Genomic DNA, 56,638 nt, shown 5'->3' with positions numbered 1-56,638 from the left:
TGGCCGAGAACACCCTGCTGCCGCAGGCCACCGACCATGCGCGGCTGCTCGTATTCATCCTGGGCGACGCCGCCATGCGCGCCGCCGTCGCGCCGCTCTGCGATCAAGCCTGGGGCAGTGAAGCCCTGGCTGTGGGCCAGCGCGCGGCCTACGTCTGGTGCCCGGAGGGAGTACTCGCCAGTGCGGCAGCGGGTGCGCTTGGCAAGCAGTTGGGCGACAACACGACCTCGCGCAACTGGAACACCCTGTGCAAGCTTTACGCGTTGTGCAATGAGCCCGCATTGGTACCGCCGGGCGCCTGACACGGCCCGGCGCGATCGAATGAGGCGGCTACTTAACTCTTCGCTGCTGTCCCGTCCGGCAATTCGGACATGCCTGACGGGAGCGTGAGCGCTTCCCGGGAAAGCGAATCTGCGCCGGTTCCGGACTGCACCTGCGCCGCGCGCCGCAGCCGGCTGCGCCATGTGAAAGAAATGCAACAGCGAGTACATCCCGCCATGTCAAGACACCAAGCATTTCGGCGTTAACTATTGGAACAGTATTAACTGTTTTTCATGTTCGCCAAGCTTGCACCTGCGTTTTTTGCCAAGTCTGCAACGAATTGCGTTGTCAGGTTTTCTACCTATGAGCTCGATCAAGAAATTTTAAGCGTGGCGTATACATCTGCGTTTTCTTTACGGGTATAGTCTCCCTACCCCTATTGCCTCAGAGCATCAAAATGATGTCGAACTCATATGTTTGGCATTGCCACGGCCTCCAAGGGCCGCAGCCCTTGCCATAGCACTATCCGGAACGGCACCCGCTGTTTGCACTGTCGCACACGCGCCATCCATTTGTAGAGTCCCGATCATGCCCAATTTTGCCCGACTTCAGATTGCTTTCAAGAACGTTTATGTGCGCATTGCCGCCGCCGTCTTGCTGGGCGCCGTCACCGGCATCGCCATCTATTCGGCCGATGCGCCACAAGACCCGAGCCCGGTCGTTCATTCGCAAGACATTTCCGAGATCACGCGCCTGGCGGGCCAGAAGGACAAGCTCGACTACCTGATGGTGGCCAAGCCGCTGTCGGAATCGCCGCGCTACGTCTTCAAATTCAAGAACGCGCCCGAACTGCACGTGGTCAAGGTGCCGAGCACTTCGCACCTCTCCCTGGAGCGTGAAGTGCTGCTCAAGAATGCGATTCCGTATTCGATCGCCAAGGACGAGTTCCTCGCGTCGCACAAGGCCGTGCTCGACGAGGGCGGTTCGGTTGGTGCCGATGCAGCCGACTTCCTCCAGCGCCACGCGTTCGAGATCGTCTTGCTGCTGTTGATCATCTACTGCCTGAAGTTCGGTATCCCGGGCACCGGTTCAAGCGCGAACATGATCATGCCGGACAAGCTCAAGGGCAGCATGGATGACCTGATCGGCATGGAAGACATCAAGCAGGAAGTGCTGCACCTGGAAGACATGATCCGCAATCGCGAGGAATACCAGTCGCACAACATCGACAAGCCGTTCAATGTGATGCTGACCGGGCCTGCCGGCACCGGCAAGACCAAGCTGGTCGGTTACCTGGCCAAGCGGCTTGACATGCCGCTCATCCAGGCCTCCGGTTCGGCGCTGGAGTCGGGTTACGTCGGCGGCGGCTCGAAGGCCCTGAACGCCCTGTACCGCAAGGCCTGCACCAAAGGTAAATGCATCATCTTCCTGGATGAAGCGCAAAGCCTGTTCATGCCGCGCGGCCGCAGCGAGAAGAAGTGGGAAGACGACACCGCCAACACCCTGCTGGGCCTGCTGGATGGCGTGAAGAGCGACAAGGGCCAAGGCGTGATCTGGGTCGTCGCCTCGAACTTCGACGATGCCTCGACCGACATGGACGAAGCGATGCTGCGCCGCTTCTCGGTGAAGATCAACTTCCGCCTGCCGAACAAGGGCGAGCGGCGCGAACTGCTGCGCAGCTTCCTGTCGCGTAAAAAAGAAGGCCTGGTCGACTACGAGGACCTTGACCTGGACCAGGTCGCCGACATCACCCAGAACCTGAGCCCGGCACTGCTGGAAACCGTGGTCGAACGCGCGTCGATGCTCTCGATCCAGGAAAAGACGATCATCAACACCGACCTGCTGTTCCGTGCCTACGAGCGCGCCACGATCGGCTTGACCGACCGCGCCACGACGCTTGAGAAGCACAAGCAGCGCGAGCGCATCGCCCTGCATGAACTGGGCCACTTCTTCATGCAGATCGACCCGCACCTGCGCGCCGGTTTGTCCCTGGCCGAAGTCAAGGAAAAGTCGCACCTGCTGAAAATCAGCACCGAAGCGGTCTCCAAGATCGGCGCGCTCGGCTATGTGCTGCAATCGGGTGACGACATGTCGCTGCGCACGCTGGAAGAACTCGAGCGCGACGTGGTCGGCCTGTATGGCGGCATGGCGGCCGAAGAACTGTTCTACGGCGCCCGCGGCATCTCGGTCGGTGCCCAAAACGACATCGAAAAAGTCACCAAGATGCTCAACCTGATGGTCAACCGCCTGTCGATGTATTCGCGTTCGAAGATCGACTACAGCCAGCTGAAGAACGACGCCAGCGGCGAGCACACGCTGCGCCAGATGGAACAGAAGGCGGATGAACTCTACAGCTACACCTTGGGCGCGATGCGCGACTACCGCGCGCTGATCGAATCGCTGAAGGACACGCTGCTCGAGCAGTACGTGCTGTCGAAAGACGCCGTCTTCGCGCTGCTGGAAGAACGCAAGGAACTGCTGCACTTCGCGCCGCGCCATGCGAGCCTGAAGCTGTGCTCCGAAACCGGAGAGATGGTCGCCGCCTGAGTGTGCACCTGGAATAAAAATGCCCGTCCCGGAGTCATCCGCGACGGGCATTTTTTTGCAAGGACCCCTCAGTGCGCGTGTTCCTTCTTTTCTAGCGTCTCCATCACATAGCGCATCATGCTCCCGGCCAGCTCCTGCTCGCCGAGGAAGACCTTGCCGCCCGTCTCCTTGCGCAACAGCTCCGCTTCCTCCTCGTTATGCGTACGCACCACGCAGCGAATGGCCGGATTGAGCATTTTCGCCGTTTCGACCATCGTGCGTACATGGAAGGTGTCGGGTGTGGCGATCACCAGCACCGCCGCGCGCGCAATGTGGGCCTGGATCAGCACCGCAGGTTCCGCGGCATTGCCCACCACCGCCGGCTGGTCCTGGCGGCGCAGCATCTCGACCAGCTCGCGGTTCTGTTCGGCGACGACGAAGTGCACGCCTTGCGCCGTCAGTTCGTCGGCGATGCGGCGTCCGACGCGGCCGTAACCGACCAGCACGACCTGGCCGGTGAGGCGCTCGTGCGGCACCGTCATCGGCAGTTCGGCCAGCGGATCGGGCGAGGATTCGAGCTTGCGCACGGCATCCGAATTCGCCCGCAGCCAGCGCTGCAGCGGCTCGATCGCCTTGAACAGCAGTGGGTTCACCGCGATCGAGATGATGGCGCCGGCCAGGATCAGGCTTTGCCCTTCCTTCGGCATCAGCTCCAGCGAAATGCCGAGTGCGGCCAGGATGAACGAGAACTCGCCGATCTGCGCCAGGCTGGCCGAGACCGTAATGGCCGTGTTCAGCGGATAGCGCAAGGCGAGCACCAGCGCCATGGCCGCGATCGACTTGCCGAAGATGATGACGGCCACCACCGCCAGCACCTTCAAGGGGCTCTCGACCAGCACCATCGGATCGAACAGCATGCCGACCGAGACGAAGAACAGCACCGAGAACGCGTCGCGCAGCGGCAGCGACTCTTCGGCGGCGCGGTGGGAGAGGTCCGACTCGCGCAGCACCATGCCGGCGAAGAAGGCGCCCAGCGCGAACGACACGCCGAACAGCTCGGACGAACCATAGGCGATGCCGACCGCGGCAGCGATGACGGCCAGCGTAAACAGTTCGCGCGAGGCCGTTTTCGCGACCTTCCACAAGAACCAGGGAAAGAGCTTGCGCCCGACAATGAGCATGAAGGCGATGAAGGCGCCGACCTGCAGCAGTGTCTTGCCAATCGCCAGCCACAGCGAGGTGTCGCCGCCGGCCCCTTTACCGCCGAGGGGGCCGGCGAGTGCCGGCAGCAGCACCAGCACCAGCACCGTCACCAGGTCTTCCACCACCAGCCAGCCGACCGCGATGCGGCCGTTCATCGAGTCGAGGATCCCGAGGCTTTCGAGGGCGCGCAGCAGCACCACCGTGCTGGCCACCGACAGCGCCAGCCCGAACACCAGGCCCGCACCCAGGCTCCATCCCCACAAGTGCGCCATGCCGATACCCATCGCGGTGGCGACCGCGATCTGCAGGATGGCGCCGGGCAGGGCGATTCTCCGCACATCGAGCAAGTCACGCAGCGAGAAGTGCAGTCCCACCCCGAACATCAGCAGCATTACCCCGATCTCGGCCAGTTGCGAAGCCAGCCCGACGTCGGCCACGAACCCCGGTGTGGCAGGGCCGATGACGATGCCGGCAGCCAGGTAGCCGACCAGCGCCGGCAGTTTCAGGCGCACGGCAAGCATGCCGAAGATCAGGCCGAACCCGAGGGCGGCGGCGATGGTGGTGATCAGGGTAAATTCGTGATGCATGCAGGACCGTTCCTTATCAAGGTGGAATCACACCAGTATAAGTGACGTAGACGACACCCCCGGAAAATAGAGGACTACCTCGGCTCTCTGCCTGGCTCGCACCGCCATTGGCTGGCTATAATCGATTCGATAAAGGCCGCCAGCAGATACTGAGGGCCACAAACGCACAAACAGGAGACAGCATGAACAAGGTATTCGTCACGGGCGTCGGCATGATCCCGTTCGCCAAGCCGGGCGCCAGCGCGCCCTACCACCTGATGGCCGGCGAGGCCACCCGCGCCGCGCTGCAGGACGCCGGTGTCGACTACGGCGACATCGAACAGGCCTATGTCGGCTACGTGTACGGCGACTCGACCTGCGGCCAGAAGGCGCTGTATGGCGTCGGCATGACCGGCATCCCGATCGTCAACGTCAACAACAACTGCTCGACCGGCTCGACGGCCCTGTTCCTGGCGCGCCAGGCGATCGCCAGCGGCGCGGCCGAGTGCGTGCTGGTGCTCGGCTTCGAGCAGATGAGCCCAGGCGCGCTCGGTTCCGTCTTTACCGACCGCCCGGCACCGTTCGACGACTTCGATGCCGTCACCGACCGCCTGGTCGGCAAACCCGAGATCCCGCTGGCGCTGCGCTATTTCGGCGGCGCGGGTCTGGCGCACATGGAAAAGCACGGCACGCCCCTGGAAGCATTTGCGCAAATCCGCGCCAAGGCCAGCCGCCACGCGGTGAACAATCCGCTGGCGCTGTTCAGGAAGGAAGTCACGGCCCAGGACGTGCTCGACGCACCGATGATCTGGCCCGGCGTGATGACGCGCCTGATGGCTTGCCCGCCGACCTGCGGCGCCGCTGCCGCGGTGCTGGTCTCGGAAGCATTCGCCAAAAAGCACGGCCTGCGCGCCGACGTGTTCATCGCCGCGCAAGCGATGACGACCGACCGCGCCAGCACGTTCGAGGCGAACGACATGATGCGCCTGGTCGGCTACGAGATGAGTCGCGAGGCCGCGGACAAGGTGTATCAGCAATCCGGCATTGGCCCGGACGAGCTGGACGTGATCGAGCTGCACGACTGCTTCGCGCACAACGAGCTGATTACTTACGAGGCGCTCGGCCTGTGCCCGGAAGGCGGCGCGGACAAATTCATCCGCGATGGCGACAATACCTACGGCGGCAAGGTCGTCACGAATCCGTCGGGCGGCTTGCTCTCCAAAGGCCACCCGCTGGGTGCCACGGGCCTGGCACAATGTTTTGAACTGACCCACCAGCTGCGCGGCAGCGCCGGCGCGCGCCAGGTCGAGGGTGCGCGGACGGCCCTGCAGCACAACCTGGGCCTGGGCGGCGCCTGCGTGGTCACCATGTATCGTGCGGCGTAAGGAGACAGGATGGACATGACACCCTCCTGGATGAATCCGGAACTGGAAAGCTTCCGTGACGCCGTGCGCCGTTTCGTCGCCAGCGAAGTCGCCCTGCACGGCGAACGCTGGCGTCACCAGCAGCACGTCGACCGCGAACTGTGGACCAAAGCCGGCGAGATGGGCCTGCTGGCGGCCGACATCCCCGAAGAATACGGCGGTTCGGGCGGCGATTTCGCCCACATGGCCATCGTCTTCGAGGAACTCGGCTACGCCGGCGACATGGCCTTCGGTTTGCACGTGCATGCGATCGTCGCCCACTACCTGCTCAACCAAGGCAGCGAAGAACAGAAACAGCGCTACCTGCCCAAACTGGCCAGCGGCGAGATGATCGCGGCGATTGCGATGTCGGAACCGGGTGCCGGCTCCGACCTGAAAGGTATCCGCACCACCGCCGTGAAGGGCGATGACGGCTACCGCGTCAACGGCTCGAAAACCTTTATTTCGAACGGCTACCTGGCCGACCTGGTGCTGGTGGTGGCGAAAACCGACCCGGCGGGCGGCGCGAAAGGCATCTCGCTGATGTTGGTCGAAACCCGCGACAACCCGGGCTATCGGGTCGGGCGCATCCTCGAGAAAGTCGGTCAGAAGGGGCAAGACACCTGCGAGCTGTTTTTCGACGACGCCCACGTGGCCTTCGACGGTATTCTCGGCGGCGGCGAGGGCAGGGGCTTCATGCAGCTGATGACCGAGCTGCCCTATGAACGCACCATCATCGGCGTGGCCGGCGTGGCGGCGATCGAGCGCGCCTTAAGGCTCACCGTCGAACACACGAAGGAGCGCCGCGCCTTCGGCCAGGCCCTGATCGAGATGCAGAACACGCGCTTCGTGCTGGCTGAAATCAAGACCGAAGCGACGGTCGCGCGCATCTTCATCGACCGCTGCATCGAAGACATGCTGGCGGGGCGCATGGACACGGTGCGCGCCTCGATGGCGAAGTACTGGATCTCGGATTTGCAGTGCAAGGTCGTCGACCAGTGCGTGCAGCTTTTTGGGGGCTACGGCTACATGCTCGAATACCCGATCGCCCAGATGTACGTCGACGCCAGGGTCCAGCGCATCTACGGCGGCGCCAACGAGATCATGAAAGAAATCATCGCCAGATCGTTGTAAAGGATAGCTTCATGCCCGGACCCCTCACCGGAATCAAAATCATCGAAATGGTCGGCCTCGGTCCTTGCCCCTTTGCCGCCATGATGCTGGCCGACATGGGCGCCGAGGTCATCCGCATCGACCGCAAGACCAAGCCCGGCGCCGACAACCCGTTCCCGATGCTGGGCACGAAATTCGACGTCATGGCGCGCGGCCGCCGCTCGCTCGCGCTCGACCTGAAACATCCCGACGCACGCGAGGTCGTGCTGGCCTTGGTGGCGCAAGCCGACATCATCATCGAGGGCTTTCGCCCCGGCGTGATGGAGCGCCTCGGCCTCGGCCCCGACGCCTGCCACGCACGCAATCCCAGGCTGGTCTTCGGGCGCATCACCGGCTGGGGCCAGCACGGCCCGCTGGCCCAGAGCGCCGGCCACGACCTGAACTACATTGCCCTGTCCGGCATGCTGCATGCGATGGGCCGCGACGATTCGCCCCCAAGCCCGCCCCTGAACCTGGTCGGCGACTTCGGCGGCGGCGCCATGATGCTGGCCTTCGGCGTCGTCTGCGCCGCGCTGGAAGCGCGCACATCGGGCAAAGGCCAGGTGGTCGACGCCGCCATGACCGACGGTTCGGCACTGCTGGGCGCGATGATGTACGGCCTGCGCGCCTTCGGTTCGTGGAACGACAAACGCGAAGCGAACATGCTCGATGGCGGCGCGCCGTTCTACGACACCTATGCCTGCCTTGATGGCAAATTCCTGTCGGTGGGTGCGATCGAGCCGCAGTTCTACGCCCAGTTGCTGGCGCTTTCCGGCGCCGTCGACCCCGCGTTCCAGAAACAGTGGAGCCAGAAGCGCTGGCCCGAGCTGAAAGCGAAATTCGCGGCGCTGTTCGCCACCAAAACCCGTGACGAATGGTGCGCGCTGTTGGAGGGAACCGACGCCTGCGTCGCACCCGTGCTCGACATGGCGGAAGCGCCGCTGCACCCGCACAACCAGGCACGCGGCGCGTTTATCGAGATCGACGGCGTGACCCAGCCGGCGCCGGCGCCGCGTTTCAGCCGCACCGAATCGGAAGCAGGGCAGGCCGCAGCCACGCCGGGGCAGCACAGCGCCGACATCCTCGCGGACTGGGGTTGGTCGATCGAGGCAATCGAATCGCTGAAATCTACCGGGGTCATATAGGATGCTCACGGTAACGATGAGCTACCGTGAGCGCCATGACCAAGCAACTTGAACTCGACAACTCGAAACGGCTCGCGCTGGGGTTTTTCATCGGCGCGGCGCTGCTGTTCGTCCTGAGTTTCTTCCTGCCTCCGTCCTGGTGGACGGGCCTGTTAAAAGCCTTTGCCGAAGCGGCGATGGTCGGCGCCCTGGCCGACTGGTTCGCCGTGGTCGCGCTGTTCAAGCGGGTGCCGATTCCAATCGTCTCGCGCCACACGAATATCATCCCGAACAACAAGGCCAAGATTGCGGACAACCTGGCGCTGTTCGTGCGCGAGAAATTCCTCGATACCGAATCGATTCTCAAGCTGATCCAGAAACACGACCCGGCGCAGAAAGTCGCCGACTGGCTGGTGAAACCCGCGAATACCGATCAGATGGGCGGCTACCTGGTGAAGGTAGCGAGCTGGATACTCGACTTCACCGACGAATCGGCGATCCAGAATTTTCTGCGAAAAGCCGTGCACACGATGGTCGGCAGCGTCGACCTGTCGAAATCGGCCGGCACCATCCTGGAAAGTCTGACCAAGGGTGGGCGGCACCAGGAACTGCTCAATGAAGGCATTCACCAGTTGGCGCAATTGCTGGATAACGGCGACACGCAATCCTATATCTCGCAAGGCATCGTCGACTGGCTGAGGGAAGAATATGCCTTCATCGAAAAGATGCTGCCTTCGGAACTCATCGGCCGCAAGGGCGCCGATATCGCGGTGCGTCTCGCGTCCGGCATCCTGAACAAGGTCGCGGCCGACCCCGCGCATCCGCTGCGCGCGCGCTTCGACGTGTTTACCGCCGAATTCATCGAGCGGCTGAAAAACGATCCGCAGTTTTCGCAAAAAAGCGAAGAAATCAAAACTTATCTGCTGCACGACGACACGCTCAACAATTACCTGAAATCGCTGTGGGGCGATTTGAAGGCCTGGCTCAAAAAGGACCTGGACAGCGAAGACTCGACCCTGCGCCGGCGTCTGGCGGCAACCGGCGCCTGGCTCGGCAAAACCCTGGCCGAGGACCCGCAACTGCGTCAGTCGCTGAACGACAACCTGGAACTGGCTGCGCGCGCCGCGGCGCCCGAGTTCGCCGTCTACCTGACCCGGCATATCGCCGACACGGTGAAACACTGGGACAGCGCCGAAATGTCAGAACAAATCGAACTGAATATCGGCAAGGATTTACAATTTATTCGCATAAATGGAACGATTGTTGGCGGGCTGATCGGCGTGATCCTGTACCTGCTGTCGTCCCTGCCGGGCATATTGCGTTGACGCGTTCAGGCGGGCGTCGAATTCGAAGGGCAAAGCGTACTATCGGCTCATCCGTCCAAGAGGAAGCATCATGGAACAGGCACTGAACGCATGGCTTGCAGCCCATCCCGATATCGAAGCGATTCCGGGGCGCGATCTGTTCATCGTGGCGCGCTACCTGATTCCCATGGAAGCGACGCTGATGCAGGGCTGCCTGGAAGCGTCCGGCATACCGGCGGTACTGGCCGACGCCCATTTGATGCAGGCCGATTTGCTGTTGGCGCCGGCATTGGGCGGGGTGCGCATCCTGGTGCCGGCCTCGTTCGTGCAGCAGGCGCAGTCGGTGATGGAGGCATTCAAGCGCGGCGAATTCGCGCTCGATGAAGATAGCGACGTCGGATAGAAAAAAAGCCACCGGTTCTCGCGAAGCGGTGGCTTTTTTGATCGTTGAACCATCCTGGTGGTGATAGGTGGACTTGAACCACCGACCCCAGCATTATGAGTGCTGTGCTCTAACCAACTGAGCTATATCACCGAAACCCTATACAGCAAAATGGCCCGACTCGCATGAGCCAGGCCATTTGCCTGAAATTCTGTGGTGGTGATAGGTGGACTTGAACCACCGACCCCAGCATTATGAGTGCTGTGCTCTAACCAACTGAGCTATATCACCAAAAGAGAACGCTATTATCCAAGGCGCAGCGCGTTGTGTCAAGGCTGTGTACGTCGAGCAACCGCGGTTTGTCGCGGCGCTGCTAACTTGGCAAGCCGTTCAAGTGCGCCAGCATCTGGCCCGCCGGATCACGCCCGAGGCAGTCGATGACGATCCGGTCCGGCATCGCGCGCAGCCAGGTGATCTGGCGTTTGGCGAGCTGGCGCGTGGCGATGATGCCCGTTTCGCGCAGCGCCGCGCGGTCGATTTTGCCATCCAAATACTCCCAGCTCTGGCGGTAGCCGACGCAGCGCATCGACGGCAAATTTGGCGATAAGTCGCCCCGTGCGCGCAGGCGCGCCACTTCGGCGACGATCCCTTCGTCGTCGGAGTCGCCCAGCATCGCATCGAAACGCAGCGCGATCCGTTTGTGCAGCACACTCCGGTCGCCAGGTTCGAGGGCGAACGAGACGAGCTCGAAGGGCAGCTCGGGCTTGGCGCGCAGCGCCAGCAGTGCCGACATCGGTTTGCCGGTCAATTCGATGATCTCGAGAGCGCGGTTGATGCGCTGGGCGTCGGCAGGCGCCAGGCGCGCGGCGGTGACGGGATCGAGCGCCTGGAGTTTCGCATGCATGCCGGGCCAGCCGATGCGCGCGGCTTGTGCGTCGAGCGCGGCGCGCACGCCTGCGTCGGCAGTGGGCAGGTCATCCAGGCCGTCGGTCAGCCCCTTGAAGTACATCATCGTGCCGCCGACCAGCAGCGGCAGCTTGCCGCGTGCGCTGATCTCGGCCACCAGGCGCAGGGTGTCATTGCGGAACTGCATGACCGAATAGGCGTCCAGCGGATCGATGATGTCGATCAGGTGGTGCGGCGCGCTCGCCAGTTCATCAAGCGTCGGCTTCGCGGTGCCGATGTCCATTTCGCGATACACAAGCGCGGAGTCGACCGAGATGATCTCGCTTGGGATCGCGCGTGCAATCGCCAGGGCGGCGGCCGTCTTGCCCGACGCGGTCGGGCCCATGATCGCCACCGCCCTAGGCTTGGCGTTGTTTGCTTCGTTTGTCATTTACTGGCCGCGCAGGAAGAGTTTGTCGAGCGCCGAGATGTCGAGCTGGACCCAGGTCGGGCGCCCGTGGTTGCACTGGTCGGCGCGCTCGGTGCTCTCCATCTGGCGCAGCAGCGCGTTCATTTCGGGATTGCTCAGGATGCGGTTCGCGCGCACGGCCGTGTGGCAGGCGAGGGTGCCGAGCAATTCGTTGCGCCGTTCGATCAGCACGCGCGAGCCGCCGAACTCGCGCACGTCGCGCAGCACGTCGCGCGCCAGGGTCTGGGCGTCGGCGTTTTTCAGCAGCGTCGGCACCGCGCGCACGGCGAGCGTCGTCGGCGACAGGGCCGCGATGTCGAAGCCGAGCGCTGTCAACGTGTCCTGGTGGTCGTTCGCGGTGGCCACTTCGATCGCGTCCGCAAAGAAGGTCACCGGGATCAGCAGCGACTGCACCTGCATGTCCTGGCCATCGACCCGGGCGTCGAGCGCGTTTTTCAGCTGCTCGTACAGGATGCGCTCGTGCGCGGCGTGCATGTCGACCAGTACCAGGCCGCGGGTGTTCTGCGCCAGGATGTAGATGCCGTGCAGTTGGGCCAGCGCGAAGCCGAGCGGGAAGTCGTCGTTGCTGGGACCGCTCGAGGGCGCGGGCATGGGCATGACTGCGGTCGATGCCGCCGGCCGCGCCGCGCCATCGGCAAACAGCGCGCCGTAGTTCGCCGTGCTCTGCGCGACACCTGCCTGTTCAGGCGCGTCCCAGCGGCTCCCCGGCGCGAAGGGCGAGGGCGAGAAAGTCTGTGAGGGGGACTCATTGAGCTGCGTGCCGAATCCAGTCTGCTCGTGCGGCCGGCGCCAGTCGGAACCGCCCGATGTCGTGATTCCGGCGGCGGTAATCGGCGCCGGCACGCTGCCGTGCGCCGTGGCCGAAGTGGCGGCCAGTGCGCGCTGCACCGCGTGGAACACGAACTGGTGCACCGCGCGGCTGTCGCGGAAGCGCACTTCGATCTTCGAGGGGTGGACGTTGACGTCGACCAGCGCCGGATCGAGGTCGAGCGCCAGCACATAGGACGGGAAACGGTCGCCGTGCAGCACGTCCTGGTAAGCCGCGCGCACCGCGTGCACCAGCAGCTTGTCGCGCACATAACGCCCGTTCACATAGAAAAACTGGCCGTCGGCGCGCGCCTTCGACGCCGTCGGCAAGCCGGCATAGCCGTGCAGGCGCAAGGGGCCGGCGGCTTCGTCGATGGCCAGGCGCGCCTCGGCAAAGTCGCTGCCCAGGATCTGGCTGCTTCTCTTGGCCATCTCGCACACGTTCCAGTGGTCGATCGTGCGCCCGTTATGTGTCAGGCTGAACGAGACGTCCGGCCGCGACAGCGCGATGCGGCGCACGACCTCGGCGCAGTGGCCATACTCCGTCTGTTCGCTTTTCAGGAATTTGCGGCGCGCCGGCGTATTGAAGTACAGGTCTTGCACGTCGATCGTGGTGCCGCAAGGGCCGGACGAGGGCGCCACAGTCCCCAGATGCGAGCCGACGATTTCCCAGGCGTGTGGCGCATCAAGCGTGCGCGACGTGATCGACACCGCCGCCACCGACGCGATCGAGGCCAGCGCCTCGCCCCGGAAACCCAGGGTCGCGACATGTTCCAGTTCGGTCAGCGAGGCGATTTTCGAGGTCGCATGGCGCGCCAGCGCGAGCGGCAGCTGGTCGGGTGCAATGCCGCGGCCGTTGTCGGTAATGGCGATGCGCTTGACGCCGCCTTCCTCGAGCCGGATCGTGACCTGGGTCGCGCCCGCGTCGAGTGCGTTCTCGAGCAGCTCCTTGACGACCGCCGAGGGCCGTTCGACCACCTCGCCGGCGGCGATCTGCGAGATCAGCTGGTCGTTCAGCTGCAAAATGGGGCGGTGGGTGGGGACGGGCGCGTTCATGCCGCGATTATAACCCCGTGTCTTCACCCTTTCGCGGCACGCTTATTTCTGCTCGCGCACCGGAATCGGCGCCGCGCACAAGTCGATGTGGCCAAGCGCGACCTTGGTCCACGGGCCGCCGCGGTTGCGCTGGGCCTCGACCACTTTCTGGAAGGTGGCGCTCTCGGTACGCATCACCTCGAATTTGCTGCGTTCAAGCTCCGGCACGTCGGCCGCGACGCGCAAGGCCTTGATCGGCACCTGCATCTCCGGCTTGTCGAAAAAGCCCATCGGCGCCGGGCCGCGCGCCACGGTCGAGAGCAGCGGCATGCCGGACACGACGCGCCCGACCACGGTGATGTTGCGATCCAGCTGGCGAGGCGCCTGGCCGGTGACGACGTACAGGGCCGTGCCGCCGCCGCTGTCGGCGTCGGCGTCGCGCCCCACGCCGACCATCGCGTAGCAGTGGGCGAGCCAGGTTTCGCCCGCTTTGGGATCGCGTCCGACCGGGAAGCCGTTCGAGTGGCCCACCTGCGGCGCGTAGCCGTCCACATCCTTCAGGCGTGTGAAGCCGGTGTCGTTCTTCATCGGCACGGTGAATTCGCCTTTCAGCTTTTCCTTGGCCTTCTTGACGGGGCGTGGATTTTTTTCGTCCGGGTCGCCCCACTGGACGACGAAATTGTCTTGCGACCGCAGGATGACGAGGCCATCGAAATAGTTCTCGCGCGCCAGCGCCTTGATGTTGAGCGCGTGGTTCGGGGCGAAGGTGGGCGCCAGTTCGATCACAACGCGTCCGCTTGGCAAGTCCATGTAGAGCGTGTTCTCCGGATCGAGCGCGCGCCAGTCGGACGCTGTCGATTCCTTGACGACATCGGCCACGCTCGGTTTCGGCGCCAACTCCTTTTTGGGCGCGGCCGCCTGCACAGCGCTGCTCCCCAGCACGGCCAGTGCCACACTTGCCTGTACTGCGATCTGGACTAGCTTCATCTCCGGCTCCGCTTGTTATTAATGTTGAGTAATTGTAATCGCGATTTTCACCCTGCCTGTAAAACTTAACACTGCCTTAAAATCCGTTTCCGGCCTTGTCTTCCAAGCATGGGGGGCAAACTGACTGGTGGTATCATTCGCCGTTACCGTTTAGGAAAATTATGGATCTGATGCAATTTTTCGACATGATTCTTCATGTCGATAAGACGCTGGGCATGCTGCTGGCCGAGTACGGCACCTATGTCTACATCGTCCTGTTCGCGATAGTGTTTTTGGAAACGGGCCTGGTGGTTATGTTTTTCTTCCCGGGCGACACCTTGCTGTTCATCGCCGGTGCCTTTTGCGCGACCGGCCAGATGAGCTATCCACTATTGATGGCGCTGCTCATCATTGCTGCGGTGAGCGGCAACACCCTGAATTACTACATCGGCGAAGCCGTCGGCCAGCGCATGTTTACCCATAACTATCGCTGGCTCAACAAGGACGCGCTGCACCGCACCCACGATTTTTTCGAAAAGCATGGCGGCAAGACCATTATCCTGGCGCGTTTCGTGCCGGTGGTGCGCACCTTCGCCCCGTTCGTGGCCGGCGTGTCGGACATGACCCACTGGCGCTTCCAGCTCTTCAACGTCACCGGCGCCGTGCTGTGGGTAGCCAGCCTGGTAACTGCCGGCTACTTCTTCGGCAACATTCCCATCGTGCGCAACCACTTGACGGAAATCGTCATCGTTGGCGTAAGCCTGGCGCTGGTGCCGCTCGCGCTCGGCGGCTTGTACAAGTTCGGGCGCAAGATGCTCAGCCGATAACGCGAAGACAAGCTTCTTGTCCGATCGACCAGCGCGCCGCCATGTTGCGGCGCTTTTGCGTTGAGATTGCATCGAAGTGCTCAAGTTTCCGCAGGGAAGCGTCGTTAAGCAGGAGTGAGTTCACTTTCCCCCACCCCCATGCGTAACCTGATTGCCCTGTTTGCCTGCAGTATCGTCATGCTCGGCGCAAGCGCCGCCGACCCCATCCCCGCCGCCAAGCCGGCGCCGGAAGCCGCCAAGAAAACTGCCGATACCGCCAAGCTGGCGGCCGAGCTGGCCAAGCCGGCCAAGGTCGTCGACAAGCCGGTTGCCGCCAAGCCGGTTGCAGAGCAACCCGAGAAGCTTGAAAAGGCCGTCAAGTTGCCCGCGCCCCTGATCGAAAAGCCGTTGATCGACAAGTCGCTCGTCGAAAAGCCGGCCAAGGCCAGTGCCGCCACCGCCGACAAGGTCGCCGCAGCGGTCTCGGCACCCGATGACGACGCCCAGATCGACCTGTCGGTCAAGATCGCCGAGCGCCTGGCCGAGATGCGCGCCAAGCAGGCTGCGCGCGTGGCCGCCGCTGCGAAAGCGCGCAAGGCAGCGGCGGCGAAACGCAAGAAGGAAGTCGCCATCGCGGCGGCGCCGAAGATCAGCCACCAGTGGGATTACGATGGCGAATTCGGCCCGGAAAACTGGGGCAAGATCAACCCGGCCTGGGCCCAGTGCGGCAAGGGCAGCCGCCAGTCGCCGATCGATATCCGCGACGGCATGAAGGTCAATCTCGACGAGATCGACTTCGATTACCGTCCTTCGACGTTTACCGAGATCGACAACGGCCACACGGTGCAGGTGAATGTCGCCGGCGGCAATGTCATGCACCTGGGCGCCGAGCGCTACGAACTGGTCCAGTTCCACTTCCACCGTCCGTCCGAAGAGCGCATCAACGGCAAGGGCACCGAAATGGTGATCCACCTCGTGCACCGCGGCAGTGGCGGCAGGCTGGCGGTGGTAGCCGTGCTGCTCGAGCGCGGCAAGGGCAACGACGTGATCCAGATCGTGTGGAACAACATCCCGTTCGAGAAGGGGCAACTCGGTTCGCCGGGCCTGGAACTCGATCCGCTCGAGATGCTGCCGAACCGGCGCGAGTACTACACCTACATGGGTTCGCTGACCGAGCCGCCCTGCACCGAGAACGTCCTGTGGCTGGTGATGAAGCAGCCAATGACGGCATCCCCGGCGCAGATGGCCGTGTTCTCGCGCCTGTACCCGCTCAATGCGCGGCCGGTGCAGGCGAGCGAAGGGCGGATGATCAAGGAATCGCAATAAAGGAAAAGCCGGCATCGCCGGCTTTTTGATGTTACGTTGATATCGACGCGGGCTTCGCGCCACGCTAACGATCAACTGACGCGATATTCCCCGTGCCAACGCTCTCCCGGCTGCAGCGTCGGCCCATTCAACAAGGCCGGCTCGATACACACGAAGCGCCGATACTCCTCATCCCCCATGTCCGCCAGCGCCGCCGCATCCGCGGCGCCCGGGTTCCACACGACCGCATCCTTGAACCCTTGCTGGCGCAGCGTCAGCACGACACCCCCGTCGACCATGGCAAGGCACGGCTCGGCGTCCTCGTACACGCGGTCGAATTGATCGTCGATCGCCAGTTCCTCACGCTCGACACCCAGGATGCGGATGCCGGCGATGTCGTCGACCAGGAAATAGGTATGCAGCGCCGCCGCGAACGGGAAGGGCGCGTCGCCGGTATTGGTCACCTCGAAGCGCATCGTCAGTTCGTTGGCGCGGATCGCCACGCGCAGGGTCAGCTCGAAGCCGTGCGGCCAGGCCTGCGCGTGCTCCGATGCCACATCCGAAGGCGCCAGCGCCAGGACGGCAAAGGCCCAGCCGGCGTCAAGGCCGGTGCCCGTCACGCGCCAGTTGCTTACGCGCGCAAAACCATGGCGCATGCCGGCGCCGCGTTCGGCGAACTGCGGAAAAATGACCGGCACGCCGCCGCGGATCGCCCTGGTGCCGTCGAGCGCCGACTTCGCACTGCAGAACAGCCGCTCGCGCCCATCGGCGCCGCGCCAGGAGATCAGGTGCGCGCCATACAGCGTGATGCTGGCCTGCGCGCCATCGGGTGCGGTGAGCAGCAGCGATGGCAGCTGGCCGAAGGTGGTGGAGATGGCGGCGGCGGAATGGCGCATGTCGGAAAGGGTTTGAAGATGGGCCGGCTAGTATGCCATGCCCGCCGAGGCAGATTGCACGCCAGATCGACTGTCAGCTTATCCGGCTCTTCGCCATCGGCGGATTCGCCGCAAAGTAGCGCTTGATGCCCTTGGTGATGGCATTGGCCAGCTGGTCCTGGTAACCCTCGTCCTTCAGCTTGGCTTCCTCTTCCGGATTCGAAATGAACGCCGTCTCGACCAGGATCGACGGAATGTCCGGGGCTTTGAGCACGGCGAATCCGGCTTGCTCGACGGCCGCCTTGTGCAGCCGGTTGATGCCGCCGATCTCGCCCAGCACGGCCTTGCCGAGTTTCAGGCTGTCGTTGATCTGGGCCGTCGTCGACAGGTCGAACAGGACGCTGGCCAGCTGGCGGTCGTGGCGTGCGAGGTTTACGCCGCCGATCATGTCGGCCTTGTTCTGGTCGGTCGCCAGCCAGCGCGCCGCCGTCGAACTGGCGCCTTTTTCGCTCAATACGAAGACCGAGGAGCCGCGTGCGCGCGCCTCGATGAACGCGTCGGCGTGGATCGAGACGAACAGGTCGGCCTGTACTTTTCTCGCCTTTTCCACACGCGTGCCGAGCGGGACGAAATAGTCGCCGTCGCGCGTGAGCATGACGCGCGTGTTGGGTAAGGCTTCCAGGCGCGCTTTGAGTTTTTTCGCCACCGCCAGCACGATGTCCTTTTCGCGCGTGCCGCTCGGGCCGATCGCGCCCGGGTCTTCGCCGCCGTGGCCGGGATCGAGCGCGATCGTCACCATCCGTACCACGTTGTTGGCGGGGAGCGCGGGCTTGACTGCGGGCGGTAGCGGCACCGGCGCCGGCGCTGTCACGCGCGGCGCGGCATTGCCGCTCATGGCGGCGATTTCCGCTTCCATGCGCGCCACCGGTTCAGGCGCAACGGGCTGCGCCGACGGGCTCGGCACCGCCGGCACCGCGGTGGCCGTGCCGTCGCCGGGCGACCATTCGCCTTTTTCGATCAGGGCGGCGATCGGGTCGGCCTCACGGATCGGATACAGGTCGAAGATCAGCCGGTGTTTATACTCGGCCACGGGCGCCAAGGTGAACACCTGCGGCTTGATTTCTTCCTTCAGGTCGAACACCAGGCGCACCACGTTCGGGCGGTTCTGGCCGACGCGCACCTGCTTGATGTACGGGTCGTTCGACTCGATCTTGGCGACCAGGCCCTTCAGGGTGTCGTTCAGCACCAGGCCGTCGATGTCGACCACCAGGCGTGGCGGATCGGGCACCAGGAAGTGCTCGGCCTTCAGGTTGGTGTCGTTTTCCAGTGTGACGCGCGTGTAGTCGTCGGCCGGCCAGACGCGCACGGCCAGGATCTGGGCGGCGTGCGCGGGCAGCGGGGTGAACACCGACAGCAGCAGCGTACCGCCGGCTTTGAGCACGGTACGGCGGCGGGTGCGGGACATCAGCGGGGCGGGAAGGAAAGGCGGTCGAGACATAGCAAGCCCTGGTGGGACAACGCCTGCAATTCTACAGCACGGCCGAGACCGCTGACGCTCAGCGATACGCGGACGTCGGGTGGCGGCAACACTGGCTCGCCTTTTTCGGGCCACTCGACGATGCAGATGTTCTTGCCGTCGAAGTCTTCGCGAAACCCGGCGTCCAGGAATTCTTCCGGGCTCGACATGCGGTACAGGTCGTAGTGGATGACGTTCACAAACTCGCCATTGCGTGTTACCCGGTACGGTTCGGACAGGGTATAGGTCGGGCTTTTGACGGTGCCCTGGTAGCCGCAAGCGCGCAGCAGCGCGCGCGTGAGCGCGGTCTTGCCGGCGCCGAGGTCGCCGTGCAGGTAGATGACGAGGCCGGGCACGACGGCGCGCGCCAGCGCGGCGCCGAGTGCGAGGGTCGCCGATTCGTCCGGCAGGTAGGCTGTGAATTGCTGCATCAATTAAAATGTCTTGATTGGCGGCGCGCATGCACGCCGTAATTTCTTACTGCCCCATTGAATGTCCATCGACCTCCCCGACCTGCAGGAACTTACCCGCGCCATCAAGGCCTGGGGGCGCGAACTCGGCTTTGCCGACCTGCGCATTGCCGACGTCGACCTCGCGCACGCCGAGGAAGGCTTGCGCGCCTGGCTGGCGGCGGGCCACCACGGCGAGATGGATTATATGGCAAGCCACGGCATGAAGCGCGCCCGGCCGGCCGAACTGGTGCCCGGCACGGTGCGTGCGATCGTGGCGCGCATGGATTATTTGCCGGCCACTGGCGAGGACTGGCGCGCACGCGAAGCGGTACGCCAGCTCGATCCGGGCGCGGCAGTGGTCTCGCTGTATGCGCGCGGCCGCGATTATCACAAGGTGCTGCGCCACCGCCTGGCGCAACTGGCCGAGCGCGTAAAAGCCGAGATCGGCGAATACGGCTACCGGGTGTTCACCGATTCGGCGCCGGTGATGGAATTGCCGCTGGCGGAAAAAGCGGGCCTGGGCTGGCGCGGCAAGCACACGCTGCTGCTCTCGCGCGACGCCGGCTCGACCTTTTTTATTGGCGAAATCCTGGTCGATTTGCCGTTGCCGGTCGATGCGCCGACCTCGAATCACTGCGGCGCCTGCAGCAACTGCATCGACCTGTGCCCGACGCAAGCCATCCTCGCCCCGGGGCGGCTCGATGCGCGGCGCTGCATTTCCTACCTGACGATCGAATTGAAAGGCAGCATTCCGGTCGAGCTGCGTCCGCTCATTGGCAACCGCATCTATGGCTGTGACGATTGCCAGCTGGCCTGCCCCTGGAACAAATTCGCCCAGCGCGCGACGGTGCCGGACTTCGATGAACGTAATAGCCTGGGCGAATCGAACCTGGTGGACTTGTTTGCCTGGGAAGAGGAAGAATTCAACCGCCGCATGGAAGGCAGTCCGATCCGGCGCATTGGCCACGAACGCTGGCTGCGCAATCTGGCGGTGGGACTGGGCAATGCCGCAGACGGGCGCAGCGGCGACCCGCTCATCGTGGCGGCCTTACGGGCGCGCGCAGAACACCCGTCCGCGCTGGTGCGCGAACATGTCGAGTGGGCGTTGGCCCGCCACCAATCATAGCTCGATGCGTTTCGCGCGCATGGCCGACCAGTCGCCATCGATCGAGATCATCGCCACGGCTGTGATACCGTTTTCCTTCAGAAACTCGTCGATCGAGTCGCGATTGATATCAGTCGCTTTCGAGGCCGTCTGCTTCAGGTAAGCGATCCAGAGCGAGCCCTTGTCGCCAAGCCGTTCCTTGGCCTGCGGCAGGTATTGCTCGAGGTCCTTGCGGTTCATGCAAAACATCATGATCACGTCGAAGGGCCCATCGCCTTCCTGGATCAGCGCTTGCGGAAATTGCGATACGACCGTCGGGTGCACTCCGCCATTGATGATTTGCATCGCTTTCGCGTTGCGCAAAAACATCCTGTCTGCAACTGTCTTGTCGTTCATCTGCTTTCCCTTCAAGAAGTTGACGTCGCGGGGACGCAGGCGGCGACGCGTTCACATTGATTTTACAAGCGAACGGCGAAAAGGCGTGCTCCCGTTCGGGCGGGGTGGGGCTGTTGCCTGTGGGGCTTTACTTCAACAAGCCCGCCAACTCCACCGCCGTCTTGACCTGCATCTTGTCAAAAATATGCGCCCGATGGACCTCGACCGTGCGCATGCTGATTCCCAGCTCATCCGCCACGACCTTGTTCATCTTGCCGGCCAAAATCAAATCGAGCACTTCGCGTTCGCGCACCGACAGGGTAGCCAGCCGTGCCTGCACCTGCGCCGCGCTGGCCGCCGCGCGCGACGCCACCAGGGCCTGGTCGACGCGGTCCATCAGGTCGTTGTCGTTAAAAGGTTTTTCGAAGAAGTCAAACGCGCCGCGCTTGAGCGAATCAACCGCCATCGGCACGTCGCCGTGGCCGGTGAGGAAGATGACGGGCATGCGTGCCAGCCAGCCGCGTTGGATCAGCTGGTCGAACACGGCGATGCCGTTCATGTCGGGCATGCGCACATCTAACAGCACGCAGTCGCCGTCGTTGTCCGGCGCGCCTACGCTGTCGAGAAAGGCCTGGCCGCCCGCATGGCCGCGCACCGCGAGCCCGCGCGACTGTGCCAGCCACGCGAGGGCGTCGCGGATCACGTCTTCGTCGTCGACGATATGCAGCATGCGGGTCTCCTGTATAGGTCTTATTGTAGCTCGGCGGGGCCGCCCGTGGCGGGGCGCGGCAGGCTGAAGGTGAAGACGGTGCCGCCGCCCGGGTTCGGCGCATGGGTCAAGGTGCCGCCATGGAATTCGATCGCCGTGCGGCAGATCGACAGGCCCATGCCCATGCCTTCGGCCTTGGTCGAGAAGAAGGGAGAAAACAGGCGTTCGGCCACATCCGGCGCGATGCCGTGGCCGTGGTCGATCACCGAGACCGCTACCCGGGCCGCGTCGGCGCTGGCTGCAATCTCCAGGATGCGCCCCTCGGGCGGCACCCCGGCCATCGCTTCGATGCCGTTGCGCGTCAGGTTCAGCAGCACTTGTTCGAGCATGACGCGGTCGGCCAGCACCGGCGGCAATTGCGCCGGCAAATCCAGTTGCAGCACCACATACGATTGGCGCGCCTGCAGTTCGATCAGCGCGCGCACGCCTTCGATGACGTCGCGGATCGCCACCGGTTCGCGGTGCGGCTCGCTCTTCTTGACGAACTCGTGCACGCTCTTGATGATCTGGCCGGCGCGCTGGGCTTGCTGGCGGGCTTGCTCCAGCGCGCGCCGCAGCGAGGTTGGCTCGAACGGCACGGCCTTGTCCGCGCGCTCGAGCACGTTCAGGGCGCCGGCCGTGTAACTCGAAATCGCTGCCAGCGGCTGGTTCAGCTCGTGCGCCAGCATCGACGAAATTTCGCCCATCGTCGCCAGGCGCGCACTGGCTTCGAGTTTTTCCTGCTGCTGGCGATTGAGTTCCTCGGCCTTCTTGCGGTCGGTGATGTCGAGGATCGAACTCATCCAGCCGGTCTGGTCGCCGCGGCTGTCGACCAGCGGCGCCTCGAACACCAGCACCGGCACCCGCACGCCGTCCGAGCGCTGGAACACGGTTTCGAACTGGGGCGTAATGGTGCCGGCCAGCACGCCGGCGAAGCGCTCCTCGTAGTCGCCGCGCACTTCCGGCGCCCAGTAGGGCATGGGCGGCTTCTTGCCGACCAGCTCTTCCGGCGGCAAGCCCACCATCGTGCAGAAGGCCTTGTTGACATAGGTAACCCGGCCCTCGAGGTCGCGCGCACGCAAGCCCGTGATGAGGGAATTTTCCATCGCCGTGCGAAACGCCATTTGTTGGCGCAGTGCGCTTTCTGCGGCCAGCGTGCGCGAAATGTGGCGCCACAGCGTCACCAGGCTGAGCAGCAAACCCAGCGCCAGCACGATCACCGAGCCGACCAGCAAATTCGGCAGCAGGCGCGGCGCATTCTTGACGCTGTCGGTCGCCAGCACGATCGAAGCGCCCGGCAAGTCGAGCGGGCGGCGGTGCGTGTAGATGCCGCGTCCCGGACCGCCATCGGCGCGCGCCGCCACCGGCATGTCGTTGCGGTCGAGCAGGGCGAGGGCATTGTCCTGGGCGAACCACCAGGGGACGGTTTCGTCGAGCAGCACCTTCAGGCTGTAGGTGGCGAGCAGGCTGCCGGCATAGGTGCCGTCACGGTACAGCGGTAGATAGTAGTCGAGCATGCCCGGCAGGTGAGCGGTGGCGCCGTAGGGCTCGGTGTAACGGCCAACGCGGGTCAGGCGCGCCATCTCCCGGGTTTCGCCCTGGCTTGGTACGGACGTGCCGGCCGGCAGGTCGGTGCCATGGCGCGCCAGTACGTCACCGTCAGGGCCGAGCCACAGCACGCGGCGCAGCTCGGGGCCGTTCTTGAACAGTTGCGCCAGGCGCGCCTGCAAGACCGTTGGTGCCGGCGGCTTGCCGACCAGGTCGGTGCCGAGCGTGGCCAGCGCTTCCTCGCTGCGCGCCAGCTCGAAGCGCAGCGTCTGCTCGACCCACAGCGTGTCAGCAATCAATTGCTCCTGACGCTCATTGCTCTCCATCTGGCGCGCTTGCCAGGGCAGCCAGAACAGGACGGCGAGAAACAGCAGCACCAGCAAGACCGGCACCAGCCAGCGCCAGGGGCGGGCCAGGTTGGCGCGGCGGCGCAGCGAGAACGGGTTTTTCATGGGGAGGTGGAAGGTTTTCCTGTGCGATGCTATTGTGAACTTCTGTAGCGGCAATGCAACTGCGGTCTGCGGTTCCCTGCCCACTCATTTCATCATTATTCATTGACGCATGACCATCAAACTCCTGGCCGCCGCGCTAATCCTCATCGCCTCCTTGGGCAGCGCCTGGGCGCAAGCCCCGATCGTCATCAAGTTCAGCCACGTGGTCGCGCCCGACACCCCGAAGGGGCAAGCGGCCGAGCGCTTCAAGCTGCTCGCCGAACAATTCACGCGCGGGCGCGTCAAGGTGGAAGTGTATCCGAACAGCCAGCTCTACAAGGACAAGGAAGAGCTTGAAGCCCTGCAGCTGGGCGCGGTGCAAATGCTGGCGCCGTCGCTGGCCAAATTCGGCCCGCTCGGCGTGAAGGAATTCGAAGCTTTCGATTTGCCGTATATCTTCCCTTCGAAGGCGGCCTTGTATGCCGTCACCGAAGGCCCGATCGGACGCGACCTGCTGCGCAAGCTGCAATCGAAAGGCATCACGGGCCTTGCCTACTGGGACAATGGCTTCAAGCTGATGTCGGCGAATCGCCCGCTGCACGTGCCGGCGGACTTTCGCGGCCTGCGCATGCGCATCCAGTCCTCGACCGTGCTCGACGCCCAAATGCGCGCGCTCGGCGCCCGGCCCCAGGTGATGGCGTTTTCCGAGGCCTACCAGGCGCTGGAGACGGGCGTGGTCGACGGCACCGAAAATCCGCCCTCGAACATGTACACCCAGCGCATGCACGAGGTGCAGCGGCACGTCACGGTGTCGCACCACGGCTACCTGGGCTATGCGGTGATCGTCAACCGCAAGTTCTGGGACGGGCTGCCCGGCGACGTGCGCGCGGCGCTCGAGCGCGCGATGGTCGAGACCACGGCGTTCGAGAAGACGATCGCCCAGCGCGACAACGACCGCGCTCTGGCATCGATCCGCAAGGCGGGAAAAACCACGGTCTACTACCTGACGCCGCAGCAACATGCGCAGTGGCGCGCGGCCCTGCTGCCGGTGCACCGCCAGATGGAGCACCGCATCGGCAAGGAATTGATCGATGCGATTGCCCGCGAAACGGCAAAAAAATAATGACGCGCCGGTCAGTAGCGTTGGCAGTCAATACCCTGCCTGTGGCTGCCAAACCTCGTCCGTGTTCGGTTTTTGAAAACCGTATATAAAAAACTATTCTCTGTTGGACAGTTGCGTTATGATTGGGCGCTGCGGCACCAAAGCGGTGCAGGCAACCAGGACACAGTCTTGGGGAGGGCAGAAAAATACGGTAGTCCATACCGGAGATCATGAGAGGAGACACACGTTCGACAGAAGCCGTTGGTACAACCAAACGGCCGGGACGTGCCTGATGATTGAAGCGCACCTTTGGGTGCGCTTTTTTTTTTGCCTACGCGGCTAGCTCCTCGAGCGTCCTCGCATCCACCGGCCGGCTGAACAGATACCCCTGCCAGTGATCGCACCCGATCCCCGCCAGGAACCTGCGCTGGGCCTCGGTTTCGACCCCTTCGGCAATGATCTTCAATCCCAGCGATTTGCCGAGCGCCACGACGCTGCGCGCGATCGAGGCGTCGTTCGGGTCGATCAGCACATCGCGCACGAAACTCTGGTCGATTTTCAGCTGGTCGAGCGGCAGCCGCTTCAGGTAGCTCAGCGACGAATACCCGGTGCCGAAGTCGTCGAGCGAGAAGCAGATGCCGTGTTCGCGCAGGGCGCGCATCTTGCCGATCGTCTCTTCGACGCCTTCGATCATCACGGTCTCGGTCAGCTCCAGTTTCAGGCGCGCTGGATCGGCGCCGCTGGCCGCCACGATGGCGAGCGTCTCTTCGACAAAGTCGGGTTGCAGGAACTGGCGCACGCTGACGTTCACGGCCAGGCTGAAGTGGGCCGTGGCCGGCGACGCGGCCCACAGCGCCAGCTGGTCGCAGGCGGTGCGCAGCACCCAGCGTCCGAGCGGCAGGATCAGCCCGGAGGTTTCGGCAATGCCGATGAAGCCGCTCGGCGCGACCAGACCGCGCGTCGGATGCTGCCAGCGCACCAGCGCCTCGGCCCCGGTCATGATGCCGTCGCCGTCGACCTGCCCCTGGTAGTGCAGCACGAACTGCGAGTGCAAGAGCGCGGCGCGCAATTCGGTTTCGATCGCGGTGCGGTGCGTGACTTCGAGTTCCATCGTGGGGTGGAAGAAGCGCAGCGTGTTGCGGCCCTGGCGCTTGGCTTCGTACATCGCCAGGTCGCCGCGCCGCATCAGGTCATCGAGGCTGCCTTCCTCGCCGGTGCAGAGCGCGATGCCGAGGCTGCAGCTGGCGTGGTGCACGGCGCCGCCAACCTCGAACGGGTCGCGCAGGGCGGTGAGGATCTTCTCGCCCACGGTCTCGGCATGCTGCTGTGCCTCGGCCTCGTCGGCGCCGATCGATTCGAGCAGGATCACGAATTCGTCGCCGCCCAGGCGCGCCACGGTGTCGGTGTCGCGCGCGCAGGCCAGCAGGCGCGCCGCGACCTGTTGCAGCAGGTGGTCGCCGACCACGTGGCCGCGGCTGTCGTTGAGGTCTTTAAAATTGTCCATGTCGAGGAACAGCAGGGCGCCGACCCGGCGCTGACGGCCATGCTGGCCGAGGCAGTGGCCGATCCGGTCGTACAGCAGGCGCCGGTTCGGGAGCGCGGTCAGCGGGTCGTAATAGGCCAGCTGGATGATCTTCTCGTCGGCCTGCTTGCGCGCGCTGATATCGGACTGGGTGCAGACGAAGTTGGTCAGCACGCCGTCGGCGTCGCGTACTGCGCTGATGGTCAGCCAGGCCGGATAGCGTCCGCCGCCCTGGCCTTGCATCCAGACTTCGCCTTGCCAGGTGTGCTTGTGGCGCACGATGTTCCACATGCGGTTGCGATAGTCGTCGTCCTCGAGCTCCAGCGAGAAATGGGGGAAGGGCGTGCCGGGAAGTGCTTCGGCCTTGCGGCCATCGAGCACGCCCCAGGCCTGGTTCGCCTCGATGATCACGGCATCCGGACCGAGCACGCACATGCCTTCGCCCGACTGGAACACGATGGCGGCAATGCGCTGCGATTCCTCGGCCTGCTTGTGCGGCGTGATGTCGGTCGTGATGCCGCACAGCTGCGTCACTTCCTCGCCGCGCACGAGCGGGATCTTGGTGGTGAGATAGACCTTGTCGCCGATGCGTTCCTCGGACACGAAGCGCTGGTGCTCGTCGATGACGGCGAGGTCGCCGGCACGCGTCATCTTCGCCTGTTCAAGCCCGAACAGGACCTCGTCGGTCTGGCCGATGATGGCATTCGCCGGCCGGTTCAGGAGCCGGCACATGGCGCCGTTCACGTACTGGTAGCGCGACTGCGCATCCTTGATGTAGATGAGGCTATCGACGCTGTCGAGGATGGTCGCGAGTTTGCTTTCGTTGTCGCGCAGCTCGCGCGTGCGCAGCGCGACCTCGGTGCGCAGCCAGCTCGCCACGGCCAGCGCCGACAGCAGCAGGCCGACCGTGGCGGCCAATACCCACAGCAGCGACGATGGCACCGCCGCAGACGGATTTCCGCCCTGCCAGCGGCGCAGCGTACTGAAATACACCGAGTTCGGATCCGCGCGCCAGAGCGTCAGGCGGCGGTCGATGGCGTCGAGCGCCACCTGCTGGCGCCCGGGCATGGCGGCGTAGAACAGGCGCGCCGGGTTGAACACGATCGGCGTGGCCGCCAGATGGTGCTTGCCGGCTTCGGCTTCGCCGAAATAGTGGCTGGCGGTCACGGCATCGGCCTGGCCGTCGGCAACCAGGGCAAACGCGCGTTCGAGCGACACCACCGGCACCAGCACGGCGCCATAGCCGGCCAGTAGGTTCGGGAGCACGAGGGCCTGCACCGAGCCGCCCAGCACCGCGATACGGCGGCCTTTCAGGTCGAGCAGGGAACGGATCTTGTTGCCCGGCCGCGCATAGATCTGCGACCAGCTGTGCAGCGCCGGCACCCGGTGGAATGCGTAGGTGCGCGCGCGTTCTTCGGACCAGGCCATGTCGGGCAACAGGTCGATCCGGCCCGCCGCCAGCGCATCCATGCAAGCCTGCCATTCGCAGGCGACGAATTCGAGCTGCCAGTGTTCGGCGCTGGCCACTTCGCGCAGCAGGTCGACCAGGATGCCGGAGGCCTTGCCATCCCCGCTCATGAACACTTTCGGTGCATTCGAATAGACCCCGACCCGCAGCGGCGCTGGTGGCGCGGCGACCGCCTGGGCCAGGCAGCCAAGCAGGAACAGAAGCGCCAGAATGCGGTGTGCGCGCGGCATGGGATCCTCTTTCGGAATGTCACCCAGCATAATCTTTTTCTGAAGAGACAGCCGCTACGCACGAGCACGCTCGGTGTGGAAAAAAGGGGGTGGTGGCCGCGGCCCCCGAGGAGTAAACTGCGTGGATGACATCACAACAAGGCAGCGAGCTGTTTTCCGCCATCGTGGCGGCCCCGTTCGGCGCGATCGGCATCCGCACCGAGGACGCCCGGCTGCGCGAGCTGGTCTATCTCCAGCCGCGCTTCCACGAGAAGGACGCGCAGGATGCCGTCGCCGAACAGGCCGCGCGCCAGGTCGAACGCTACCTGGCGGATCCGGATTTCCTGTTTGACTTGCCGCTGGTCGAGGCCGGCAGCGCTTTCCAGAAACGCGTCTGGAGCGCGATCAGCGCCATTCCGCGCGGCACAGTGCGTACTTACGGCAAGATCGCCAGGGACATCGGCTCGGCCCCGCGCGCTGTCGGCCAGGCCTGCGGCGCAAACTGGTTTCCGCTCGTCATTCCCTGCCACCGCGTGACCGCTGCCGGCGGCCTCGGCGGCTTTGCCAGTCACGACGACGAGAACGGCTTTCACTTGTCGGTCAAGCGCTGGCTGCTGCGTCACGAAGGCGCCACCGCATCTCCATGGCAGCAGCAAGCGATCTGGGACTGATCGACGGGTTCTGCGACACGCTCTGGCTTGAACAGGGCCTGGCGAAGAACTCGCTCGACGCTTACCGGCGCGACCTGCGCCTGTTTTCAAGCTGGCTGGAGGGCAAGCGGCCCGGTTGCGGCCTGCTCGGCGTCGGCCCGGAAGACCTGGCGGGCTATTTCGCCGAGCGCCATCCCGACACCAAGCCCAGCACGGCGAACCGGCGGCTGTCGGTGCTCAAGCGCTTTTATGCGCTGGCGCTGCGCCAGAACCAGATCGGGCAGGATCCCTGCCTCAACATGGCCACCGCGCGCCAGCCGACGCGCTTCGTCCACACGCTCAGCGAAGAGCAGGTCGAGGCCTTGCTCGGCGCGCCTGACGTCGCGACGCCGCTCGGCTTGCGTGAACGGACGATGTTGGAGCTCATGTATGCGAGCGGCTTGCGGGTGTCGGAACTGGTGGCGCTGAAAATTGTCGAACTGAGCCTCAATGATGGCGTGTTGCGGGTGACCGGCAAGGGCGCCAAGACGCGTCTCGTCCCCTTTGGGGGCGAGGCCCGGAATTGGCTCGAGCGTTACCTGAAGGATGCGCGCGGCATCATCCTCAATGGCCAGGTCGACGACGCCCTGTTCGTCACCAGCCGGGGCGGGCCGATGACGCGCCAGATGTTCTGGGTCGTCATCAAGAAACATGCATTGAAGGCAGGCATTCGCGCGCCGCTGTCGCCGCACACGCTGCGCCACGCGTTCGCGACGCACCTGTTGAACCATGGCGCCGACTTGCGCGTGGTGCAATTGTTGTTGGGACACTCGGATATTTCCACCACACAGATCTATACCCATGTTGCGCGCGAGCGCCTGAAACACTTGCATGCGCAGCACCACCCACGTGGTTAATTCAAATGCTGAAAGCGCAACTGGGTCATAATAGCTGCGCACCACATTAACCAAGCAAATACGAGGTGATCATGGCCAAAACCAACTTCAGTTACGAGAAGCGGCAACGGGAACTGGAAAAGAAGCGCAAGACGGAAGAAAAAGCCCGGCGCAAAGCAGAAGCAAAAACCCATCCTGGTGGGGAAGGGCAGGAAATGACGGCGGAGGCGGGAGAAGAAGCCGAGGCCGAAGTGAGTGCGGATGCGCCGGAGACGCAGACGCCGTAATAAAGTCAATGTGTCCAGTAACCTGCGGACAATGTGCACCGTAGGTTACTGAGCACCATCCTGCTTATCCTTAAGCCGATTCCTTCGCGATCACCGGCGCAAGCTCCACAATCTCGTCGTGCCCCTTCGCGAACCACCTGCGCGCCCGCTTGCCCAGGCTGTCGAGGTAGCTGTACGCCACCGGCACCACCACCAAGGTCAATAGCGTCGAGGTAATCACCCCGCCGATCACCGCGCGCCCCATCGGCGCCTGGGTCTCGCCGCCGTCGCCGGCGCCGATCGCCATCGGCAGCATGCCGAAGATCATGGCCAGCGTTGTCATCAGGATCGGGCGCAGGCGGACTTGCCCCGCTTCCAGGATCGCCGCGAACTGCGCCTTGCCTTCGCGCTGGCCTTGGTTCGCAAAATCGACCAGCAGGATCGCATTCTTGGTCACCAGGCCCATCAGCATGACGACGCCGATCACCGAGAACACATTGAGCGTACTGCCGGTTGCCAGCAGTGCCAGCAGCACGCCGATGAGCGACATCGGCAGCGACATCATGATTGCGATCGGCTGCAGGAAGCTGCCGAACTGCGACGCCAGCACCAGGTAGATGAAGATGATCGCAATGATGATCGCCGACCCGAAGTTGGCCATCGTCTCGGCCATCTGCTGGGCGTCGCCGCCGACGTCGAAGCGCACGCCTTCCGGCAGTTCAATGGCGTCCATCGCCTTCTTGATGTCGGCATTCACGTCGCCCGAGGGACGGCCTTCGATGCCGGCGTAGATCGCCACCCGTCGCTCGAGCGCCTGGCGCTTGAGCACTTGGGGGCTGAACGAGGGCACGAACTCGACCACCTGGCGCAGCGGCACCATGATCGGGTTGCCGGCCGCATCCATGCGCGAAGACGCCAGCGACAGGTCGGCCAGGTCCGCCACTTTCTGGCGGCCGCTCCTCGGCAGCTGCACATTGACTTCATAGTTCTGGCCATCCGGCGCCAGCCACTGGCTGATCTGGTCGCCGCCGACGAAAGGCCGCAGCGCCGCGCCGACCTGCGCCACCGATAAACCCAGGTCGCTGGCCAGCTCGTTGTTGATCTTGATGATGGTGGCAGGATTCGCCCCTTCCTGGCTGTACTCGATGTCTGCCACACCTTTCATTGCACGCATCTTGTCCATCAGCTTGTGCGCGGCGGCATCTAACTTGGCTTCGTCGCGCCCGAGGATCGCGATGAAGATCGGCTTGTTACCGACCGACATCGTGATGCCGGCGATCGATTGCAGACGCGCACGGATCACCGACTCCATCTCTTCCTGCGAGCGGCGCTCGGTCTTGCGTACGTCGGTCAGTTTCAGGATGACCTGGGCGCTGTTGTGGCCTTCATACACGCCGATGGCGCTGCTGATCGCTTCGATCTCCGGGTAGGCGGCGAGCGCGTCCTCGACCTGTTTTACTTTGCCGTCGGTGTAGGCCAGGCTCGAGCCGACCGGCGTCTTGAACTTCATCTCGATGAAGCCGTTGTCGGTCTTCGGCGCGAACTCGCCGCCGATCAGCGGTATCAGGAACAGGCTGCCCACAAAAATGCCCAGCGCCAGCGCCAGGGTCGATTTGCGCCAGGCAAGGGCCAGGGCCAGCACGCGGCCATACCAGCCATGCACGTGCTCGATGCCGACCTCGATCTTCGCCATCACGCGGCCCAGCCACGGCAGGTATTTGAAACGGTCCTTCACCGGGTCCGGCCAGACCGAGGACAGCATCGGGTCGAGCGTGAAGCTGACAAACAGCGACACCAGCACGGCGACGGCCACCGTCACGCCGAACTGCAGGAAGAAGCGCCCGATGATGCCGTCCATGAAAGCGATCGGCACGAACACGGCGACGATCGCAAAGGTGGTCGCCATCACCGCGAGACCGATTTCGCCCGTGCCTTCTTCGGCGGCGCGCAGGTGGCTCTTGCCCATGCCGAGATGGCGCACGATGTTCTCGCGCACCACGATCGCGTCGTCGATCAGCAGGCCAATGCACAAGGACAACGCCATCAGGGTCAGGAAGTTCAGCGTGAAGCCGAAGTAACGCATTGCGATGAAGGAGGCCAGCACCGAGATCGGCAGCGTGAGGCCGGTGATGACCGTGCTGCGCCAGGAATGCAGGAACAGGAACACGATCACCATCGTCAGGATCGCGCCTTCGACGATGGTGCGCTTGACGTTGTTGAGCTGGTCCTGGACGGTCGCCGACTGGTCGTCCATCACGCGGAACTGCACGTCGGCCGGCATCGTCTTCCTCAGCTGCTCGACCATGTTCATGATGCCGGTGCCGACCTGCACCGTGTTTGCATCCTGCACCTTGGTGATGTCGAGCGAAATGGCGCGCACGCCGTTTACACGCGAAATGGACGTCTCTTCGCGCTCGCCGTCCACCACCTCGGCCACCTGCGACAGGTAGACCGGACCGCTGGCGCGGCGCGCGACGATGATGTTGTTGAACTCGCGCGCTTCGCGCATCTTGCCTTCGACCCGCACCAGGCGCTCGGCCGCGCCATCCTGCAGGTTGCCGGCCGGGAGATTCGTATTGGTCGCTCCGATCGCGCGCAGCACTTCATCGATGCCGATGTTCTGGCTGCGCAGCTGCTCGGGTTTGACGTGCACCAGGATCTGGCGCCGCGCGATGCCGCCGGTACGCACTTCGCCCACGCCGGCCACGCTTTGCAGGCGCTTGACGATCACCTGTTCGGCCAGGGTTGAGAGCGCGCGCATGTCGCGTTCTTTCGAGGTGACCGACAGGCGCACCACGGGCTGCTGGTTTTCGCCGTCGGCGCGGATGACGAAAGGTTCCTTGACCTCTTTCGGGAAGCCAGGTCGCACGCGCGCCACCTTGTCGCGCAAATCCTGCATCGCCTTGTCCATGTTGGTGGCGATGTGGAATTCGATCGAGACGCCGCTGCGGCCTTCCCACGCGTTACTGCGAATGGTCTTGACGCCGCTGACCGTGTTGATGACTTCTTCCAACGGCCGCGTGACGTCGTTCTCGACCTGTTCCGGCGAGGCACCGGGGTACTGGGTCTCGACCCAGGCAAAGGGGAGTTCGACGTTCGGCATGCTTTCCACGCCGAGCGAACGGTAGGAGAACAGGCCGAGCACCATCAGGCCGACCATGACCATGGTCGCGAAGACCGGGTGGCGAATGCTGACTTTGGTGATCCACATGGGGTCAGCCTTTCTTCGCAGGCGCGGCAGTGGTAACCGGCGCAGCGGCCGATGAACTTGCCTGGGCCAACTTCACCGCGCTGCCAGGCTTGACGCCGTCGAGCGGCACCGCCAGCAGCACCGCGCCGGCTTCCACGCCCCCCAGCACCTCGGCCATGCCTTCATCGTTATTGCGCATGCCCAGCTGGACCGGCTGCGCCACCACCTTGCCGCCATCGACCCGGTAGACCACGTCACGCGCGCCATCCTTGCGCAGCGCAGCGAGCGGCACGATCGGACGCGTGGCCGATTTTTCGGTCGTGATCTCGCCCTTCGCGAACATGCCGGCACGGAGCAGGCCGTCGTCATTGGCCACGCTGATATACACCAGCATCGAGCGCGAGCCCGGTTCGGTGGCCGGATTGATGCGCGCCACCTTGCCGGAAAACGCGCGCTTGTCGAAACCGTCGACCTTGAAACTGACCTCCTGGCCGACCTGCACACGCGGGATGTCCGAGGCCGGTACCTGGGCGTCGAGCGTCAGGTGCTGCAAGTCGACGATCGCCATGACCGGGCTGTCCGGGGACAGCTTTTCGCCGGCCTGCACAAAACGCTTGCTGACCACGCCCGACAGCGGCGCGCGAATCGTCGTGTCATTGAGCGCGATGCGCGCCAGGTCAAACTGGGCGCGCGCCGCATCGACCGCCGCCTGCGCCAGCTCGACGCTGTTGCGGGTGGTGTCGAAGGAATTTTGCGAGATATAGTTTTGCTTGAGCAAGGCCTGGCTGTTGGCCTCGTTCTTGTTCGCCAGGGCCAGCCGCGCATTCGCTTCCTTCAGCAATGCCGCCTGCTGGGCCATACGGGCGCGCGCGTCGGCATCGTCGAGGCGCGCGATGACCTGGCCGGCGGCCACGTTCACGCCTTCGCGCACAGTAGTCGAGAGGACCACGCCCGAGACCTTCGATTTCACGGTCGCCTGGGCCAGGGGTGCGAGCGAACCCGACAGGGGCAAGCGCAGCGCCAGTTCGCGCGCCTCGACCGTGACGACGTCGTTTCGGGCCAGCTCGAAGACGGTCGGCTTTTCGGCCTTTTTTGCCGCAGCCGCGTCCGGCGGCGGGGCGCTCCTGCCCTGCACCGCGTACCAGCCGCCGCCGGCCAGCGCCACGACGAGCAGCGCGATGGCCGGAGTGCGCCAGCGGCGCCGGGTGGAGAGGGGACGGCTCGATGCGAGAGGCAGGGTTTCGATTTTCATGGCGGCTGTTGTTTGTGTTGTTAGGAGCACGAGGAGGAAGAGGGGAGCGCGCGTGCTCCACCTAGTCCGAGGCGAAGCTCCGTGCGCATGGTGGGGACTATAGAAATTGACCAGTCCAGGCGCCATCGGAATGCGACAAGCAGCCGTTTCCGGACGCTGAAGTGCAGAAAAAGCGGACGGAGCGTGCCGCCGCCCGAACCGGTTTATGCAGGCCTCATACCTTTGCGTGTGCGCAAACGAGGGCCTATACCGAGCTGACCGGCTTTACCACCGAGGAAGTGGTCGGGGCTGCGCCAGCCGTACCTTTGCCGCCTAGACGCCCGCCTCCATGAGGCCGTGGCTCACATCGTACAGGCGGATGCGCGCCAGTACCTGGCCATGGTCGGACGCTTCCGGCCGCTCGAGGTCGAGGTGGTCGTTCAGGTAAATCACGTCGAGCACTTCGCCGATCGCGTTCGGCAGGACGCCGTTGAATTCTTCCGATACCAGGATGTGGTCGATGGTCGAATAATGCCCCTCGTGCACGCTCGAAAAGCCGAGGTGACGCGCATGGTCGGCGCGGCGCTGCACCTGGCTGGCGTCGTACAGGCGGTCGCCCAGCGGCGTGCCGGCGCCCAGCACGATGCTGGTCGTGACTGAATCGGCGACGTCGTTGAAGTCGCCCAGCACCACGCGCGCACGGCGATTTGCACGGCCCATTTCGGTCAGCAGCACGCGCAGCGCGGCCGCTTCGGTGCCGCGCCGGATCAGCGAGCGCAGGCAGGCGAGGGCAAACAGGGCCGGGTCTTCGCCGGTGTCGCCGCTGCGGTAGTCGGGGCGCCGCGACTTTAAATGCACCACCACCACGTCGACCGTCACGTCGGGCGACACGGTCACCACCGCATGCAGCGGCGCGCGCGTAAAGCGCGCGGCGTCACGGCTGCCGGGCGGGAGCTCGATACCCTTGGGGAATTCGATCATCGGCTGCGCCTGGCCGGAGACAGGCAGGCGCGATATCAGGGCCACGCTCGGCGTCAAGCGCATCGCGGCCGGGTCCGGGTCGAGGCCGAGGTGGAAGGCGTTGCGGTAACCCCGGGTGCGTGCCAGCACTTCCTTTAGCGTCGCTTGCGAGAAGATTTCCTGGAAGCCGATCACGTCGGCGTCGAGCAGGTCGATCTGGTGCGCCGTCCAGTTCAGCTTGGCCTCGTATTCCTCTGGCGTGGTAGGCAGCAGGTTGTCGTACAGCTTCACGCCGGGGGGCGCCAGGTTGCATACGTTAAAGGTGGCAAAGCGTATTTCTTGCTGCATAATAGAAACCCTTTATTCCAGTGTTTAGCGTATCACGCATGGCCAAGAAAGAGCACGTGTCCGAGACACCCGCCACCAGCTTCCTGCGCAAGCATGCGGTCGTTTTTTCCGAACACCCCTACGCTTACGAGGAACATGGCGGCACCGCGGTGTCGTCAAGCGCCCTCGGCGTACCCGAACATGCCGTCGTCAAGACCTTGGTGATGCAGGACGAGGCGGCGCGTCCGCTGATCGTGCTGATGCACGGCGACTGCAAGGTCTCGACCAAGAACCTGGCGCGCGCGATCGGCTGCAAGTCGGTCGAGCCGTGCAAACCCGAGGTGGCCCAGCGCCACTCGGGCTATCTGATTGGCGGCACATCCCCCTTCGGCACGCGCAAGGCGATGCCGGTCTACGTCGAGGAAAGCATCCTCGCGCTGGAGAAGATCTACATCAACGGCGGCCGGCGCGGCTACCTGGTCGGCATTGCCCCGGGCGTGCTGGCCGATGTGCTGGGCGCCAAACCGGTGCAGTGCGCGCTGGCGGACTGACTATCGCCGAGGTGCGGGCTGGTGTATATTCACGAGCCCGCCAGAGGGACATCACAGAGAGACAATCATTCATGAACACCCTGATTTTTACCGTCGCAGCCTATCTGATCGGCTCGATTTCGTTTGCCGTCGTGATGAGCCGCCTGTTCGGCCTGTCCGACCCGCGCACCTATGGTTCGAAGAACCCGGGCGCGACCAACGTCCTGCGCAGTGGCAACAAGAAAGCTGCGATCGCGACCCTGGTCGGCGACGGCTTCAAGGGCTGGCTGGCGGTCTGGCTGGCGATCAGGATCGGCCCTCAATACGGCATCGACGACGCCGGCATCGCCCTCGTCGCGATTGCCGTCTTCCTGGGCCACCTGTGGCCGATCTTCTTCCGCTTCGTGGGCGGCAAGGGCGTCGCCACGGCGCTGGGCGTGCTGCTCGGCCTGAACGTCTGGCTCGGCCTGGCAACCCTGGTCACCTGGCTGGTGGTCGCGTATGCCTTCCGCTACTCGTCGCTGGCGGCCCTGATCGCCGCCGTGTTCGCACCGTTTTATTACGGCCTGCTGTTCGGCGTGAACGAGATCCTGTTCGCCGTCGTCGCCATGAGCTCGCTGCTGCTGTGGCGCCACAGCGCCAACATCGGCAACCTCATCGCCGGCAAGGAATCGCGCATCGGCAGCAAAGCGGCCGGCACCAACAAGAAGTAATTGATTCCCTCACAAGCACCCCCATATCCTGCCAAAGCCGACGCATCCCTGCGTCGGCATCCCCATCAGGAAGGCGGTAAAACGTGAGCAAGCAATTGAGGATTGATTTCGTGTCGGACGTGTCGTGCCCCTGGTGCGCGATCGGCCTCAAGGCACTCGAGCAGGCATTGGAGCGCGTCGCCCCCGACATCAGCGCCGAACTGCACTTCCAGCCCTTCGAGCTCAATCCCGCCATGGGGCCGGAAGGCCAGGACATCGTCGAGCACATCACCGAAAAATACGGCTCGACGCTCGAGCAGCAGATCGCGTCGCGCGAGATGATCCGCCAGCGCGGCGAAGACGTCGGCTTTTCCTTCGACATGGCGCGCCGCGGCCGCATCTACAACACCTTCGACGCACACCGCCTGCTGCACTGGGCCGATTCGCAGGGCCGCCAGCACGCATTGAAGCTGGCCCTGTTGGAAGCCTATTTCACCCACTGCGAAGACCCGAGCTCACGCGAGCTGCTGGTGCGCGTGGCCGGCCAGGTGGGTCTGGACACCGCCGAAGCGACGCGCATCCTGGAGACGGGCGAGTACGCCGACGAAGTGCGCGAGAGCGAACTGTTCTTCCAGCGCGCCGGCATCCGTTCGGTGCCCGCAGTCGTCATCAACCAGCGCCATTTGATCTCGGGCGGCCAGCCTGTCGACGTGTTCGAACGCGCGCTGCGCGAGATTGCGGCGCAGTCGGATGCTCCTTTGATGTGATGCGCCGCGACCGTTCACGCGTGGGTTGAACGCGTGGACGGCTCCATGTTGGTAAGCCCGCGTCTCAGGCGCCCGGCGTCAAGTCCAGCACCACCGGCTGGTGATCCGACGCCGCCGTCTCCGACAGCACCTCCACCGACGCGATGCGCGGCGCCAGGTCTTCGGTTAGGAAAAAATAATCGTAGCAATCGGGCTTATCGGGCCATGGGTAGCCATGCAGCCCGGTGGTCGGCGCACGCGCGTGTCCCGGGTGCTGAGTGGCCCAGGCGTCGACCAATGCCGGCGCGCCATCCACGCCGGGCGCGAGCAGCGCCTGGTAGTCGTCGTCGCCCGGCGCCATATTGAAGTCGCCGCAGTAGATGGCCGAAGCGGGCCGCTCGCCGAGTTGAAACGGCGCGTCCATGTCCGGATGCGCCGCGAAGATGCGGGCGCGCGCGCAGGTCTCCGCGTGCAGTTCGCGCAGGCGCCGCACCTGCGCCAGCCTTTGCTGCGGCGAATAGTATTCGAGGTGGGTCGTGACGAGGCGCAGTTTCGCTCCCGGCGTATCGAGCACGACTTCGGTCGCGCCGCGCGGCATGCCGGGGCGATTGCCCGGGTCGGCCGGCCAGGGCAGCATGTGGCGCTGGGCCTGGGTGATGCGGTATTTCGAGAGGACCAGGTTGCCGAACAGGCGGGGGACGTTGTTGCGGTAGATTTCACTGGGCGCGTGCTCGATCGCATGAAAACCGCCGAAGGCGCCCGCCAGCTGCTTGAACTGGTTGGCGGTGGCGCTGCCCTCGAGTTCGGGGTGGTTGGCGGCGACTTCCTGGAGGCAGATGATGTCCGGATTAAGCTTGCGCAGCACATCGATGATCGCGTGGATACGGATGCGCCCGTCTTTCCCACATCCCCAGTGAATGTTCCAACTTACAACGCGCATGTAGGACCTCCCAAAACTGAACCGCCAGAGTTTGCCACCGTTTGGGGCAGGGCGGTCACACGGTAGGATCGATGTCGGCGTTGCAAGTTCAGGGAAATCAAGCCGCTTCGAGCTCGTCGAGCGGCCAGCGCGGACGCACATTGAAGCCGTAATCGCGCGTCGCCAGCGCAGGATTGCGCTCCAGGCGCAGGGCGCCGGCAAAGGCAATCATCGCGCCGTTATCGGTGCAGAACTCGAGCTCGGGATAGAAGACGCGGAACTTGCGCTTGTCGGCCGCGCTATTTAACGAGGCGCGCAACTGCGCATTCGCGCCGACGCCGCCGGCGATCACCAGGCGCTTCAAGCCCGTGTGGCGCAGCGCATTCACGCACTTCGCGGTCAGCACGTCGACGATCGCATCGACGAAGCCGCGCGCGATGTTCGCCTTGTCCTGCTCGCAGATGTTGGCGATGACCTTCTCTTCGTGGTTCTTCACCACCGTCAGCACGGCGGTCTTCAGCCCCGAGAAGCTGAAATTAAAATCTTTCGAATGCAGCATCGGGCGCGGCAGCGTGTAGGCGGCTGGATCGCCGAATTCGGCCAGGCGCGAAATCGCCGGCCCACCCGGATAGCCCAGGCCGAGCAGCTTGGCCGATTTATCGAAGGCTTCGCCGGCCGCGTCGTCCAGGGTTTCGCCGAGCAGCGTATAGCGTCCGACGCCGTCCACGCGCATCAGCTGCGTGTGGCCGCCCGAGACCAGCAGGGCGATGAAGGGGAAGGCCGGACGATCCGCCGCCAACAAGGGCGACAGCAGGTGCCCCTCGAGGTGGTGCACGCCGAGCACCGGTTTGTCGAGCGCCAGCGCCAGGCTGCAGGCGACCGAGGAACCCACCAGCAGCGCACCGGCCAGGCCGGGCCCCTGCGTATAGGCGATGGCGTCGATGTCGCCTTTGGCGATGCCGGCATCCTTCAGGGTTTGTTCGAGCAGGGGCAGGGCGCGCCGGATATGGTCGCGCGAGGCCAGTTCCGGCACCACGCCGCCGTACTCTTCGTGCATGGCGACCTGCGAATGCAGGGCATGGGACAGCAGCCCGCGCTCGGTATCGTACAGAGCCAGGCCGGTTTCATCGCAAGAGGATTCGACGCCGAGAACAATCATGGAAATGCCGGAAGGGGGAAGCGGAAAGTGGCATTGTAAAGCACATGCGGGGCGGGTGCCGGGCAGGCCCCGCCCATGGCAATTCGATTACGGACGCGCCAACAACTCCTTGTGCGCATTCCTCAGCATCGTCACCGTATCGTCCCACCCGATGCAGCCGTCGGTCACCGAACAGCCATACTTCAACTGGGTCAGGTCGCTCGGGATCGGCTGGTTCCCGGCCACGATGTTCGACTCGATCATCACGCCCACCAGCGACCCGTTGCCGTGCTTGATCTGCTGGATCACGTCCGACATGACCAACGGCTGCAGCTCCGGCTTCTTGTAGCTGTTCGCATGCGAGCAGTCGACCACCAGGTTCGCCGGCAGCCCGGCTTTCTTGAGGGCCTGCTCGGCGATCGTGACCGACACCGAATCGTAGTTCGGCCGGTCGCCGCCGCCGCGCAGCACGACGTGGCCGTAGCCATTGCCGCGGGTGCGCACGATCGAGACTGCGCCCTTGCCGTTGATACCGAGGAAGGCATGCGGATTGGCCGAGGACAGCACCGCATTGATCGCGATGCTCACGTCGCCGTCGGTGCCGTTCTTGAAGCCGACCGGCGTCGACAGGCCCGAGGACATCTCGCGGTGCGTCTGCGATTCGGTGGTGCGCGCGCCGATCGCGGTCCAGGCAATCAGGTCGCCCAGGTACTGCGGCGAAATCGGGTCCAGCGCCTCGGTGGCGGTCGGCAAGCCGAGTTCGCACACATCGATCAGGAACTGGCGCGCGCGCTCCATGCCGACGTCGACCTGAAACGAGTCGTCCATGAACGGATCGTTGATATAGCCCTTCCAGCCGGTGGTGGTGCGCGGCTTCTCAAAATACACGCGCATCACCAGCAGCATCGTCTCGGCCACTTCGTCCTGCAAGGCCTTGAGGCGGCGCGCATAGTCCAGGCCCGCTTCCGGATCGTGGATCGAGCAGGGGCCGACGACGACGAACAGGCGATCGTCCTTGCGGTCGAGGATGTCGCACAGTGCGGCACGGCTGCTCATGACGGTGGAGGCAGCGCGCTCGGAGAGCGGCAGCTTGGCGTGCAGCTCGGTCGGGGTCGGCATGCGCCCGAACGAGGTAACGTTGGTATTTTCGATATCTGGAGTGATCAGCATGGTGCGGGTCCGTTGGACAGGTCGGATCGACGAGTGTAGCGCCAAAAATGCTTATGTGCAGCAAACGCTGCAAAAGCGGCGCAAACGCATGAGGGTGTAAGCTGGCGCCATGGATACCCACACGCATACCGACCCATTCCCCGCCGCCCGCTTCATCAAGGAGATCGGACGTGGCGTCAAAGGCGCGCGCAGCATGTCGCGCGAAGACGCTGCCGCCCTGTACGGCGCCATATTGGATGGCCGTGTCTCCGACCTGGAACTGGGCGCCATCCTGCTTGCCATGCGCATCAAGGGCGAGTCGGTGGACGAACTGGCCGGCTTCATGGACGCCGCGGAAAGCGCGTTCGCGCCATTGCCGGCGCCACCCGGCGAATTTGCCCCGGTCCTCGTGCCCAGCTATAACGGCGCGCGCAAGCTCGCCAACCTGACGCCGCTGCTGGCGCTGCTGCTCGCGCGCGAAGGCGTGCCGACGCTGGTGCATGGCGTGCGGGATGATCCGGGCCGCGTCACCACGGCCGAGATCCTGGCCGAGCTGGGGCTGGCCGAAGCATCCACCAGCGCGGCCGTGCACGATGCCTTCGTCGCCGGCCGGCCGGCCTTCATGCCGATCGAGACGCTGGCGCCGAGCCTGGCCCACATGCTTTCCTTGCGCCGCATCCTCGGCGTACGCAACTCGACGCACACCCTGGTTAAAATCCTGCAGCCCTTCGAGGGCGCGGCGCTTCGCCTGGTGTCCTACACCCACCCGGAATACCTGCAGGCGCTGGGCGAATACTTCATGACCGCAGCAAGGCCTGAACGCGGCGACGCTTTCCTGATGCGCGGCACCGAAGGGGAAACGGTAGCGAACCCGCATCGCGCCCAGCAGATCGACTGGTTCCATGGCGGGCAGCGCACGGTGCTGGTCGAGCGCGATGCGCCCGCCGACACGCTGGCCGAGGTGCCCGAGGCGCGCGATGCGGCGGCCACCGCCGCCTGGATCGCCGCTGCGCTGCGCGGCGAAGTACCGGTGCCGCCCTCGATCACGGCGCAGGTCGCCGCCTGCGTGCGCGCATCAAGGGCTTTGCGATCGTAGGCAATCGATCTTTTTGCGCCGGGACTTGCATACAGCCTGATCCAGGGCAAAGGCAAGGGGGGCGTTTTCTTTCAATATGGAAAAACGATTCCGCAAGGCAATTCTATTGCTTTCCAACCGCACTGACGCGTTCGGTCTCGTTATCATCCGGCTCGACTAGCCGGTCCTCCAAAAATTGAAGGATGACAATCATGAACAAGAACTCCCACCTGACCTCGAACGTTTTCCGCTTGGCCGTCCTGGCACTGGCAATCGCCGGTTCCGGCAGCGCCATGGCCGCCGACGCAGTCGCCAACTCGTCGAGCACCGTCATCGCGGCGATCGACATCGCCAAGACGACCGACCTGGCCTTCGGCAGCTTCGCCGCCACCGCCGCCGCTGGTACGGTAACGGTTACCCCGGGTAGCACCCGTACCGCGACGGGCGTGACCGCGGTTGGCAGCACGGCCACCGCAGCCCAGTTCGACGTCACCGGCCAGTCCGGCATGGGTTACTCGATCAGCGTCGTGGCGACTCCACTGACTTCCGGCACGGACTCGATGACCTTCACGCCGATCAGCGACTTGAGCGCCAGCGGGATTACCTCGGGCACCGTGACGATCGGTTCGCTGACCGGCGGCGCCCAGAGCATCTTTGTCGGCGGTGTACTGAGCGTCGCCGCCAACCAGGCGGCCGGCACCTACAACGGCACCGTCACCGCATCGGTCGACTACAACTAAGGGCAGGGTAGCGGCGTCGTCCGTCTTCCATCATGTTGGTACGCCGTTACCGTGTCATCCGGGTCGCGGGCATCGCCACGCTGGCGCTGCCCGCCGTTCCCGCACCGGCTGCGCACGCCCAGCAGATCAACCTGAGCAATACCCGGGGCCTCGACTTCGGCCGCTTCGTGGCCGGCGGCGGCGGCACGGTGATTCTCCACCCCACCGGCCTGCGTTCGCGCACCGGCGCCGTGGTCCTGCTCAATTCCCCAGCCCTCGGCCAGGCCGGCTTCAATGTCAACCGCGTCGATGACAGCGGAACCATGGTCAACATCAGCTTGCCGCCGAATGGCAGCATCAGGCTCACCAGCGGCACCAACAGCATGGCCGTCAACAATTTCGTCAGCACGCCCGCGTCGACGATGTCGATCCAGGCCCCGACCACGCTGGCGGTCGGCGCGACCCTCACCGTGGCGCCGAACCAGGCGCCCGGTAACTATTCCGGCACGTTTTTCGTGACCGTCAACTACCAGTAACCCCCAGCCATCGCCAGCGCCATGTCGGCGTAGTGAAAGGACTCCATCATGTTGTTCTCCTCCTCCGCATCCTTTTTCCCCGCACGCCAGGTGCTGCGTGCCCTCGCTGCCTGCCTGCTGCTGGCGCCGTTCCTGCCCGCGCGCGCGGAGCTGATGCTGCATCCGACCCGGATCGTGTTCGACAAGAACGCCCGCGCCGCGCAGATCGAGTTGATCAATACCGGCAGCAGGCCGGCCAGCTACCGCATTTCGCTGGTCAACCGCCGCATGAGCGAGGCCGGCCAGTTCGAGACCGCCGACAAGGCGCAGGACGGCGAATGGTTCGCCGACGAGATGCTGCGCTATTCACCGCGCCAGGTCACCCTCAAGCCCGGGACGGCCCAGACGGTCCGTGTGATGCTGCGCAAACCGGCTGAGCTGGCCGCCGGCGAGTACCGCTCGCACCTGCAGTTCGACAAGTTGCCCGACGTCGAGGGCAGCGCCAGCATCGAGAGCCAGGGCGCGGGCGGCACCCAGATCGGCGTGGTGCTCAATGCCTTGGTCGGTGCATCGGTTCCCGTCATCGTGCGCCACGGCGCCACCGACGCCAGCGTCACCCTGGCCGGGCTGACGCTGCAAAAGGATGACGCCAGGCGTCCACAGCTCGCGCTGGAGTTCGGACGCGAGGGCGGCAGCTCGGTGTATGGCGATGTCAGCGTCACCTTTACGCCGAAGGATGGCAAGACCCACAACCTGGCCCAGGTCGGCGGCATTGCCGTGTACACCCCGAACCGCGTGCGCAAGGCAACGCTGCCGCTGCAAGTCCCGGCCGGCGTGGCGCTGTCCGGGGGGAGGCTTGCAGTGAGCTACCGTGAGCGGCTTGACGCCGGCGGCAAGCTGCTCGCGCAAGCCAGCCTGAACCTTCCTTGAGGGGGCCGTAGGCGGGTCAACCGCATCCACGATCCATGCGGTCATATCGAACGGGCATTGTTCTCGCAGCGCTGGTGCTGCTGCCGGCAGCGCTGCCGCTCCAGCCGGCCGCGGCGGCCGCGTCCGTGCAGAAAAACGAAGCGAACCTGGTCCTGCTCGAGGTGCGTCTCGGCACCCAGGTACTCTCCGATGCCGTCACAGGTTACGAGCTCGGGCGCGACGTTTACTTACCGCTGGGGGAAATGGCCCGCCTGCTGACGCTGGCCATCCGCGTAACGCCCGGCGAGGGCCGCGCCAGCGGCTACATCCTGACCGAAGAACGCAATTTCAGCCTCGACGTGCAGGAACGGGCAGTCGACATCGCCGGCTTGCGCGAAGCGTTCGACCCGTCGCAGGTCAGGGTGGAGGGGGACGACATCTACGTCGCCAGCCGGCTGCTGGCGCGCTGGTTGCCGGTCGACCTCGACCTCGACATGTCCAGCCTGGCCCTGACGGTGCGCCCGCGCGAACAATTGCCGCTGCAGGCACGCCTGGCGCGGCGCGAACGCGGCAGCCTGCCGGGCACGCCGGCGGCTATATCGATCCCGGCTATCCGCGCCTGGCCACGCCCTACCGCCTGGCCGACCTGCCCTTCATCGACCAGACGCTCGGGTTTGCGTTTGACAAGCGCAGCGGCCGGCGCCAATCGGAGGCGTTCTATACCGGTTACCTGACCACCGATTTGCTCGGCATGGAAGCGGCGCTCTACGCCAGCGGCAACCGGCACGATCCGTCGTCCGGGATGCGCCTGACGCTGGGGCGCCATGACCCGGACGGCGCTCTGCTGGGGCCGCTCCATGCGCGCACCGCGCTGTTCGGCAGCGTGCCGCTGCCCGGCGTGGCGAACATCTCGAGCAGCAGCCCGACCGGGAACGGCGTCGCGCTCAGCAACCGTCCGCTCGACCAGCCGACCAGTTTTGACCGCCACACCTTGCAGGGCGACTTGCCGCCCGGCTGGGATGTCGAGCTGTACTACAACGACGCGCTGGTCGGCGTCCAGCAGTCGGGACCCAATGGCAAGTACAGCTTTCCCGACCAGGCGCTGGCCTATGGCCCGAACGAATTCCGGCTGGTGTTCCATGGGCCGCTGGGACAATCGCGCGTCGAGCGCCAGTCCTTCCTGCTGGAACAGTCTGCGCTGCCGCGCGGCGCGCTGTTCTACGACCTTGCCGTGCACCGCGACCAGGCCGGGCGTGAGCGGGCGCTGGCCCAGTTCGAATGGGGCATGAGCGAACACATCAACGTCACCGCCGGCTGGCAGCGCCTGCCGTTGTTCGATGCCGTGCGCAGCTATGCCAACCTGGGCCTGCGCAGCTACTGGCGTAACTTCATCCTGACCGCTGACGCACTAAGGGCCGATGACGGTGGGAACCTGGCCCAGCTGGGCGTCAAGACGCGCATCGGGAATGTCGCACTGTCGGCCAGCCGCGCCCGCCTGGACGGCTTCACCAGCGAACTCTTCACGCCCAGCAGCGACCCGGTGCGCACCCGCGACGAGGTACGTGCCGAAGGTGTGCTCGCGCTTGGAAGCGCCGGCTTCTTTCCGCTGTCGCTCCAGTGGAGGCGCGATCTACTTGCTTCGGGAATCGAGAATCGTGAAGTCCAGGGGCGCCTGGCAGCCTACCGCGACGGCATTGCAGTGAGCCATGCCCTGCGCTGGCAATCGCTGGGCGACACCGGGCGCGCCGACGGTTTACTGCAAGTGAGCCGCAGGGTCGCCGGCATTGGCCTGACCGGCCAGCTGCAATACACGCTGGCGCCGAATGCCGCCTTGGGCAGCGCGGCCGTCTCGGGTGACTGGTATCTGCGTGATGGCTATCTGTTGAACCTGGGCCTGGCGCGCATGTTCCAGGACCGCGAACTGCGCGCAACCGGGTCGCTGAACAAGAGCCTGGGCAGTTATGGCCTGGGGGTCAGCGGCTTTTATTCGAGCCGCCACGAGTACGGCGTCGGCGTGCAGTTGTTCATGGCGATGGGCCTGGAGCCACGCGGCAGGCGCCTCTTGCGGGAGGCCCAGCCGATGGCGGGCATGGGCGCGGCCTCGCTGCGCGTGTTCCTCGACAAGAACCTGAACGGCGCGCTGGACGAAGGCGAGGAGGGGATCGCAGGAGCGGGTTTCACCGTCAACGGTGCCCACTATGGCGTGCGTACGGACGCGAGCGGCGTGGCCTGGCTGGGGCGCCTGCCGGCCAGCCAGCACACCGACATCGGGCTCGACCCGAACACGCTCGAAGACCCGCAGTGGCAGTCGAGGCTGGCCGGCGTGCGTATCGTGCCGCGCCCGGGCAAGGTCAGCCAGGTCGATTTCGCGGTCAGCGTCACCGGCGAGGTCGACGGCACAACTTGGCTGCTCGGCAAAAACGCGCGGCGCCCGATGGGCGACCTGCAACTCGAGCTGGTCGACGCCGCGCACAAGGTGGTCAGCACCATCACCAGCGCCGCCGACGGCTATTACGTCATGACCGGCATCTTTCCCGGCGAATATTTGCTGCGCATCGCCCCCAGCCAGTTGAAGCGTCTCGGCCTGCAGGACACAGGCATGCACATCATCACGATCGGACGCGATGGCGACGTGCTCAACGGCCGCGACCTCGACGTGCGCACCCCGGATGGCGCTTGAGGCGTGTCGCTTTTTCGTGTCGCCTCGCGCCGACCGATTTGCCCTCGCGCCGCCGCAGCCTGCGCGCGAACGTTTACAATGGCGGGTTTGAATCTGGCGGCAGCAGCTCATGGCAAAACAATTCGATGTAGCGGTAATCGGCGCAGGCGCGGCCGGAATGATGTGCGCGGCGATCGCCGGCGCACGCGGCAAGCGCGTGGTGCTGATCGACCACGCGGAAAAGCTGGCCGAGAAGATCCGCATCTCGGGCGGCGGACGCTGCAATTTCACCAACATCAACGCGGGACCGGCAAACTTCCTGTCCGAGAACCCGCACTTTTGCAAGAGCGCGCTGTCGCGCTACACGGCGCAGGATTTTCTTGCGCTGGTGAAAAAGCACCGTATCGGTTACCACGAAAAACACCGCGGCCAGCTGTTCTGCAACGACTCGAGCGAGCAGATCATCGCCATGCTGAAGGCCGAATGCAGCGCGGTCGATGTCAACTGGCGCATGCCCTGCAAGGTGCATGGCGTGACGAAAGAGCTTGATGGCTACCTCATCGACACCGACCACGGCGATATCACGGCCGACAGCGTCGTGATCGCCACTGGCGGCCTGTCGATCCCGAAAATCGGCGCGACCGACCTGGGTTACCGCATTGCCACCCAATTCGGCCTGCCGCTGATCGAGACGCGTCCGGGCCTGGTGCCGCTGACCTTCGATGGCCCGAGCTGGGAAGCGTTCGCACCGCTGGCCGGCATCGCCCTCGAAGTCGAGGTCTCGACCGGTTCCGGCAAGGGCAAGAACGCACAGCGTGGCCTGTTCCGCGAAGATTTATTGTTCACCCACCGCGGCCTGTCCGGCCCGGCGATCCTGCAGATTTCCAGCTACTGGGAACCAGGCACGCCGATCGTGGTGAACCTGCTGCCCGAAATGGATGTGGCCGAAGAGCTGATCGGCGCGAAGACGACGGTGAAAAAGCAGCTCGGCAACGTGCTGACGCAATGGCTGCCGACGCGCCTGGTCGAAGGCCTGCTGCTGGCCAACGGACTGGCCCCTGATGCGCGCCTGGCCGACATGCCCGACGCCAAGCTGCGCAAACTCGGCGACGCCATCAACCGCTGGGCCATCGTCCCGACCGGCTCCGAAGGCTACCGCAAGGCCGAGGTGACGTTGGGTGGCGTCGACACACGCGCCTTGTCGCAGCAGACGATGATGGCCAAAGACGTGCCCGGCCTGTACTTCATCGGCGAAGCCGTCGACGTCACCGGCTGGCTCGGCGGCTACAACTTCCAGTGGGCCTGGGCATCAGGTTACGTCGCAGGGCAGAGCGTCTGAAGTTTTTAGCTCGCAAAGGCACTGCGGCTTCGCCCGTAGGGCGTGGGCACTCGTGCCCACGCGGATTATGCGCACCACAAACGGCCCAGCTGCAGCTCCCGAAACCTAGGCATAACCCTGTATCAAATTCATCACACCAGCGTAAACTCTTCCACTGCTTGTCAAAAGCTGCTAGAATTTCGTTCTTCCTAAATCCAACGGTTTCATTTTACATGACCACTATCCGCCTTAAAGAAAACGAGCCGTTCGAAGTCGCAATGCGTCGCTTCAAGCGCACCATCGAAAAAACTGGTCTGCTGACCGAACTGCGCGCACGCGAGTTCTACGAAAAGCCAACTGCAGAGCGTAAGCGCAAGCTTGCCGCTGCCGTGAAGCGCCACTACAAGCGCATCCGCAGCCAGCAACTGCCGAAGAAACTGTACTAAGACTGTCCAGCCGGGCTTGAACCGGTGACAGAGCAAAAGGCTCGTCCCGGCAGCCGCTAGGAAGTCCTGTGAACCCGCCCTGGTTGTTACCCCGGCGGGTTTTGTTGTTTGTATCCATCGAATCGGAGAAGCCATGAGCCTGAAAGAACAAATCACCAATGACATGAAGGCGGCGATGCGCGCCAAGGAAGCCGGCAAGCTGAACACGATCCGCCTGATCATCGCCGACATCAAACGCAAGGAAGTCGACGAGCAGATCGAATTGAACGATGACCAGACCGTCGCCATCATCGAAAAGATGATCAAGCAGCGCAAGGACTCGATCAGCCAGTTCGAAGCCGGCAACCGCCAGGATCTGGCCGACATCGAAAAGGCCGAGCTGGCCGTGCTGGTCACCTACATGCCGGCTGGTCTGTCGGACGAGGAAATCGCTCTGGAGGTCGCCGCAGCCGTGACGGCCTCCGGCGCCGCTGGTCCGCAGGACATGGGCAAGGTGATGGCGATTGTGAAGCCGAAGCTGGCCGGCCGTGCCGACATGACCGTCGTCTCGACCCTGGTCAAGAAAGCGCTGTCCGGCGCCTGACGCAACACAAGCGGGTTGGACTCGCCCGGACTTGTTGTAAATCAATTTACCGCGAGCGCCGCGGTATAGCCTGACCTTAGACAAACACGGTGTAAACCTCCCACGTGATTCCGCAATCCTTCATTACCGATTTGCTCAACCGCGTCGACATCGTCGATGTGGTTGGGCGCTACGTCCAGCTGAAAAAGGGCGGCGCCAATTACATGGGGCTGTGTCCTTTCCACAGCGAAAAATCTCCCAGCTTCACCGTCAGTCCCACCAAACAGTTTTATCACTGCTTCGGTTGCGGCGCCCATGGCACCTCGATCGGTTTCCTGATCGAATACTCGGGCATGGGCTTCGTCGATGCCGTCAAGGACCTGGCCCAGAACGTGGGCATGGTCGTGCCCGAAGCCGACGACAAGATCCCGCCGCTGCAGCGCGCCGCCCAGCAGGCCCAATCGCAATCGATGACGGAGGCGCTCAGCCAGGCCTGCGACTACTACCGCGCCCAGCTCAAGACTGCCCCGAACGCCATCAGCTACCTCAAAAACCGCGGCCTGACCGGTGAAGTCGCCGCCCGCTTCGGCATGGGCTACGCCCCATCCGGCTGGGACAACCTGCGCACGGTGTTCCCCGATTACGACGCGCTGGCGCTGGTCGAATCCGGTCTCGTCATCGACAAGGTCGACGAGGACGGCAGCAACAAGAAGCGCTACGACCGTTTCCGCGAACGCATCATGTTCCCGATCCGGAATACCAAAGGGCAAGTCATCGGCTTCGGTGGACGCGTGCTCGACAGTGGTGAACCGAAATACCTGAACTCCCCGGAAACCCCGCTGTTCCAGAAGGGCCTGGAACTGTACGGCCTGTTCGAGGCGCGCCAGGCGATCCGCGACGCCGGCTACGTGCTGGTGACGGAAGGCTATATGGACGTCGTCGCGCTGGCCCAGCTCGGCTTCCCGCAAGCCGTGGCCACGCTCGGCACCGCCTGCACCAGTACCCACGTGCAAAAGCTGCTGCGCCAGACCGATAACGTCATCTTCAGTTTCGACGGCGACAAGGCCGGCCGCCGCGCCGCGCGGCGCGCGTTGGAAGCGTGTTTGCCGCAAGTGTCCGACAACAAGACCATCCAGTTCCTGTTCCTGCCGCAAGACCACGACCCCGACAGCTTCGTGCGCGAATTCGGCGGCGACGCCTTCGCCCAGGAAATCAACGACGCGATGCCGCTGTCGCAATTCCTGCTGCGCGAAGTGACGGGCGAACACGATTTATCCACGCCGGAAGGGCGCGCCGCCACCCAGTACGACGCCAAGCCGCTGCTGCAAGCGATGACGCCATCCTCGCTGCGCCTGCAGATCGTGCGCGGCCTGGCCAGCATCACGGAGTCAAGCCCGGGCGAGATCGAAAGCCTGTTCGAGTTGTCGAAGCCGGTATCGGTCGCGCGCAAGGCGCCGCCGCGCCAGGGGCGCCCGGAACCGGTCGGCCTCGAGCTGCAGATCGTGCGCATCCTGGTGGCGCATCCGGCGCTGTCGCTGAACTTCGACGAGGCGGCCCTGCAAGCCTTCGATTTTTTCGGGCAAGAGTCCGCGGACGCCTTGCGCTACCTGATCGGTGTTGCCCAGGCGCTCGGCGAATATGGCAACTTTGCGGCGCTGTCCGAGCAGCTCAAAGAGGGCGGCAGCGACTACGACCGCATCATCGCCGAGATCGCCTCCGAGCCGGAATCCGACCCCGATGCCGACCGCGTCTGGCTGCTCAGCGCTGTGCGGCAAATCAAGAAAGATGCGCTGAAACAGGAGTTGAACCAGTTGTTTTCCAAGGGCCTGACCCCAGATCAGGTGAGCGCGCGCTATCGCGAAATCACAGCACAGCAGCAGCTCCTGGAGGCCGAAGACGCTGCCGCGTTCACCATCCGATGAGCCTGTGTCAAAAAGCCAATAAGTGGTCTTTGTGCAACTTGGAAAAAGAGGGGTGCGTGCTATAATAAAACGCTAACTATTGCAACCATTGAAACGACTTTCGTGTCAAAAGGGGCGTGGAGTTTCAGTTAGCGCAGCAGTGTTGTACGCTGTTTGAAGCGTGATGTAAGGTAACAAAACTTTATCTTTAACCATCGTAAAGTTAGTCGTTGTGACATCGAAAGCGCCTGTGCCAACCAAGAAACCCGAACCCAAAGTGGCTGCCAAACCCACCAGAGCGTCTGCTTCGGCAGACAATGCACAAGACAAGGCCGATGTTCGCACAGCGGGCTCTGCCCCTGTCGTCAGTCAGACGACCGATGCCGCCACCTTGGCCGCCATCGACACGTCGGGCTACGTGCTGCCATCCGTGAAAGTTCCGGGGCGCCGCGGTCGCAAGCCAAAAGAATTCACGCCCGAAAATGAAGAAGTCGCCGCGCTCAACGCCGTCGAACGCGCCGAACTGAAAGCCGTCGACAAGGCCAAGGCCAAGGACCGCAAGGCGAAGGAAAAAGCCTTGCTGAAAGACGCGTTCGCATCCGACACGGAAGCGAGCGAAGAAGAGATCGAGATCCGGCGCCAGAAACTCAAGGCGCTGATCAAGAACGGCAAGGAACGCGGTTTCCTGACCTACGCGGAAATCAACGACCACCTGCCCGACAACATCGTCGATCCGGAAGCCATCGAAGGCATCATCGGCACCTTCAACGACATGGGCATTGCCGTGTACGAACACGCGCCCGATGCCGAATCCTTGCTGCTGTCCGATAACGTTGCCACCGTCACCAGCGACGACGAAGCCGAGGCCGCCGCCGAAGCGGCGCTCTCGACCGTCGACTCCGACTTCGGCCGCACCACCGACCCGGTCCGCATGTACATGCGCGAAATGGGTTCGGTCGAGCTGCTGACGCGCGAAGGCGAAATCGAAATCGCCAAACGCATCGAAGACGGCCTGCGCGACATGATCCAGGCCATCTCTGCCTGCCCGGTCACGATCGCCGAAATCATCTCCGCCGCCCAGCGCATCAACGCCGACGAAATCAAGATCGACGAAATCGTCGACGGCCTGGTGGACGCCGAAGGCGTGGAAGAAACGCCGCCAGTGGCCGTGGTCCCTGCCGGCGACGAAGACGACGAAGACGACGAAGCCGAGGATGAAGAAGTCGGCGAGGAAGAAGAAGCCGCCGCCACCCCAGGCGCGGCCGGCTTTTCCGCTGAGCAGCTCGAAGCGCTGAAGCAGTCCGCACTGGCAAAGTTCAGCACCATCGAGCAGCAATTCGACAAGATGCGCAAGGCCTACGAGAAGGATGGTTACAACTCGAAAGCCTACGTCAAGGCGCAGGAATCCATTTCCGACGAGCTGCTCGGCATCCGTTTCACGGCCAAAGTCGTCGAAAAGCTGTGCGACACCCTGCGCGGCCAGGTCGACGAAGTGCGCCACATCGAAAAGCAGATCCTCGACGTCGCCGTGAACCGCTGCGGCATGCCGCGCGCCCACTTCATCAAGGTCTTCCCGGGCAACGAAACGAACCTGGAATGGGTCGACGGTGAAGTCAACGCCGGCCACGCCTACAGCGCCATCCTCGGCCGCAACATCCCGACGATCAAGGAACTGCAGCAACGCCTGATCGACCTGCAAGCGCGCGTCGTGCTGCCGCTGCCGGACCTGCGCAACATCAACCGCCAGATGGCGGCCGGTGAAATGAAGGCCCGCAAAGCCAAGCGCGAGATGACCGAGGCCAACCTGCGTCTCGTGATCTCGATCGCCAAAAAGTACACGAACCGCGGCCTGCAATTCCTCGACCTGATCCAGGAGGGCAACATCGGCTTGATGAAGGCCGTGGACAAGTTCGAATACCGCCGCGGCTACAAATTCTCGACCTATGCGACGTGGTGGATCCGCCAGGCCATCACCCGCTCGATCGCCGACCAGGCGCGCACCATCCGTATTCCGGTGCACATGATCGAGACCATCAACAAGATGAACCGCATCTCGCGCCAGATCCTGCAAGAGACGGGTGCCGAGCCGGATCCGGCCACCCTCGCGATCAAGATGGAAATGCCGGAAGACAAAATCCGGAAGATCATGAAGATCGCGAAAGAGCCGATCTCGATGGAAACGCCGATCGGCGACGACGACGATTCGCATCTGGGCGACTTCATCGAGGACAACAACACGCTGGCCCCGTCGGATGCGGCGCTGCACGCCTCGATGCGCGGCGTGGTCAAGGATGTGCTGGACTCGCTGACCCCACGCGAAGCGAAGGTGCTGCGCATGCGCTTCGGCATCGAGATGTCCACGGACCACACGCTGGAAGAGGTCGGCAAGCAATTCGACGTCACCCGCGAGCGCATCCGCCAGATCGAAGCGAAGGCCCTGCGCAAGCTGCGTCACCCGTCGCGCTCGGACAAGCTGAAGAGCTTCCTGGAAGGCAGCAACTGATCTTTTCAGCTTAAAGCTTGACGGCGCTACAGTAAAAGCAATATCCTCTCGCCACTTCGTTCGGGACACCGCAGCGCGGTGGCGAGATTCTTCTTCCCATCTGTAACGAGTTTGGGCCTCTAGCTCATGCCTGGTTAGAGCAGCGGACTCATAATCCGTTGGTGCCGTGTTCGACTCACGGGAGGCCTACCAATATTTTCATTGCAATCAAGGGGTTACGGTGTTCCGTCGCCCCTTTTTTGTTCGGCCTGCAAATGGCAGCGTGACGTTGCACGAGAAAATTCTACATGCGAACCCTGGTGCGGATCTCCTTGCCGATCACTTATGCGATGACAAGTTTCACATTCACGCGCCCGTCATGAAGAAGGCATACCGTCTGTAGTTCGTGCCCGATTTGGTGCGCGAAGATCGGCAACTGAGCCGTTAGGTTGCCTTTCCCACGAGGCTCGCCAGACACCGCCCGTACTACCTGACGTGCCAACCTATTCGTGAACTTCACTTTATGAGGTATGCCATGTTCTTGTTCTCCCATTCCGATAAGCCTGCTGTCCGTGCACACCTGAGTGCGCAAACTGCGTTCCTGAACGACATGTCGAAATCGTTGTCGCGCTCGTTTCAGGAGATGTGCCAACTCAACATCCAGCTAGGTCAGACGTTGCTGGAAGAAGGCACTATCGTTGGCCAACAATTGCTGACGGCAAATCGCCCGGCCGATCTGATTTCGATGACCGCCGCACGTGCGCAACCTGCGTCTGAAAAGCTGCGCGCTTACCAGCAACACCTCTCGCGGGTCGCTGCGGATTCGCAGGTTGAATTTTCCAAGGTCACCGAACAACATGTCCAGCAAACGTCTCGTACCGCGCGCGCACTGGCCGAACAGGTGGCAAACTCGGCTACAGAAGAAACCGATCGAACTGTCCGTCAGCACGAAGAATCGCTGAAGAGCTTCCGCGATCCGTTCGACCATAACAATGCGCAGCGCGGCAATGGACGCGCGCATCAAGGGAGCATGCAAGCTTCTCACGGAGACTCAGGCGGCAACATGCAAATGAACGCAGAGCGCGAGCAGAGCTCATTGAAAGACGATCCACAGGGCACGCACGCTTCGCAAGTTTCGCAGCAGGCGAAACCCGTCAGGTCGTCCTGATAATGTAGTCCGCAAGTCAGACGCCGGTTCGTCATGGAGCGAGAGGGGCAGAACGTAAGCGGCCGCTCTCGCTGGTTCCAGGCTCGGTACAGCGGCTCTTGCTCTGATTTGATTGTGAGGGCGCTGATCCAATCAGTTGGCAGCGCTCCGCCGCCGGCACTGGGGCTAGCGGCCGCTTACGCATTCTTCCGCAGCCACGAGTGCACCAATCTCGAACAGCGGTAGTAGACAGGCTGTGAGTTCACGGATCGAGAAAGAAAATTTTTGATAAGCGTGAACTCTCTCGCGCCTCAGCCTCCCGCCTCCTCAATCACCCCCGCCCCCACAAACCCATCAATCTCTCCATCGCTGTACCCATACTCCCGCAACAACTCCCGCGTATGCTCCCCCAGCATCGGCGCCGGCCGGTCAATCCGCGTCGCCGTCTTCGAAAAATGAATCGGACACCCAAGCGCCTTGGTAGCCCCAGCCTGCTGATGCACCAGGTCCACCACCATACCCCGCGCCAGCGTTTGCGGATGCGTCAGCGCCTCGCCGATCGTGTGCACCGGCCCCACCGGTACGCCCGCTGCGTCGAGAATTGTGATCCACTCCGCCTTGCTGCGCTGTGCCACGATCTCGCTCATCATCGCTACCAGCACCTCGCGGTGTTCCAGGCGCAGCGAATTGGTCGTGAAGCGTGGATCCTCGCGCCATGCCGGCTGCCCCAGCGCCACCGCGATCCGCTCCCAGTTGCCCTGGTTGGCGCCGCCGATGTTGATCCAGCCGTCGCTGGCCTGGAAGGCCTGGTAGGGGGCAGTGAGCAAATGGGCGGAGCCGGTCGGACCGGGCGACTCTCCCGTCGCAAAATAGATGGCCGCCTGCCAGTAGGTCTGCTGCAGGGCCGCCTCGATCAGGGACGTGTCGACCACCTGGCCTTCGCCGGTCTTGAGCTTGTGGACATAGGCGGCCGTGATGCCGGCCATCGCGAGGATGCCGGCGTTGGTGTCGGCAATCGAGTTGCCGGTTTTGACCGGAGGTCCGCCCGGCTCGCCGGTGATCGACATCAGTCCGGAAAATCCTTGTGCGATCAGGTCGAAGCCGGGCTTGTCGGCGTCGGGACCATCGCGCCCGTAACCGGAAACGGCGCAGTAGATCAGGCCCGGGTTCACCTGGCTCAGTACGTCGTAGCCAAGGCCCAGTTTTTCGAGGGTGCCGCGGCGGTAGTTTTCGGTCAGGACGTCGGCGTCCTTCACCATGCGCAGCAGGATGTCGCGGCCCTGTGCATGCTTCAGGTTCAGCGCAATGCCGCGCTTGTTCCGGTTCAGGATCATGAAGGGCGCCGATACGCCATTCACGCGCGGCTCGCGGTAGGCGCGCGCATCGTCGCCGCCCGGCAGCTTCTCGACCTTGATGACGTCGGCACCCATATCGGCCAGCATCATGCCGCAGGTCGGTCCCGCCATGATCTGCGCCAGTTCGAGCACGCGCATGCCGGCCAGCGGGCCGGTGTGTTTTGGCTTGTCCATCACGTTCCCGTCCACTGGGGGCGCTGTTTGTCGAGGAAGGCGTTGACGCCGACGTGGAAGTCGGCGCTGCCGTAGGCGGCGCGGATCAGGTCTTCGCCGTCCGGCAGGCCTGCATTGGTGATACGCCGGATCGCTTCCTTCGACACCCGCATCGTCACCAAGGCATGACCGGCGAGCCGTTTGCACATGCTGGCGATTTCCCCATCCAGCGCGTCGGGCTCTGCCACCTTCGTGACGAAACCGCAGGCCAGCCCCTCGGCCGCGCTGATCGTCTCGGCCAGCAGCAGCAGGCGTTTTGCCGTCGGCACGCCGACCGCGGCGACGAGGCGGGCCGTGTTCGTCATCGACAGGCAGTTGCCGAGCGTGCGGGCGATCGGCACGCCGAACGAGGCGCTTGGCGTGGCGATCCGGAAGTCGCAGGCAGCGCTGATCGCAAGACCCCCGCCGATCGCCCAGCCTTCGACGATCGCGATGGTCGGCATCGGCAAACGCTCGATCTGGCCCACGCGCTCGTCGATGGCTTTTTCGTAGGCCACGCCGTCGTCTCCGCCCGGGTCTCCGCTTCGAAATGTGCTGAACTGTTCGATGTCGGTGCCGGCGACAAACGCTTCGCCGCCGGCGCCGCGAATCGTCGCCACCCGGATCGATGGGTCGGCCGCGATGCGGGTGCAGATCGCGCCGAGTTCTTCATACATCGCCCAGGTCATCGCGTTGCGCGCCTGCGGCCGGTCGATCAGGATGGCTGCCACGCCGTCCTCGATCGTCAGGTGTACTGTGCCATTCTGCTCGCTCATGATGGGTCCTCTCAGGTGTGTGACGACAGCGCGCGCGCCAGCACGCGCGCCACGTGGACGGCTTCACGCTGCGCGCCGTCGGCGATCTGGTGACGGCAACTGGTGCCGTCCGCCACCAGCACCGTGTCGGCGCCGGCGGCGCGTACCGCAGGCAGCAGCGACAGCTCGGCCATCTGCATCGACACGTCGTAGTGTTTCGCTTCGTAGCCGAAGCTGCCCGCCATGCCGCAGCAGCTCGATTCGATCAGCTCCACCTTCAAGCCGGGGATCAGGCCAAGCACGGTCTGCACCGGGCGTACCGCATCAAAAGCTTTCTGGTGACAGTGGCCGTGCAGCAGCGCGC

49 protein-coding genes and 3 tRNA genes (2 of these 52 running past the window's edge) are annotated in these 56,638 nt (G+C 64.0%); 30 read left to right on the top strand and 22 right to left on the bottom strand.

The window, feature by feature from the left end; all coding sequences use genetic code 11:
* On the top strand, positions 1-302 hold the 3' portion of the coding sequence (locus ACHAC9_RS04390; RefSeq protein WP_435757522.1) for a DUF1697 domain-containing protein. It extends 265 nt beyond the left edge of the window; only the last 302 of its 567 coding nucleotides appear in the window; its start codon lies off the left edge, out of view; the stop codon is at positions 300-302.
* A gap of 547 nt (positions 303-849) precedes the next feature.
* Positions 850-2,808 (top strand): AAA family ATPase, encoded by a 1,959-nt coding sequence (locus ACHAC9_RS04385; RefSeq protein WP_435757520.1) that lies wholly within the window; start codon positions 850-852, stop codon positions 2,806-2,808.
* Between the two features lie 68 nt (positions 2,809-2,876).
* Here the strand turns inward: ACHAC9_RS04385 and ybaL are convergent, their stop codons facing one another.
* Positions 2,877-4,577 (bottom strand): YbaL family putative K(+) efflux transporter, encoded by a 1,701-nt coding sequence (gene ybaL / locus ACHAC9_RS04380; protein WP_435757518.1) that lies wholly within the window; start codon positions 4,575-4,577, stop codon positions 2,877-2,879.
* A 182-nt stretch (positions 4,578-4,759) separates the two neighbouring features.
* Between ybaL and ACHAC9_RS04375 the strand changes: the two genes are divergently transcribed.
* From ACHAC9_RS04375 to ACHAC9_RS04355, 5 genes are all read left to right on the top strand, one after another.
* Positions 4,760-5,941, top strand: coding sequence for a lipid-transfer protein (locus ACHAC9_RS04375; RefSeq protein WP_435757516.1), 1,182 nt, complete (start codon positions 4,760-4,762; stop codon positions 5,939-5,941).
* 9 nt (positions 5,942-5,950) lie between these two features.
* The gene (locus tag ACHAC9_RS04370) at positions 5,951-7,093 is read left to right on the top strand and encodes an acyl-CoA dehydrogenase family protein (protein WP_435757514.1); all 1,143 of its coding nucleotides are present in this window, start codon (positions 5,951-5,953) and stop codon (positions 7,091-7,093) included.
* 11 nt (positions 7,094-7,104) lie between these two features.
* Positions 7,105-8,256, top strand: a complete 1,152-nt coding sequence (locus ACHAC9_RS04365) for a CaiB/BaiF CoA transferase family protein (protein ID WP_435757512.1) — start codon at positions 7,105-7,107, stop codon at positions 8,254-8,256.
* 35 nt (positions 8,257-8,291) lie between these two features.
* Positions 8,292-9,560 (top strand): DUF445 domain-containing protein, encoded by a 1,269-nt coding sequence (locus ACHAC9_RS04360; protein ID WP_435757510.1) that lies wholly within the window; start codon positions 8,292-8,294, stop codon positions 9,558-9,560.
* 70 nt (positions 9,561-9,630) lie between these two features.
* Positions 9,631-9,942, top strand: a complete 312-nt coding sequence (locus tag ACHAC9_RS04355) for a putative signal transducing protein (protein WP_435757508.1) — start codon at positions 9,631-9,633, stop codon at positions 9,940-9,942.
* Between the two features lie 55 nt (positions 9,943-9,997).
* Here the strand turns inward: ACHAC9_RS04355 and ACHAC9_RS04350 are convergent.
* The 5 genes from ACHAC9_RS04350 to ACHAC9_RS04330 all read right to left on the bottom strand — a co-directional run bounded on the left by ACHAC9_RS04350 (position 9,998) and on the right by ACHAC9_RS04330 (position 14,125).
* Positions 9,998-10,074: transfer RNA gene (locus ACHAC9_RS04350), tRNA-Met, on the bottom strand.
* Between the two features lie 61 nt (positions 10,075-10,135).
* A tRNA-Met gene (locus ACHAC9_RS04345) sits at positions 10,136-10,212 on the bottom strand.
* Positions 10,213-10,294: 82 nt separating this feature from the next.
* On the bottom strand, positions 10,295-11,257 hold the full coding sequence (gene miaA / locus ACHAC9_RS04340; RefSeq protein WP_435757506.1) for a tRNA (adenosine(37)-N6)-dimethylallyltransferase MiaA: 963 nt from the start codon (positions 11,255-11,257) through the stop codon (positions 10,295-10,297).
* Positions 11,258-13,159 carry a DNA mismatch repair endonuclease MutL gene (gene mutL, locus ACHAC9_RS04335; protein WP_435757504.1) on the bottom strand — a complete coding sequence of 634 codons (1,902 nt, stop codon included), beginning with the start codon at positions 13,157-13,159 and terminating at the stop codon, positions 11,258-11,260.
* Between the two features lie 42 nt (positions 13,160-13,201).
* Positions 13,202-14,125: a peptidylprolyl isomerase gene (locus ACHAC9_RS04330; protein WP_435757502.1), complete on the bottom strand. Its 924-nt coding sequence runs from the start codon at positions 14,123-14,125 to the stop codon at positions 13,202-13,204.
* Between the two features lie 161 nt (positions 14,126-14,286).
* Here ACHAC9_RS04330 and ACHAC9_RS04325 point away from each other — a divergent pair, with 161 nt between their 5' ends.
* Together ACHAC9_RS04325 and ACHAC9_RS04320 are read left to right on the top strand one after the other, a co-directional pair.
* Entirely contained in the window at positions 14,287-14,931 is a 645-nt protein-coding gene (locus ACHAC9_RS04325) for a VTT domain-containing protein (RefSeq protein ID WP_435757500.1), read from the top strand.
* A 138-nt stretch (positions 14,932-15,069) separates the two neighbouring features.
* On the top strand, positions 15,070-16,236 hold the full coding sequence (locus ACHAC9_RS04320; protein ID WP_435757498.1) for a carbonic anhydrase: 1,167 nt from the start codon (positions 15,070-15,072) through the stop codon (positions 16,234-16,236).
* A gap of 71 nt (positions 16,237-16,307) precedes the next feature.
* On the opposite strand, the gene ACHAC9_RS04315 is transcribed toward ACHAC9_RS04320, so the two are convergent.
* The 3 genes from ACHAC9_RS04315 to tsaE form a co-directional block, all read right to left on the bottom strand.
* The gene (locus ACHAC9_RS04315) at positions 16,308-17,111 is read right to left on the bottom strand and encodes a D-hexose-6-phosphate mutarotase (RefSeq protein ID WP_435757496.1); all 804 of its coding nucleotides are present in this window, start codon (positions 17,109-17,111) and stop codon (positions 16,308-16,310) included.
* A gap of 73 nt (positions 17,112-17,184) precedes the next feature.
* Positions 17,185-18,555 carry an N-acetylmuramoyl-L-alanine amidase gene (locus ACHAC9_RS04310; protein WP_435757494.1) on the bottom strand — a complete coding sequence of 457 codons (1,371 nt, stop codon included), beginning with the start codon at positions 18,553-18,555 and terminating at the stop codon, positions 17,185-17,187.
* On the bottom strand, positions 18,555-19,037 hold the full coding sequence (gene tsaE / locus ACHAC9_RS04305) for a tRNA (adenosine(37)-N6)-threonylcarbamoyltransferase complex ATPase subunit type 1 TsaE (protein ID WP_435757492.1): 483 nt from the start codon (positions 19,035-19,037) through the stop codon (positions 18,555-18,557). The genes ACHAC9_RS04310 and tsaE overlap by 1 nt, the downstream gene beginning before the upstream one ends.
* Positions 19,038-19,098: 61 nt before the next feature.
* Between tsaE and queG the strand changes: the two genes are divergently transcribed.
* A complete protein-coding gene (queG, locus tag ACHAC9_RS04300) occupies positions 19,099-20,184 on the top strand; it encodes a tRNA epoxyqueuosine(34) reductase QueG (RefSeq protein WP_435757490.1) in 1,086 nt (361 codons plus the stop codon).
* Here queG and ACHAC9_RS04295 read toward each other — a convergent pair.
* From ACHAC9_RS04295 to ACHAC9_RS04285, 3 genes are all read right to left on the bottom strand, one after another.
* Positions 20,179-20,508, bottom strand: coding sequence for a DUF3052 family protein (locus ACHAC9_RS04295; protein ID WP_435757488.1), 330 nt, complete (start codon positions 20,506-20,508; stop codon positions 20,179-20,181). The two genes, queG and ACHAC9_RS04295, sit on opposite strands and share 6 nt — an antisense overlap.
* Positions 20,509-20,686: 178 nt before the next feature.
* A complete protein-coding gene (locus ACHAC9_RS04290; RefSeq protein WP_435757486.1) occupies positions 20,687-21,268 on the bottom strand; it encodes a response regulator transcription factor in 582 nt (193 codons plus the stop codon).
* Positions 21,269-21,288: 20 nt separating this feature from the next.
* Positions 21,289-23,286: a sensor histidine kinase gene (locus ACHAC9_RS04285; protein WP_435757484.1), complete on the bottom strand. Its 1,998-nt coding sequence runs from the start codon at positions 23,284-23,286 to the stop codon at positions 21,289-21,291.
* A gap of 109 nt (positions 23,287-23,395) precedes the next feature.
* Here ACHAC9_RS04285 and ACHAC9_RS04280 point away from each other — a divergent pair, with 109 nt between their 5' ends.
* Entirely contained in the window at positions 23,396-24,388 is a 993-nt protein-coding gene (locus ACHAC9_RS04280; RefSeq protein WP_435757482.1) for a TRAP transporter substrate-binding protein, read from the top strand.
* 310 nt (positions 24,389-24,698) lie between these two features.
* On the opposite strand, the gene ACHAC9_RS04275 is transcribed toward ACHAC9_RS04280, so the two are convergent.
* Positions 24,699-27,587 (bottom strand): EAL domain-containing protein, encoded by a 2,889-nt coding sequence (locus ACHAC9_RS04275; RefSeq protein ID WP_435757480.1) that lies wholly within the window; start codon positions 27,585-27,587, stop codon positions 24,699-24,701.
* Positions 27,588-27,712: 125 nt separating this feature from the next.
* Here ACHAC9_RS04275 and ACHAC9_RS04270 point away from each other — a divergent pair, with 125 nt between their 5' ends.
* From ACHAC9_RS04270 to ACHAC9_RS04260, 3 genes are all read left to right on the top strand, one after another.
* Positions 27,713-28,237, top strand: coding sequence for a methylated-DNA--[protein]-cysteine S-methyltransferase (locus tag ACHAC9_RS04270; RefSeq protein ID WP_435757478.1), 525 nt, complete (start codon positions 27,713-27,715; stop codon positions 28,235-28,237).
* The gene (xerD, locus tag ACHAC9_RS04265; protein WP_435757476.1) at positions 28,210-29,112 is read left to right on the top strand and encodes a site-specific tyrosine recombinase XerD; all 903 of its coding nucleotides are present in this window, start codon (positions 28,210-28,212) and stop codon (positions 29,110-29,112) included. Before ACHAC9_RS04270 ends, xerD begins: the two co-directional genes overlap by 28 nt.
* Positions 29,113-29,183: 71 nt before the next feature.
* The gene (locus tag ACHAC9_RS04260; RefSeq protein ID WP_435757474.1) at positions 29,184-29,378 is read left to right on the top strand and encodes a hypothetical protein; all 195 of its coding nucleotides are present in this window, start codon (positions 29,184-29,186) and stop codon (positions 29,376-29,378) included.
* A gap of 70 nt (positions 29,379-29,448) precedes the next feature.
* On the opposite strand, the gene ACHAC9_RS04255 is transcribed toward ACHAC9_RS04260, so the two are convergent.
* The 3 genes from ACHAC9_RS04255 to ACHAC9_RS04245 all read right to left on the bottom strand — a co-directional run bounded on the left by ACHAC9_RS04255 (position 29,449) and on the right by ACHAC9_RS04245 (position 35,086).
* Entirely contained in the window at positions 29,449-32,568 is a 3,120-nt protein-coding gene (locus ACHAC9_RS04255; RefSeq protein WP_435757472.1) for an efflux RND transporter permease subunit, read from the bottom strand.
* A gap of 4 nt (positions 32,569-32,572) precedes the next feature.
* Complete coding sequence (locus tag ACHAC9_RS04250; protein ID WP_435757470.1) at positions 32,573-33,799, bottom strand: efflux RND transporter periplasmic adaptor subunit; 1,227 nt, start codon at positions 33,797-33,799, stop codon at positions 32,573-32,575.
* Between the two features lie 312 nt (positions 33,800-34,111).
* Complete coding sequence (locus ACHAC9_RS04245; protein WP_435757468.1) at positions 34,112-35,086, bottom strand: endonuclease/exonuclease/phosphatase family protein; 975 nt, start codon at positions 35,084-35,086, stop codon at positions 34,112-34,114.
* Between the two features lie 38 nt (positions 35,087-35,124).
* Here ACHAC9_RS04245 and ACHAC9_RS04240 point away from each other — a divergent pair, with 38 nt between their 5' ends.
* The 3 genes from ACHAC9_RS04240 (at position 35,125) to ACHAC9_RS04230 (ending at position 37,054) form a co-directional block, all read left to right on the top strand.
* Positions 35,125-35,616, top strand: a complete 492-nt coding sequence (locus tag ACHAC9_RS04240; protein ID WP_435757466.1) for an aminoacyl-tRNA deacylase — start codon at positions 35,125-35,127, stop codon at positions 35,614-35,616.
* A gap of 71 nt (positions 35,617-35,687) precedes the next feature.
* Positions 35,688-36,308 carry a glycerol-3-phosphate 1-O-acyltransferase PlsY gene (plsY, locus tag ACHAC9_RS04235; protein WP_435757464.1) on the top strand — a complete coding sequence of 207 codons (621 nt, stop codon included), beginning with the start codon at positions 35,688-35,690 and terminating at the stop codon, positions 36,306-36,308.
* 83 nt (positions 36,309-36,391) lie between these two features.
* Complete coding sequence (locus ACHAC9_RS04230; protein ID WP_435757462.1) at positions 36,392-37,054, top strand: DsbA family oxidoreductase; 663 nt, start codon at positions 36,392-36,394, stop codon at positions 37,052-37,054.
* 64 nt (positions 37,055-37,118) lie between these two features.
* Here ACHAC9_RS04230 and ACHAC9_RS04225 read toward each other — a convergent pair whose 3' ends face one another.
* The 3 genes from ACHAC9_RS04225 to ACHAC9_RS04215 form a co-directional block, all read right to left on the bottom strand.
* Positions 37,119-37,973 (bottom strand): endonuclease/exonuclease/phosphatase family protein, encoded by an 855-nt coding sequence (locus ACHAC9_RS04225; RefSeq protein WP_435757460.1) that lies wholly within the window; start codon positions 37,971-37,973, stop codon positions 37,119-37,121.
* A 97-nt stretch (positions 37,974-38,070) separates the two neighbouring features.
* Positions 38,071-39,111, bottom strand: a complete 1,041-nt coding sequence (tsaD, locus tag ACHAC9_RS04220) for a tRNA (adenosine(37)-N6)-threonylcarbamoyltransferase complex transferase subunit TsaD (RefSeq protein ID WP_435757458.1) — start codon at positions 39,109-39,111, stop codon at positions 38,071-38,073.
* A gap of 87 nt (positions 39,112-39,198) precedes the next feature.
* Positions 39,199-40,260 (bottom strand): 3-deoxy-7-phosphoheptulonate synthase, encoded by a 1,062-nt coding sequence (locus ACHAC9_RS04215; protein ID WP_435757456.1) that lies wholly within the window; start codon positions 40,258-40,260, stop codon positions 39,199-39,201.
* Positions 40,261-40,369: 109 nt separating this feature from the next.
* Between ACHAC9_RS04215 and ybiB the strand changes: the two genes are divergently transcribed.
* The 13 genes from ybiB (at position 40,370) to ACHAC9_RS04150 (ending at position 53,993) form a co-directional block, all read left to right on the top strand.
* On the top strand, positions 40,370-41,335 hold the full coding sequence (gene ybiB / locus ACHAC9_RS04210; RefSeq protein WP_435757455.1) for a DNA-binding protein YbiB: 966 nt from the start codon (positions 40,370-40,372) through the stop codon (positions 41,333-41,335).
* A 191-nt stretch (positions 41,336-41,526) separates the two neighbouring features.
* Positions 41,527-42,054, top strand: a complete 528-nt coding sequence (locus tag ACHAC9_RS04205) for a DUF4402 domain-containing protein (RefSeq protein WP_435757453.1) — start codon at positions 41,527-41,529, stop codon at positions 42,052-42,054.
* 32 nt (positions 42,055-42,086) lie between these two features.
* The gene (locus ACHAC9_RS04200) at positions 42,087-42,569 is read left to right on the top strand and encodes a DUF4402 domain-containing protein (RefSeq protein WP_435757451.1); all 483 of its coding nucleotides are present in this window, start codon (positions 42,087-42,089) and stop codon (positions 42,567-42,569) included.
* A gap of 48 nt (positions 42,570-42,617) precedes the next feature.
* Positions 42,618-43,478 carry a fimbrial biogenesis chaperone gene (locus ACHAC9_RS04195; protein ID WP_435757449.1) on the top strand — a complete coding sequence of 287 codons (861 nt, stop codon included), beginning with the start codon at positions 42,618-42,620 and terminating at the stop codon, positions 43,476-43,478.
* Between the two features lie 35 nt (positions 43,479-43,513).
* Positions 43,514-44,191 carry a hypothetical protein gene (locus ACHAC9_RS04190; RefSeq protein ID WP_435757447.1) on the top strand — a complete coding sequence of 226 codons (678 nt, stop codon included), beginning with the start codon at positions 43,514-43,516 and terminating at the stop codon, positions 44,189-44,191.
* Between the two features lie 8 nt (positions 44,192-44,199).
* On the top strand, positions 44,200-46,137 hold the full coding sequence (locus ACHAC9_RS04185) for an MSCRAMM family protein (RefSeq protein WP_435757445.1): 1,938 nt from the start codon (positions 44,200-44,202) through the stop codon (positions 46,135-46,137).
* A gap of 109 nt (positions 46,138-46,246) precedes the next feature.
* Positions 46,247-47,455, top strand: coding sequence for an NAD(P)/FAD-dependent oxidoreductase (locus ACHAC9_RS04180; protein ID WP_435757443.1), 1,209 nt, complete (start codon positions 46,247-46,249; stop codon positions 47,453-47,455).
* 212 nt (positions 47,456-47,667) lie between these two features.
* Positions 47,668-47,880 carry a 30S ribosomal protein S21 gene (rpsU, locus tag ACHAC9_RS04175; protein ID WP_005665410.1) on the top strand — a complete coding sequence of 71 codons (213 nt, stop codon included), beginning with the start codon at positions 47,668-47,670 and terminating at the stop codon, positions 47,878-47,880.
* Positions 47,881-48,013: 133 nt separating this feature from the next.
* Positions 48,014-48,463: a GatB/YqeY domain-containing protein gene (locus ACHAC9_RS04170; protein ID WP_435757440.1), complete on the top strand. Its 450-nt coding sequence runs from the start codon at positions 48,014-48,016 to the stop codon at positions 48,461-48,463.
* A gap of 104 nt (positions 48,464-48,567) precedes the next feature.
* Positions 48,568-50,364: a DNA primase gene (gene dnaG, locus ACHAC9_RS04165; protein WP_435757438.1), complete on the top strand. Its 1,797-nt coding sequence runs from the start codon at positions 48,568-48,570 to the stop codon at positions 50,362-50,364.
* A 229-nt stretch (positions 50,365-50,593) separates the two neighbouring features.
* Entirely contained in the window at positions 50,594-52,846 is a 2,253-nt protein-coding gene (gene rpoD, locus ACHAC9_RS04160) for an RNA polymerase sigma factor RpoD (RefSeq protein ID WP_435757437.1), read from the top strand.
* Positions 52,847-52,959: 113 nt separating this feature from the next.
* A tRNA-Ile gene (locus ACHAC9_RS04155) sits at positions 52,960-53,038 on the top strand.
* A gap of 322 nt (positions 53,039-53,360) precedes the next feature.
* On the top strand, positions 53,361-53,993 hold the full coding sequence (locus ACHAC9_RS04150) for a phasin family protein (RefSeq protein ID WP_435757435.1): 633 nt from the start codon (positions 53,361-53,363) through the stop codon (positions 53,991-53,993).
* 290 nt (positions 53,994-54,283) lie between these two features.
* Here ACHAC9_RS04150 and ACHAC9_RS04145 read toward each other — a convergent pair whose 3' ends face one another.
* The 3 genes in view from ACHAC9_RS04145 to ACHAC9_RS04135 are tightly spaced (at most 11 nt apart) and all read right to left on the bottom strand, a layout consistent with a single transcriptional unit that may run on beyond the window.
* Positions 54,284-55,501: a CaiB/BaiF CoA transferase family protein gene (locus tag ACHAC9_RS04145; RefSeq protein WP_435757433.1), complete on the bottom strand. Its 1,218-nt coding sequence runs from the start codon at positions 55,499-55,501 to the stop codon at positions 54,284-54,286.
* Positions 55,501-56,295, bottom strand: a complete 795-nt coding sequence (locus ACHAC9_RS04140; RefSeq protein ID WP_435757431.1) for an enoyl-CoA hydratase/isomerase family protein — start codon at positions 56,293-56,295, stop codon at positions 55,501-55,503. The genes ACHAC9_RS04145 and ACHAC9_RS04140 overlap by 1 nt, the downstream gene beginning before the upstream one ends.
* Before the next feature lie 11 nt (positions 56,296-56,306).
* Positions 56,307-56,638, bottom strand: partial view of an FAD-binding and (Fe-S)-binding domain-containing protein gene (locus ACHAC9_RS04135; protein WP_435758082.1) — the final stretch only. It continues 2,653 nt past the right edge of the window; 332 of the gene's 2,985 nt are visible here — the last part of the coding sequence; its start codon lies off the right edge, out of view — the gene reads right to left on this strand; the stop codon is at positions 56,307-56,309.

The sequence above is a fragment of the Massilia sp. CMS3.1 genome (genome assembly GCF_051262535.1).
Lineage (GTDB): Bacteria > Pseudomonadota > Gammaproteobacteria > Burkholderiales > Burkholderiaceae_D > Telluria.
The sequence above is the reverse complement of the archived record's forward strand: the minus strand, read 5'-3'. Positions and strand labels throughout refer to the sequence as shown.

Excerpts from the sequence above, each read along its gene's own strand:
- ACHAC9_RS04385 (WP_435757520.1), top strand. The coding sequence starts at position 850 with ATGCCCAATTTTGCCCGACTTCAGATTGCTTTCAAGAACGTTTATGTG.
- ybaL (WP_435757518.1), bottom strand. The coding sequence starts at position 4,577 with ATGCATCACGAATTTACCCTGATCACCACCATCGCCGCCGCCCTCGGG.
- ACHAC9_RS04375 (WP_435757516.1), top strand. The coding sequence starts at position 4,760 with ATGAACAAGGTATTCGTCACGGGCGTCGGCATGATCCCGTTCGCCAAG.
- ACHAC9_RS04370 (WP_435757514.1), top strand. The coding sequence starts at position 5,951 with ATGGACATGACACCCTCCTGGATGAATCCGGAACTGGAAAGCTTCCGT.
- ACHAC9_RS04365 (WP_435757512.1), top strand. The coding sequence starts at position 7,105 with ATGCCCGGACCCCTCACCGGAATCAAAATCATCGAAATGGTCGGCCTC.
- ACHAC9_RS04360 (WP_435757510.1), top strand. The coding sequence starts at position 8,292 with ATGACCAAGCAACTTGAACTCGACAACTCGAAACGGCTCGCGCTGGGG.
- ACHAC9_RS04355 (WP_435757508.1), top strand. The coding sequence starts at position 9,631 with ATGGAACAGGCACTGAACGCATGGCTTGCAGCCCATCCCGATATCGAA.
- miaA (WP_435757506.1), bottom strand. The coding sequence starts at position 11,257 with ATGACAAACGAAGCAAACAACGCCAAGCCTAGGGCGGTGGCGATCATG.
- mutL (WP_435757504.1), bottom strand. The coding sequence starts at position 13,159 with ATGAACGCGCCCGTCCCCACCCACCGCCCCATTTTGCAGCTGAACGAC.
- ACHAC9_RS04330 (WP_435757502.1), bottom strand. The coding sequence starts at position 14,125 with ATGAAGCTAGTCCAGATCGCAGTACAGGCAAGTGTGGCACTGGCCGTG.
- ACHAC9_RS04325 (WP_435757500.1), top strand. The coding sequence starts at position 14,287 with ATGGATCTGATGCAATTTTTCGACATGATTCTTCATGTCGATAAGACG.
- ACHAC9_RS04320 (WP_435757498.1), top strand. The coding sequence starts at position 15,070 with ATGCGTAACCTGATTGCCCTGTTTGCCTGCAGTATCGTCATGCTCGGC.
- ACHAC9_RS04315 (WP_435757496.1), bottom strand. The coding sequence starts at position 17,111 with ATGCGCCATTCCGCCGCCGCCATCTCCACCACCTTCGGCCAGCTGCCA.
- ACHAC9_RS04310 (WP_435757494.1), bottom strand. The coding sequence starts at position 18,555 with ATGTCCCGCACCCGCCGCCGTACCGTGCTCAAAGCCGGCGGTACGCTG.
- tsaE (WP_435757492.1), bottom strand. The coding sequence starts at position 19,037 with ATGCAGCAATTCACAGCCTACCTGCCGGACGAATCGGCGACCCTCGCA.
- queG (WP_435757490.1), top strand. The coding sequence starts at position 19,099 with ATGTCCATCGACCTCCCCGACCTGCAGGAACTTACCCGCGCCATCAAG.
- ACHAC9_RS04295 (WP_435757488.1), bottom strand. The coding sequence starts at position 20,508 with ATGCAAATCATCAATGGCGGAGTGCACCCGACGGTCGTATCGCAATTT.
- ACHAC9_RS04290 (WP_435757486.1), bottom strand. The coding sequence starts at position 21,268 with ATGCTGCATATCGTCGACGACGAAGACGTGATCCGCGACGCCCTCGCG.
- ACHAC9_RS04285 (WP_435757484.1), bottom strand. The coding sequence starts at position 23,286 with ATGAAAAACCCGTTCTCGCTGCGCCGCCGCGCCAACCTGGCCCGCCCC.
- ACHAC9_RS04280 (WP_435757482.1), top strand. The coding sequence starts at position 23,396 with ATGACCATCAAACTCCTGGCCGCCGCGCTAATCCTCATCGCCTCCTTG.
- ACHAC9_RS04275 (WP_435757480.1), bottom strand. The coding sequence starts at position 27,587 with ATGCCGCGCGCACACCGCATTCTGGCGCTTCTGTTCCTGCTTGGCTGC.
- ACHAC9_RS04270 (WP_435757478.1), top strand. The coding sequence starts at position 27,713 with ATGACATCACAACAAGGCAGCGAGCTGTTTTCCGCCATCGTGGCGGCC.
- xerD (WP_435757476.1), top strand. The coding sequence starts at position 28,210 with ATGGCAGCAGCAAGCGATCTGGGACTGATCGACGGGTTCTGCGACACG.
- ACHAC9_RS04260 (WP_435757474.1), top strand. The coding sequence starts at position 29,184 with ATGGCCAAAACCAACTTCAGTTACGAGAAGCGGCAACGGGAACTGGAA.
- ACHAC9_RS04255 (WP_435757472.1), bottom strand. The coding sequence starts at position 32,568 with ATGTGGATCACCAAAGTCAGCATTCGCCACCCGGTCTTCGCGACCATG.
- ACHAC9_RS04250 (WP_435757470.1), bottom strand. The coding sequence starts at position 33,799 with ATGAAAATCGAAACCCTGCCTCTCGCATCGAGCCGTCCCCTCTCCACC.
- ACHAC9_RS04245 (WP_435757468.1), bottom strand. The coding sequence starts at position 35,086 with ATGCAGCAAGAAATACGCTTTGCCACCTTTAACGTATGCAACCTGGCG.
- ACHAC9_RS04240 (WP_435757466.1), top strand. The coding sequence starts at position 35,125 with ATGGCCAAGAAAGAGCACGTGTCCGAGACACCCGCCACCAGCTTCCTG.
- plsY (WP_435757464.1), top strand. The coding sequence starts at position 35,688 with ATGAACACCCTGATTTTTACCGTCGCAGCCTATCTGATCGGCTCGATT.
- ACHAC9_RS04225 (WP_435757460.1), bottom strand. The coding sequence starts at position 37,973 with ATGCGCGTTGTAAGTTGGAACATTCACTGGGGATGTGGGAAAGACGGG.
- tsaD (WP_435757458.1), bottom strand. The coding sequence starts at position 39,111 with ATGATTGTTCTCGGCGTCGAATCCTCTTGCGATGAAACCGGCCTGGCT.
- ACHAC9_RS04215 (WP_435757456.1), bottom strand. The coding sequence starts at position 40,260 with ATGCTGATCACTCCAGATATCGAAAATACCAACGTTACCTCGTTCGGG.
- ybiB (WP_435757455.1), top strand. The coding sequence starts at position 40,370 with ATGGATACCCACACGCATACCGACCCATTCCCCGCCGCCCGCTTCATC.
- ACHAC9_RS04205 (WP_435757453.1), top strand. The coding sequence starts at position 41,527 with ATGAACAAGAACTCCCACCTGACCTCGAACGTTTTCCGCTTGGCCGTC.
- ACHAC9_RS04200 (WP_435757451.1), top strand. The coding sequence starts at position 42,087 with ATGTTGGTACGCCGTTACCGTGTCATCCGGGTCGCGGGCATCGCCACG.
- ACHAC9_RS04195 (WP_435757449.1), top strand. The coding sequence starts at position 42,618 with ATGTTGTTCTCCTCCTCCGCATCCTTTTTCCCCGCACGCCAGGTGCTG.
- ACHAC9_RS04190 (WP_435757447.1), top strand. The coding sequence starts at position 43,514 with ATGCGGTCATATCGAACGGGCATTGTTCTCGCAGCGCTGGTGCTGCTG.
- ACHAC9_RS04180 (WP_435757443.1), top strand. The coding sequence starts at position 46,247 with ATGGCAAAACAATTCGATGTAGCGGTAATCGGCGCAGGCGCGGCCGGA.
- rpsU (WP_005665410.1), top strand. The coding sequence starts at position 47,668 with ATGACCACTATCCGCCTTAAAGAAAACGAGCCGTTCGAAGTCGCAATG.
- ACHAC9_RS04170 (WP_435757440.1), top strand. The coding sequence starts at position 48,014 with ATGAGCCTGAAAGAACAAATCACCAATGACATGAAGGCGGCGATGCGC.
- ACHAC9_RS04150 (WP_435757435.1), top strand. The coding sequence starts at position 53,361 with ATGTTCTTGTTCTCCCATTCCGATAAGCCTGCTGTCCGTGCACACCTG.
- ACHAC9_RS04145 (WP_435757433.1), bottom strand. The coding sequence starts at position 55,501 with ATGGACAAGCCAAAACACACCGGCCCGCTGGCCGGCATGCGCGTGCTC.
- ACHAC9_RS04140 (WP_435757431.1), bottom strand. The coding sequence starts at position 56,295 with ATGAGCGAGCAGAATGGCACAGTACACCTGACGATCGAGGACGGCGTG.